The sequence below is a fragment of the Isoptericola sp. GX10416 genome, assembly GCF_056590155.1.
The window spans coordinates 171,757-225,708 of record NZ_JBWPVO010000003.1 but is presented as its reverse complement, the minus strand read 5'-3'; the positions used below and the strand labels follow the sequence as shown (position 1 = coordinate 225,708).

The 53,952-nt window shown below is 70.6% G+C and carries 68 protein-coding genes (2 of these 68 cut by a window edge); 58 read left to right on the top strand and 10 right to left on the bottom strand.

Going from position 1 to position 53,952, the window contains the following annotated elements:
- The 37 genes from rpoB to ACWAT2_RS06685 all read left to right on the top strand — a co-directional run.
- Positions 1-1,189 carry the 3' end of a DNA-directed RNA polymerase subunit beta gene (rpoB, locus tag ACWAT2_RS06865; RefSeq protein ID WP_402372500.1) on the top strand. Its footprint begins 2,324 nt before the window's first position, so only the last 1,189 of its 3,513 coding nucleotides appear in the window; its start codon lies off the left edge, out of view; it ends in the stop codon at positions 1,187-1,189.
- Positions 1,190-1,245: 56 nt separating this feature from the next.
- On the top strand, positions 1,246-5,127 hold the full coding sequence (locus ACWAT2_RS06860; RefSeq protein WP_402372497.1) for a DNA-directed RNA polymerase subunit beta': 3,882 nt from the start codon (positions 1,246-1,248) through the stop codon (positions 5,125-5,127).
- A gap of 563 nt (positions 5,128-5,690) precedes the next feature.
- A complete protein-coding gene (gene rpsL / locus ACWAT2_RS06855) occupies positions 5,691-6,065 on the top strand; it encodes a 30S ribosomal protein S12 (protein WP_106267324.1) in 375 nt (124 codons plus the stop codon).
- On the top strand, positions 6,065-6,535 hold the full coding sequence (gene rpsG / locus ACWAT2_RS06850; RefSeq protein ID WP_106267322.1) for a 30S ribosomal protein S7: 471 nt from the start codon (positions 6,065-6,067) through the stop codon (positions 6,533-6,535). Before rpsL ends, rpsG begins: the two co-directional genes overlap by 1 nt.
- A 113-nt stretch (positions 6,536-6,648) precedes the next feature.
- Positions 6,649-8,751 carry an elongation factor G gene (gene fusA / locus ACWAT2_RS06845; RefSeq protein WP_402372493.1) on the top strand — a complete coding sequence of 701 codons (2,103 nt, stop codon included), beginning with the start codon at positions 6,649-6,651 and terminating at the stop codon, positions 8,749-8,751.
- Between the two features lie 127 nt (positions 8,752-8,878).
- Positions 8,879-10,075, top strand: coding sequence for an elongation factor Tu (gene tuf, locus ACWAT2_RS06840; protein WP_402372490.1), 1,197 nt, complete (start codon positions 8,879-8,881; stop codon positions 10,073-10,075).
- A 467-nt stretch (positions 10,076-10,542) separates the two neighbouring features.
- Positions 10,543-10,851 (top strand): 30S ribosomal protein S10, encoded by a 309-nt coding sequence (gene rpsJ, locus ACWAT2_RS06835; protein ID WP_013837837.1) that lies wholly within the window; start codon positions 10,543-10,545, stop codon positions 10,849-10,851.
- An 11-nt stretch (positions 10,852-10,862) separates the two neighbouring features.
- A complete protein-coding gene (gene rplC / locus ACWAT2_RS06830) occupies positions 10,863-11,516 on the top strand; it encodes a 50S ribosomal protein L3 (protein WP_402372488.1) in 654 nt (217 codons plus the stop codon).
- A gap of 5 nt (positions 11,517-11,521) precedes the next feature.
- Entirely contained in the window at positions 11,522-12,232 is a 711-nt protein-coding gene (gene rplD, locus ACWAT2_RS06825) for a 50S ribosomal protein L4 (RefSeq protein ID WP_402372485.1), read from the top strand.
- Positions 12,229-12,531, top strand: coding sequence for a 50S ribosomal protein L23 (gene rplW / locus ACWAT2_RS06820; RefSeq protein WP_106267314.1), 303 nt, complete (start codon positions 12,229-12,231; stop codon positions 12,529-12,531). The genes rplD and rplW overlap by 4 nt, the downstream gene beginning before the upstream one ends.
- 31 nt (positions 12,532-12,562) lie before the next feature.
- Entirely contained in the window at positions 12,563-13,399 is an 837-nt protein-coding gene (rplB, locus tag ACWAT2_RS06815) for a 50S ribosomal protein L2 (protein WP_402372482.1), read from the top strand.
- Positions 13,400-13,413: 14 nt separating this feature from the next.
- Positions 13,414-13,695, top strand: a complete 282-nt coding sequence (gene rpsS / locus ACWAT2_RS06810) for a 30S ribosomal protein S19 (protein ID WP_036953289.1) — start codon at positions 13,414-13,416, stop codon at positions 13,693-13,695.
- Between the two features lie 43 nt (positions 13,696-13,738).
- The gene (gene rplV / locus ACWAT2_RS06805; RefSeq protein WP_106267310.1) at positions 13,739-14,107 is read left to right on the top strand and encodes a 50S ribosomal protein L22; all 369 of its coding nucleotides are present in this window, start codon (positions 13,739-13,741) and stop codon (positions 14,105-14,107) included.
- Positions 14,107-14,958 (top strand): 30S ribosomal protein S3, encoded by an 852-nt coding sequence (rpsC, locus tag ACWAT2_RS06800; RefSeq protein WP_402372478.1) that lies wholly within the window; start codon positions 14,107-14,109, stop codon positions 14,956-14,958. The genes rplV and rpsC overlap by 1 nt, the downstream gene beginning before the upstream one ends.
- Positions 14,959-14,961: 3 nt before the next feature.
- Positions 14,962-15,381 carry a 50S ribosomal protein L16 gene (gene rplP, locus ACWAT2_RS06795; protein ID WP_106267307.1) on the top strand — a complete coding sequence of 140 codons (420 nt, stop codon included), beginning with the start codon at positions 14,962-14,964 and terminating at the stop codon, positions 15,379-15,381.
- Positions 15,381-15,620: a 50S ribosomal protein L29 gene (rpmC, locus tag ACWAT2_RS06790; protein ID WP_402372475.1), complete on the top strand. Its 240-nt coding sequence runs from the start codon at positions 15,381-15,383 to the stop codon at positions 15,618-15,620. The genes rplP and rpmC overlap by 1 nt, the downstream gene beginning before the upstream one ends.
- A 7-nt stretch (positions 15,621-15,627) precedes the next feature.
- Complete coding sequence (rpsQ, locus tag ACWAT2_RS06785) at positions 15,628-15,912, top strand: 30S ribosomal protein S17 (protein WP_277208556.1); 285 nt, start codon at positions 15,628-15,630, stop codon at positions 15,910-15,912.
- A gap of 133 nt (positions 15,913-16,045) precedes the next feature.
- Positions 16,046-16,414 carry a 50S ribosomal protein L14 gene (gene rplN / locus ACWAT2_RS06780; RefSeq protein WP_106267302.1) on the top strand — a complete coding sequence of 123 codons (369 nt, stop codon included), beginning with the start codon at positions 16,046-16,048 and terminating at the stop codon, positions 16,412-16,414.
- 2 nt (positions 16,415-16,416) lie between these two features.
- A complete protein-coding gene (rplX, locus tag ACWAT2_RS06775) occupies positions 16,417-16,758 on the top strand; it encodes a 50S ribosomal protein L24 (protein ID WP_402372471.1) in 342 nt (113 codons plus the stop codon).
- A gap of 1 nt (position 16,759) precedes the next feature.
- On the top strand, positions 16,760-17,344 hold the full coding sequence (gene rplE / locus ACWAT2_RS06770; protein WP_402372468.1) for a 50S ribosomal protein L5: 585 nt from the start codon (positions 16,760-16,762) through the stop codon (positions 17,342-17,344).
- Position 17,345: 1 nt separating this feature from the next.
- Positions 17,346-17,531 (top strand): type Z 30S ribosomal protein S14, encoded by a 186-nt coding sequence (locus ACWAT2_RS06765; protein WP_013837851.1) that lies wholly within the window; start codon positions 17,346-17,348, stop codon positions 17,529-17,531.
- A gap of 79 nt (positions 17,532-17,610) precedes the next feature.
- On the top strand, positions 17,611-18,009 hold the full coding sequence (gene rpsH / locus ACWAT2_RS06760; protein WP_402372465.1) for a 30S ribosomal protein S8: 399 nt from the start codon (positions 17,611-17,613) through the stop codon (positions 18,007-18,009).
- A gap of 19 nt (positions 18,010-18,028) precedes the next feature.
- The gene (rplF, locus tag ACWAT2_RS06755; protein ID WP_402372462.1) at positions 18,029-18,565 is read left to right on the top strand and encodes a 50S ribosomal protein L6; all 537 of its coding nucleotides are present in this window, start codon (positions 18,029-18,031) and stop codon (positions 18,563-18,565) included.
- The gene (rplR, locus tag ACWAT2_RS06750) at positions 18,565-18,936 is read left to right on the top strand and encodes a 50S ribosomal protein L18 (protein WP_402372459.1); all 372 of its coding nucleotides are present in this window, start codon (positions 18,565-18,567) and stop codon (positions 18,934-18,936) included. The genes rplF and rplR overlap by 1 nt, the downstream gene beginning before the upstream one ends.
- A gap of 37 nt (positions 18,937-18,973) precedes the next feature.
- Entirely contained in the window at positions 18,974-19,636 is a 663-nt protein-coding gene (gene rpsE / locus ACWAT2_RS06745; RefSeq protein ID WP_402372457.1) for a 30S ribosomal protein S5, read from the top strand.
- Positions 19,636-19,818, top strand: a complete 183-nt coding sequence (gene rpmD / locus ACWAT2_RS06740) for a 50S ribosomal protein L30 (RefSeq protein WP_106267288.1) — start codon at positions 19,636-19,638, stop codon at positions 19,816-19,818. Before rpsE ends, rpmD begins: the two co-directional genes overlap by 1 nt.
- Positions 19,819-19,820: 2 nt before the next feature.
- Positions 19,821-20,294: a 50S ribosomal protein L15 gene (gene rplO / locus ACWAT2_RS06735; RefSeq protein ID WP_402372454.1), complete on the top strand. Its 474-nt coding sequence runs from the start codon at positions 19,821-19,823 to the stop codon at positions 20,292-20,294.
- 343 nt (positions 20,295-20,637) lie between these two features.
- Positions 20,638-21,936, top strand: a complete 1,299-nt coding sequence (secY, locus tag ACWAT2_RS06730; RefSeq protein ID WP_402372451.1) for a preprotein translocase subunit SecY — start codon at positions 20,638-20,640, stop codon at positions 21,934-21,936.
- Between the two features lie 80 nt (positions 21,937-22,016).
- Positions 22,017-22,574 carry an adenylate kinase gene (locus ACWAT2_RS06725; protein WP_402372944.1) on the top strand — a complete coding sequence of 186 codons (558 nt, stop codon included), beginning with the start codon at positions 22,017-22,019 and terminating at the stop codon, positions 22,572-22,574.
- A gap of 60 nt (positions 22,575-22,634) precedes the next feature.
- The gene (gene map / locus ACWAT2_RS06720; protein ID WP_402372941.1) at positions 22,635-23,450 is read left to right on the top strand and encodes a type I methionyl aminopeptidase; all 816 of its coding nucleotides are present in this window, start codon (positions 22,635-22,637) and stop codon (positions 23,448-23,450) included.
- Positions 23,451-23,661: 211 nt separating this feature from the next.
- Positions 23,662-23,883 (top strand): translation initiation factor IF-1, encoded by a 222-nt coding sequence (infA, locus tag ACWAT2_RS06715; RefSeq protein ID WP_012867920.1) that lies wholly within the window; start codon positions 23,662-23,664, stop codon positions 23,881-23,883.
- Positions 23,884-23,967: 84 nt separating this feature from the next.
- Positions 23,968-24,081 (top strand): 50S ribosomal protein L36, encoded by a 114-nt coding sequence (gene rpmJ, locus ACWAT2_RS06710; RefSeq protein ID WP_088289657.1) that lies wholly within the window; start codon positions 23,968-23,970, stop codon positions 24,079-24,081.
- A gap of 181 nt (positions 24,082-24,262) precedes the next feature.
- Complete coding sequence (gene rpsM / locus ACWAT2_RS06705) at positions 24,263-24,637, top strand: 30S ribosomal protein S13 (protein ID WP_402372448.1); 375 nt, start codon at positions 24,263-24,265, stop codon at positions 24,635-24,637.
- Positions 24,638-24,717: 80 nt separating this feature from the next.
- Positions 24,718-25,122: a 30S ribosomal protein S11 gene (gene rpsK, locus ACWAT2_RS06700; protein WP_402372445.1), complete on the top strand. Its 405-nt coding sequence runs from the start codon at positions 24,718-24,720 to the stop codon at positions 25,120-25,122.
- 147 nt (positions 25,123-25,269) lie between these two features.
- Entirely contained in the window at positions 25,270-26,286 is a 1,017-nt protein-coding gene (locus ACWAT2_RS06695) for a DNA-directed RNA polymerase subunit alpha (RefSeq protein WP_106267276.1), read from the top strand.
- 76 nt (positions 26,287-26,362) lie between these two features.
- On the top strand, positions 26,363-26,854 hold the full coding sequence (gene rplQ / locus ACWAT2_RS06690; protein ID WP_402372442.1) for a 50S ribosomal protein L17: 492 nt from the start codon (positions 26,363-26,365) through the stop codon (positions 26,852-26,854).
- Between the two features lie 78 nt (positions 26,855-26,932).
- A complete protein-coding gene (locus tag ACWAT2_RS06685) occupies positions 26,933-27,787 on the top strand; it encodes an alpha/beta fold hydrolase (RefSeq protein ID WP_402372440.1) in 855 nt (284 codons plus the stop codon).
- Here the strand turns inward: ACWAT2_RS06685 and ACWAT2_RS06680 are convergent.
- Entirely contained in the window at positions 27,684-28,424 is a 741-nt protein-coding gene (locus tag ACWAT2_RS06680) for an ROK family protein (protein WP_402372938.1), read from the bottom strand. The two genes, ACWAT2_RS06685 and ACWAT2_RS06680, sit on opposite strands and share 104 nt — an antisense overlap.
- A gap of 97 nt (positions 28,425-28,521) precedes the next feature.
- On the opposite strand from ACWAT2_RS06680, the gene truA reads away from it, so the two are divergent.
- A complete protein-coding gene (truA, locus tag ACWAT2_RS06675; RefSeq protein ID WP_402372935.1) occupies positions 28,522-29,406 on the top strand; it encodes a tRNA pseudouridine(38-40) synthase TruA in 885 nt (294 codons plus the stop codon).
- Positions 29,407-29,532: 126 nt separating this feature from the next.
- On the opposite strand, the gene ACWAT2_RS06670 is transcribed toward truA, so the two are convergent.
- Complete coding sequence (locus ACWAT2_RS06670; RefSeq protein WP_402372437.1) at positions 29,533-29,946, bottom strand: DUF5709 domain-containing protein; 414 nt, start codon at positions 29,944-29,946, stop codon at positions 29,533-29,535.
- A 306-nt stretch (positions 29,947-30,252) separates the two neighbouring features.
- Between ACWAT2_RS06670 and rplM the strand changes: the two genes are divergently transcribed.
- From rplM to ACWAT2_RS06645, 5 genes are all read left to right on the top strand, one after another.
- Positions 30,253-30,702, top strand: a complete 450-nt coding sequence (gene rplM, locus ACWAT2_RS06665) for a 50S ribosomal protein L13 (RefSeq protein WP_402372435.1) — start codon at positions 30,253-30,255, stop codon at positions 30,700-30,702.
- Positions 30,703-30,734: 32 nt separating this feature from the next.
- Entirely contained in the window at positions 30,735-31,223 is a 489-nt protein-coding gene (gene rpsI, locus ACWAT2_RS06660; protein ID WP_402372433.1) for a 30S ribosomal protein S9, read from the top strand.
- A gap of 103 nt (positions 31,224-31,326) precedes the next feature.
- Positions 31,327-32,688 carry a phosphoglucosamine mutase gene (glmM, locus tag ACWAT2_RS06655; RefSeq protein WP_402372431.1) on the top strand — a complete coding sequence of 454 codons (1,362 nt, stop codon included), beginning with the start codon at positions 31,327-31,329 and terminating at the stop codon, positions 32,686-32,688.
- Positions 32,685-33,359 (top strand): peptide deformylase, encoded by a 675-nt coding sequence (locus tag ACWAT2_RS06650; RefSeq protein ID WP_402372429.1) that lies wholly within the window; start codon positions 32,685-32,687, stop codon positions 33,357-33,359. The genes glmM and ACWAT2_RS06650 overlap by 4 nt, the downstream gene beginning before the upstream one ends.
- 188 nt (positions 33,360-33,547) lie before the next feature.
- Positions 33,548-34,249: a DedA family protein gene (locus ACWAT2_RS06645; protein ID WP_402372932.1), complete on the top strand. Its 702-nt coding sequence runs from the start codon at positions 33,548-33,550 to the stop codon at positions 34,247-34,249.
- Here ACWAT2_RS06645 and coaA read toward each other — a convergent pair.
- Positions 34,235-35,194, bottom strand: a complete 960-nt coding sequence (gene coaA, locus ACWAT2_RS06640; protein ID WP_402372930.1) for a type I pantothenate kinase — start codon at positions 35,192-35,194, stop codon at positions 34,235-34,237. The genes ACWAT2_RS06645 and coaA overlap by 15 nt on opposite strands.
- Positions 35,195-35,343: 149 nt before the next feature.
- Here coaA and glmS point away from each other — a divergent pair, with 149 nt between their 5' ends.
- The 3 genes from glmS to ACWAT2_RS06625 all read left to right on the top strand — a co-directional run bounded on the left by glmS (position 35,344) and on the right by ACWAT2_RS06625 (position 38,134).
- Positions 35,344-37,251 (top strand): glutamine--fructose-6-phosphate transaminase (isomerizing), encoded by a 1,908-nt coding sequence (glmS, locus tag ACWAT2_RS06635; RefSeq protein WP_402372427.1) that lies wholly within the window; start codon positions 35,344-35,346, stop codon positions 37,249-37,251.
- Between the two features lie 131 nt (positions 37,252-37,382).
- A complete protein-coding gene (locus ACWAT2_RS06630; RefSeq protein WP_402372425.1) occupies positions 37,383-37,787 on the top strand; it encodes a nucleoside triphosphate pyrophosphohydrolase family protein in 405 nt (134 codons plus the stop codon).
- Complete coding sequence (locus ACWAT2_RS06625; RefSeq protein ID WP_402372423.1) at positions 37,784-38,134, top strand: holo-ACP synthase; 351 nt, start codon at positions 37,784-37,786, stop codon at positions 38,132-38,134. Before ACWAT2_RS06630 ends, ACWAT2_RS06625 begins: the two co-directional genes overlap by 4 nt.
- Positions 38,135-38,264: 130 nt before the next feature.
- Here the strand turns inward: ACWAT2_RS06625 and ACWAT2_RS06620 are convergent, their stop codons facing one another.
- Positions 38,265-39,335, bottom strand: coding sequence for an LLM class F420-dependent oxidoreductase (locus ACWAT2_RS06620; RefSeq protein WP_402372420.1), 1,071 nt, complete (start codon positions 39,333-39,335; stop codon positions 38,265-38,267).
- 45 nt (positions 39,336-39,380) lie between these two features.
- On the opposite strand from ACWAT2_RS06620, the gene ACWAT2_RS06615 reads away from it, so the two are divergent.
- Complete coding sequence (locus tag ACWAT2_RS06615) at positions 39,381-40,913, top strand: NAD(P)H-hydrate epimerase (protein ID WP_402372417.1); 1,533 nt, start codon at positions 39,381-39,383, stop codon at positions 40,911-40,913.
- Between the two features lie 18 nt (positions 40,914-40,931).
- Entirely contained in the window at positions 40,932-41,459 is a 528-nt protein-coding gene (locus ACWAT2_RS06610; protein ID WP_402372415.1) for a GNAT family N-acetyltransferase, read from the top strand.
- A gap of 8 nt (positions 41,460-41,467) precedes the next feature.
- On the opposite strand, the gene ACWAT2_RS06605 is transcribed toward ACWAT2_RS06610, so the two are convergent.
- Positions 41,468-41,950, bottom strand: coding sequence for a glutathione peroxidase (locus ACWAT2_RS06605; protein WP_402372413.1), 483 nt, complete (start codon positions 41,948-41,950; stop codon positions 41,468-41,470).
- Between the two features lie 67 nt (positions 41,951-42,017).
- Between ACWAT2_RS06605 and ACWAT2_RS06600 the strand changes: the two genes are divergently transcribed.
- A complete protein-coding gene (locus tag ACWAT2_RS06600) occupies positions 42,018-43,067 on the top strand; it encodes a pseudouridine synthase (RefSeq protein WP_402372411.1) in 1,050 nt (349 codons plus the stop codon).
- On the opposite strand, the gene ACWAT2_RS06595 is transcribed toward ACWAT2_RS06600, so the two are convergent.
- A complete protein-coding gene (locus tag ACWAT2_RS06595) occupies positions 43,051-43,800 on the bottom strand; it encodes an SDR family NAD(P)-dependent oxidoreductase (protein WP_402372409.1) in 750 nt (249 codons plus the stop codon). The genes ACWAT2_RS06600 and ACWAT2_RS06595 overlap by 17 nt on opposite strands.
- A 77-nt stretch (positions 43,801-43,877) precedes the next feature.
- Here ACWAT2_RS06595 and ACWAT2_RS06590 point away from each other — a divergent pair, with 77 nt between their 5' ends.
- From ACWAT2_RS06590 to ACWAT2_RS06565, 6 genes are all read left to right on the top strand, one after another.
- A complete protein-coding gene (locus ACWAT2_RS06590) occupies positions 43,878-44,447 on the top strand; it encodes a TetR/AcrR family transcriptional regulator (RefSeq protein WP_402372406.1) in 570 nt (189 codons plus the stop codon).
- Between the two features lie 14 nt (positions 44,448-44,461).
- Positions 44,462-45,673 (top strand): alanine racemase, encoded by a 1,212-nt coding sequence (gene alr / locus ACWAT2_RS06585; protein WP_402372404.1) that lies wholly within the window; start codon positions 44,462-44,464, stop codon positions 45,671-45,673.
- Positions 45,670-46,236: a tRNA (adenosine(37)-N6)-threonylcarbamoyltransferase complex ATPase subunit type 1 TsaE gene (tsaE, locus tag ACWAT2_RS06580; protein WP_402372402.1), complete on the top strand. Its 567-nt coding sequence runs from the start codon at positions 45,670-45,672 to the stop codon at positions 46,234-46,236. Before alr ends, tsaE begins: the two co-directional genes overlap by 4 nt.
- A gap of 85 nt (positions 46,237-46,321) precedes the next feature.
- On the top strand, positions 46,322-47,062 hold the full coding sequence (gene tsaB, locus ACWAT2_RS06575) for a tRNA (adenosine(37)-N6)-threonylcarbamoyltransferase complex dimerization subunit type 1 TsaB (RefSeq protein WP_402372401.1): 741 nt from the start codon (positions 46,322-46,324) through the stop codon (positions 47,060-47,062).
- Complete coding sequence (gene rimI, locus ACWAT2_RS06570) at positions 47,059-47,589, top strand: ribosomal protein S18-alanine N-acetyltransferase (protein ID WP_402372398.1); 531 nt, start codon at positions 47,059-47,061, stop codon at positions 47,587-47,589. The genes tsaB and rimI overlap by 4 nt, the downstream gene beginning before the upstream one ends.
- The gene (locus tag ACWAT2_RS06565) at positions 47,586-48,464 is read left to right on the top strand and encodes a sulfurtransferase (protein ID WP_402372396.1); all 879 of its coding nucleotides are present in this window, start codon (positions 47,586-47,588) and stop codon (positions 48,462-48,464) included. The genes rimI and ACWAT2_RS06565 overlap by 4 nt, the downstream gene beginning before the upstream one ends.
- A gap of 88 nt (positions 48,465-48,552) precedes the next feature.
- Here ACWAT2_RS06565 and ACWAT2_RS06560 read toward each other — a convergent pair whose 3' ends face one another.
- Positions 48,553-49,173, bottom strand: a complete 621-nt coding sequence (locus ACWAT2_RS06560) for a malonic semialdehyde reductase (protein WP_402372394.1) — start codon at positions 49,171-49,173, stop codon at positions 48,553-48,555.
- Between the two features lie 124 nt (positions 49,174-49,297).
- Here ACWAT2_RS06560 and tsaD point away from each other — a divergent pair, with 124 nt between their 5' ends.
- The 3 genes from tsaD to ACWAT2_RS06545 are packed head-to-tail and all read left to right on the top strand — an operon-like array spanning position 49,298 to position 51,652.
- Complete coding sequence (gene tsaD, locus ACWAT2_RS06555) at positions 49,298-50,356, top strand: tRNA (adenosine(37)-N6)-threonylcarbamoyltransferase complex transferase subunit TsaD (RefSeq protein ID WP_402372391.1); 1,059 nt, start codon at positions 49,298-49,300, stop codon at positions 50,354-50,356.
- 4 nt (positions 50,357-50,360) lie between these two features.
- Positions 50,361-50,960: an SRPBCC family protein gene (locus ACWAT2_RS06550; protein WP_402372388.1), complete on the top strand. Its 600-nt coding sequence runs from the start codon at positions 50,361-50,363 to the stop codon at positions 50,958-50,960.
- The gene (locus tag ACWAT2_RS06545) at positions 50,957-51,652 is read left to right on the top strand and encodes a DUF4166 domain-containing protein (RefSeq protein WP_402372386.1); all 696 of its coding nucleotides are present in this window, start codon (positions 50,957-50,959) and stop codon (positions 51,650-51,652) included. The genes ACWAT2_RS06550 and ACWAT2_RS06545 overlap by 4 nt, the downstream gene beginning before the upstream one ends.
- Before the next feature lie 37 nt (positions 51,653-51,689).
- Here the strand turns inward: ACWAT2_RS06545 and ACWAT2_RS06540 are convergent, their stop codons facing one another.
- The 3 genes from ACWAT2_RS06540 to ACWAT2_RS06530 form a co-directional block, all read right to left on the bottom strand.
- Positions 51,690-52,409 (bottom strand): alpha/beta hydrolase, encoded by a 720-nt coding sequence (locus tag ACWAT2_RS06540; protein WP_402372384.1) that lies wholly within the window; start codon positions 52,407-52,409, stop codon positions 51,690-51,692.
- A 99-nt stretch (positions 52,410-52,508) separates the two neighbouring features.
- Complete coding sequence (locus ACWAT2_RS06535) at positions 52,509-53,657, bottom strand: glutamate--cysteine ligase (RefSeq protein WP_402372382.1); 1,149 nt, start codon at positions 53,655-53,657, stop codon at positions 52,509-52,511.
- A gap of 40 nt (positions 53,658-53,697) precedes the next feature.
- On the bottom strand, positions 53,698-53,952 hold the final stretch of the coding sequence (locus ACWAT2_RS06530; RefSeq protein ID WP_402372379.1) for a class I SAM-dependent methyltransferase. It continues 1,020 nt past the right edge of the window; the window shows 255 of its 1,275 coding nt (coding positions 1,021-1,275); its start codon lies beyond the right edge, outside the window; its stop codon occupies positions 53,698-53,700.

Genomic DNA, 53,952 nt, shown 5'->3' with positions numbered 1-53,952 from the left:
CGACGAGCGCGGCATCATCCGCATCGGTGCCGAGGTCGGGGCCGGCGACGTGCTCGTCGGCAAGGTCACGCCGAAGGGCGAGACCGAGCTGACCCCGGAGGAGCGCCTGCTGCGCGCGATCTTCGGCGAGAAGGCCCGCGAGGTCCGTGACACGTCACTCAAGGTGCCCCACGGCGAGTCCGGCACCGTGATCGGCGTGCGTGAGTTCAACCGGGAGGACGGCGACGAGCTGCCCGCCGGCGTGAACCAGCTGGTGCGCGTCTACATCGCCAACCGCCGCAAGATCACCGTCGGTGACAAGCTCGCCGGCCGTCACGGCAACAAGGGCGTCATCTCCAAGATCCTCCCGCAGGAGGACATGCCCTTCCTGCCCGACGGCACGCCCGTGGACATCGTGCTCAACCCGCTCGGTGTGCCCGGTCGTATGAACGTCGGCCAGGTGCTCGAGACCCACCTGGGCTGGGTCGCCAGCCGAGGCTGGGACGTCGAGCTCGCCGAGGGCGACGACCTGCAGTGGCGCGAGAAGCTCCCGGAGCACGCCAAGCGTTCCGAGCCGGGTGTCCCGGTGGCCACGCCGGTGTTCGACGGTCTGGAGGAGGACGCGCTGCGCGGCCTCATCTCGACGACGCTGCCGAACCGCGACGGCGACCGCATGGTCGGTCTCGACGGCAAGGCGGCGCTGTTCGACGGCCGTTCCGGCGAGCCGTTCCCGGACCCGGTCGCGGTGGGCTACATGTACATCCTCAAGCTCCACCACCTCGTCGACGACAAGATCCACGCGCGCTCGACCGGCCCGTACTCGATGATCACGCAGCAGCCGCTGGGTGGTAAGGCGCAGTTCGGCGGTCAGCGGTTCGGCGAGATGGAGGTGTGGGCGCTCGAGGCGTACGGAGCGGCCTACACGCTCCAGGAGCTGCTCACCATCAAGTCCGACGACATCCCGGGCCGCGTCAAGGTCTACGAGGCGATCGTCAAGGGCGAGAACATCCCCGACTCGGGCATCCCGGAGTCCTTCAAGGTCCTCCTCAAGGAGATGCAGTCGCTCTGCCTGAACGTCGAGGTGCTCTCGAGCGACGGCGTGCAGATCGAGATGAAGGAGTCCGACGACGAGGTGTACCGCGCCGCGGAAGAGCTCGGCATCGACCTCTCCCGCCGGCCCAACTCCGCCACCACGGTCGACGAGATCTGATCCAGCGACCAGCTGAACCACGGAACATCCGAAAAGCTTTGAGGAAGTAGGACATCTTGCTCGACGTCAACGTCTTCGACGAGCTGCGTATCGGCCTGGCCAGGGCCGACGACATCCGTGCCTGGTCGCACGGCGAGGTGAAGAAGCCCGAGACCATCAACTACCGCACCCTGAAGCCGGAGAAGGACGGGCTCTTCTGCGAGAAGATCTTCGGCCCCACCCGGGACTGGGAGTGCTACTGCGGCAAGTACAAGCGGGTGCGTTTCAAGGGCATCATCTGCGAGCGCTGCGGTGTCGAGGTCACGCGGTCCAAGGTGCGCCGTGAGCGCATGGGTCACATCGAGCTCGCGGCCCCCGTCACGCACATCTGGTTCTTCAAGGGTGTGCCCTCCCGCCTGGGCTACCTGCTGGACCTGGCGCCCAAGGACCTGGAGAAGGTCATCTACTTCGCGGCCTACATGATCACGTGGGTCGACGACGAGGCGCGCCAGGAAGACCTCCCGAACCTCCAGAACGAGATCGACCTGGAGAAGAAGGAGATCACCGACCGGCGCGACAACGACATCAACACCCGCGCCCAGAAGCTCGAGGCCGACCTGGCCGAGCTCGAGGCCGAGGGCGCCAAGGCCGACGCGCGCCGCAAGGTGCGTGACTCCGCCGAGCGCGAGATGGCGCAGCTGCGCAAGCGCTCGGACGCGGAGCTCGACCGCCTGGAGCAGGTCTGGGACCGGTTCAAGAACCTCAAGGTCGCCGACCTCGAGGGTGACGAGATGCTGTACCGGCAGCTCGTCGACCGTTACGGCACCTACTTCGAGGGCTCGATGGGCGCCGCGGCGATCCAGAAGCGTCTCGAGAGCTTCGACCTGGACGCCGAGGCCGAGACGCTGCGCGAGATCATCCGCAGCGGCAAGGGGCAGCGCAAGACCCGGGCGCTGAAGCGCCTCAAGGTCGTCAACGCGTTCCTCACGACGACGAACTCGCCGTCGGCCATGGTGCTCGACGCCGTGCCGGTCATCCCGCCGGACCTGCGCCCGATGGTGCAGCTCGACGGTGGGCGCTTCGCGACGTCGGACCTCAACGACCTGTACCGCCGTGTCATCAACCGGAACAACCGCCTCAAGCGGCTGCTCGACCTCGGCGCGCCCGAGATCATCGTCAACAACGAGAAGCGGATGCTGCAGGAGGCCGTCGACTCGCTGTTCGACAACGGCCGCCGCGGTCGCCCGGTCACGGGCCCCGGCAACCGTCCGCTGAAGTCGATCTCCGACATGCTCAAGGGCAAGCAGGGCCGGTTCCGTCAGAACCTGCTCGGCAAGCGTGTCGACTACTCGGGCCGTTCGGTCATCGTGGTCGGCCCGCAGCTCAAGCTGCACCAGTGCGGCCTGCCGAAGCAGATGGCGCTCGAGCTGTTCAAGCCGTTCGTCATGAAGCGGCTCGTGGAGCTCAACCACGCGCAGAACATCAAGTCCGCCAAGCGGATGGTCGAGCGGACGCGTTCCGTGGTGTGGGACGTGCTCGAGGAGGTCATCACCGAGCACCCCGTGCTGCTCAACCGTGCGCCCACCCTGCACCGTCTGGGCATCCAGGCGTTCGAGCCGCAGCTCGTCGAGGGCAAGGCGATCCACCTGCACCCGCTCGTGTGCGGCGCGTTCAACGCCGACTTCGACGGTGACCAGATGGCCGTCCACCTGCCGCTGAGCGCGGAGGCGCAGGCCGAGGCCCGCATCCTCATGCTCTCGAGCAACAACATCCTGAAGCCCTCGGACGGCCGTCCGGTGACCATGCCCTCCCAGGACATGATCATCGGTCTGCACCACCTGACGGCGGACCGCCCGGGTGCCGAGGGCGAGGGTCGCGTGTTCGCGTCGCAGGCCGAGGCGATCATGGCGTTCGACCGTGGTCAGCTCGACATCAACGCGACGATCAAGGTGCGCATGTCGGACCTGGTGGCGCCGAGCCGCGGCTTCGTGGCCCCCGAGGGCTGGGAGCCGGGTCAGCCGCTGCTGTTCGAGACCACGCTCGGTCGCACGCTCTTCAACGAGGCACTTCCCGTCGACTACCCGTTCCAGAACGAGATCGTCGGCAAGAAGGAGCTCTCCGCGATCGTCAACGACCTGGCGGAGCGCTACCCGAAGGTCGACGTCGCGACGTCGCTCGACGCGCTCAAGGACGCCGGCTACCGGTGGGCGACCCGCTCGGGCGTGACGATCTCGATCACCGACGTCGCGATGCCGGTGGAGAAGAACGAGATCCTCGACGAGCACGAGGCACGCGCGCTCAAGGTCCAGGGCCAGTACGAGAAGGGCCTGATCACCGACGACGAGCGCCGTCAGGAGCTCATCGAGATCTGGACCCAGGCGACCGACAAGATCGCTTCCGTCATGCGCGACCACCTCGAGAACGACGAGCGGAACACGCTGTACCGCATGGTCTCCTCGGGTGCCCGTGGTAACTGGATGCAGGTCCGTCAGATCGCCGGCATGCGCGGTCTCGTGGCGAACCCGAAGGGCGAGATCATCCCGCGCCCGATCAAGTCCAACTACCGCGAGGGCCTGTCCGTCCTCGAGTACTTCATCGCCTCCCACGGTGCCCGCAAGGGCCTCGCGGACACGGCGCTGCGGACGGCGGACTCCGGCTACCTGACGCGTCGGCTCGTCGACGTGTCGCAGGACGTCATCATCCGTGAGGACGACTGCGGCACCGAGCGCGGTCTGCCGCTGCCGGTGGCCGAGCGGATCGGCGACCAGCTGGTGCCGGACGCTCGCGTGGAGACGTCGATCTACTCGCGGACGTTCGCCACGGACGTCGTGGCGGAGGACGGCACGGTCATCGCCGAGGCCGGTTCCGACGCGGGCGACATCATCATCGACAAGGTGATCGCGGCCGGCATCGAGGAGGTCCGGGTCCGCTCGGTCCTGACCTGCGAGTCGCGCGTGGGCACCTGCGCCAAGTGCTACGGCCGCTCCCTGGCCACGGGCAAGCTCGTGGACATCGGCGAGGCCGTCGGCATCATCGCGGCGCAGTCGATCGGTGAGCCGGGCACGCAGCTGACGATGCGTACCTTCCACACCGGTGGTGTCGCCTCCGCGGAGGACATCACGCAGGGTCTTCCCCGCGTGACCGAGCTCTTCGAGGCCCGCACCCCCAAGGGTGAGGCGCCGATCGCGGAGTACACCGGTCGGGTCGCGATCGAGGACACCGAGCGCACGCGTCACCTCGTGCTCACGCCGGACGACGGCGGCGAGGAGATCCGCTACCCCGTCACCAAGCGTGCGCGCCTGCTGATCGCGGACGGCGACCACGTCGCTGTCGGCACCCAGCTGGTGCAGGGTGCGGTCGACCCGAAGAAGGTCCTGCGCATCCTCGGCCCGCGTGCCGCCCAGAAGCAGCTCGTCGACGCGGTGCAGGACACGTACCGCTCGCAGGGTGTGGACATCCACGACAAGCACATCGAGGTCATCGTGCGGCAGATGCTGCGTCGCGTGACCGTGCTGGACGCCGGGGACGCCGCGCTGCTGCCGGGTGAGCTCGCGGAGCGCACCCGCTTCGAGGACGCGAACCGCAAGGCCGTGGCGGAGGGTGGCCAGCCGGCCGCCGGCCGTCCGGAGCTGATGGGTATCACGAAGGCCTCGCTCGCCACCGACTCGTGGCTCTCGGCCGCCTCCTTCCAGGAGACGACCCGGGTCCTCACCGAGGCGGCGATGAGCGGTCGTCGGGACCCGCTGCTGGGCCTCAAGGAGAACGTCATCATCGGTAAGCTCATCCCCGCCGGTACGGGTCTGCCCCGCTACCGGAACATCGAGGTCGAGCCGACCGAGCAGGCGAAGGCGGAGCTCTACCCGAGCTTCGGCTACGACGAGATCGACTTCCCGACCCTCGGCATGGGCTCGGGCGAGGCGATCCCGCTGGAGGACCTGGACTTCGGCGACTTCCGCTGATTCCTGTTCGGCGCGGGGAGGCCCGCCGTCGTTCCGGTCGCGTTCACGCGCCCCTGGGGGCGCTCCACTTCGGGAACGCGTACGACCGGAACGACGGCGGGCCTCCCCGCGCCGTCTTCGTTGCGTCGGACGGTCGCGGGGACGACGACGGCGAAGGCGGCTCGGGTGCATCGGCGCGGGTCAGGGGCGGTCGTCGGGGCGGGCGACGGACGTCACACCCGGAGGGTTGTCTCGTCCTTTGACCATGCTTGCTTCCGGCGGTAGCCTAGGAAGCCGTGCCCGTGCCGTCGCACCGTGCATCCCGCTGGTCGTCCGAGAAGTGCTCCAGAGCATCTCTCGGGAGAGTCGCCGGAGGCGCCGCCGATGCGTGCACGAGCATCCCGGATGACTGCTCGGACCGTTCGCGAGAACGGGGGAGCGGACCCGGGCCATCGAGCCGGTGGTAAGTGGCGTTGCGGTCCGTGAGGATCGCGGGTGCCGCCTGCGATCGGCACGCACAAGCCAGACAGACCACCGTCGAGGGCCGACAGGCCCTCGTGAGCTCGAGAGACGACGGAGACGTAGTGCCTACGATCCAGCAGCTCGTCCGCAAGGGCCGGACCTCGAAGGCCGGGAAGTCGAAGACCCCGGCCCTCAAGGGTTCCCCTCAGCGGCGCGGCGTGTGCACCCGTGTGTACACCACCACCCCCAAGAAGCCGAACTCCGCGCTCCGCAAGGTCGCGCGTGTGAAGCTTTCCTCCGGTATCGAGGTCACGGCCTACATCCCGGGTGTCGGCCACAACCTTCAGGAGCACTCGATCGTGCTCGTGCGCGGCGGCCGTGTGAAGGACCTTCCCGGTGTCCGCTACAAGATCGTGCGCGGCGCGCTCGACACCCAGGGTGTCAAGGGCCGTCAGCAGGCGCGTTCCCGGTACGGCGCGAAGAAGGAGAAGGCCTGATGCCTCGTAAGGGTCCGGCCCCCAAGCGGCCGCTCATCGTCGACCCCGTCTACGGGTCGCCCGTCGTGACGCAGCTGATCAACAAGGTCCTGCTCGACGGTAAGAAGTCCACCGCCGAGTCGATCGTCTACGGCGCCCTCGAGGGTGTTCGTGACAAGACCGACCAGGACCCGGTCGTCGTCCTCAAGCGTGCGCTCGAGAACGTCCGTCCGGCCCTCGAGGTCCGCTCCCGCCGAGTCGGCGGCGCGACCTACCAGGTCCCGGTCGACGTCCGGCCGTCGCGGTCGACGACGCTCGCTCTGCGCTGGCTCACCGACTTCTCGCGCGCTCGTCGCGAGAAGACGATGACCGAGCGTCTGATGAACGAGATCCTCGACGCCTCGAACGGCCTCGGTGCCGCGGTCAAGCGCCGCGAGGACATGCACAAGATGGCCGAGTCCAACAAGGCCTTCGCGCACTACCGCTGGTGATGCGCTCGGACGACCTCGGGAGCATCCCGGGGTCGTCCGCGGATCTGGAGCCGGCAGAAGCCGGGTCTCCGCACCGGTTCCCGACGTCCCACTGACCCGAGGGGTAAGACACCGTGGCACTCGACGTGCTGACCGACCTGAAGAAGGTCCGCAACATCGGCATCATGGCCCACATCGATGCCGGAAAGACCACCACCACCGAGCGCATCCTGTACTACACGGGTGTCAACTACAAGGTCGGTGAGACGCACGACGGTGCGTCGACGATGGACTGGATGGAGCAGGAGCAGGAGCGCGGCATCACGATCACGTCCGCCGCGACGACCTGCTACTGGGGCGACAACCAGATCAACATCATCGACACCCCGGGGCACGTGGACTTCACCGTCGAGGTGGAGCGTTCGCTCCGTGTCCTCGACGGTGCCGTCGCCGTGTTCGACGGCAAGGAGGGCGTCGAGCCCCAGTCGGAGACCGTGTGGCGTCAGGCCGACAAGTACGACGTGCCGCGCATCTGCTTCGTCAACAAGATGGACAAGCTCGGTGCCGACTTCTACTTCACCGTGAAGACGATCGTCGAGCGCCTCAAGGCGAAGCCGCTGGTCATCCAGCTGCCGATCGGTGCGGAGAACGACTTCACCGGCGTCGTCGACCTGCTCCAGATGAAGGCACTGGTCTGGCACGGCGAGACCAAGCTCGGCGAGACCTACGAGGTCGAGGAGATCCCCACCGACCTCCAGGCCAAGGCCGAGGAGTACCGCGCCGAGCTCATCGAGGCCGTCGCGGAGACGGACGAGGAGCTGCTCGAGAAGTACCTCGGTGGCGAAGAGCTGACGATCGACGAGATCAAGGGCGGCATCCGCAAGCTCGTCGTCAACTCGGAGGCCTTCCCGGTCCTCTGCGGCTCGGCGTTCAAGAACAAGGGCGTGCAGCCCATGCTCGACGCTGTCATCGACTACCTTCCGTCGCCGCTCGACGTCCCGCCCGTCCAGGGTCACGACGCCAAGGACGAGGAGAAGATCATCGAGCGTCACTCGGACGCCTCGGAGCCCTTCTCCGCGCTGGCGTTCAAGGTCGCCTCGCACCCGTTCTTCGGCAAGCTCACCTACGTCCGGGTCTACTCGGGCAAGGTCGAGCAGGGCGCCCAGGTCTACAACACGACCAAGGGCAAGAAGGAGCGCATCGGGAAGCTCTTCCAGATGCACTCCAACAAGGAGAACCCGGTCCCCGAGGCCCAGGCCGGCCACATCTACGCGTTCATCGGGCTCAAGGACACCACCACCGGTGACACCCTGAGCGCCTCGGACTCCCAGGTCATCCTCGAGTCGATGACCTTCCCGGAGCCCGTGATCGACGTGGCCATCGAGCCGAAGACCAAGGCGGACCAGGAAAAGCTCTCCACGGCGATCCAGAAGCTCGCCGAGGAGGACCCGACGTTCCGCGTCAAGCTGGACGAGGAGACCGGCCAGACCGTCATCGGCGGTATGGGCGAGCTCCACCTCGACATCCTCGTCGACCGCATGAAGCGGGAGTTCAAGGTCGAGGCCAACGTCGGCAAGCCGCAGGTCGCGTACCGCGAGACGATCCGTCGCAAGGCGGAGAAGATCGACTACACGCACAAGAAGCAGACCGGTGGTTCGGGTCAGTTCGCGAAGGTCCAGGTGACCTTCGAGCCGCTGGAGACCACGGAGAACGAGCTCTACGAGTTCGCCAACGCGGTCACCGGCGGTCGGATCCCGCGTGAGTACATCCCGTCGGTGGACGCCGGTATCCAGTCGGCCATGCAGCAGGGTGTGCTGGCCGGGTTCCCGGTGGTCGGTGTCAAGGCCACGCTCCTCGACGGTGCGTACCACGACGTCGACTCCTCGGAGATGGCGTTCAAGATCGCTGGATCCATGGTGTTCAAGGAGGGTGTCCGGCGCGCCGACCCGGTGCTGCTGGAGCCCATCATGGCCGTCGAGGTGCGCACGCCCGAGGAGTACATGGGCGAGGTCATCGGCGACATCAACTCACGCCGTGGGATGATCCAGTCCATGGAGGACGCGACGGGCGTCAAGGTCGTGCGCGCCCAGGTACCGTTGAGCGAGATGTTCGGGTACATCGGGGACCTGCGTTCCAAGACGCAGGGCCGCGCCGTGTACTCGATGCAGTTCGACAGCTATGGCGAGGTTCCCAAGGCCGTGGCTGAGGAGATCATCAAGAAGACCCGGGGCGAGTGAGTCCCCACAGGTCGAACACCTGCACAACCATCAACCTGTAGGAAACCGCAACGCCCCGAGGGTTTAGGCTTGATCGGCCGACACTCGCAACGTTCGGAACATCTACCCAAGTCCCAGGAGGACCCCAGTGGCTAAGGCCAAGTTCGAGCGGACCAAGCCGCACGTCAACATCGGCACCATCGGTCACGTCGACCACGGTAAGACGACGCTGACGGCCGCGATCTCGAAGACGCTCGCCGAGACGTACCCCGACCTCCCGTCGAACCAGCTGAAGAACTTCGACGAGATCGATGCCGCGCCCGAGGAGAAGCAGCGCGGTATCACGATCAACATCTCGCACATCGAGTACGAGACGCCGAACCGTCACTACGCTCACGTCGATGCGCCGGGTCACGCCGACTACATCAAGAACATGATCACCGGTGCGGCGCAGATGGACGGTGCCATCCTCGTGGTCGCCGCGACGGACGGCCCGATGGCCCAGACGCGCGAGCACGTCCTCCTGGCCCGCCAGGTGGGCGTCCCCTACCTGCTCGTGGCGCTCAACAAGTCCGACATGGTCGAGGACGAGGAGCTCCTCGAGCTCGTCGAGATGGAGGTCCGCGAGCTGCTGTCGTCGCAGGAGTTCGACGGCGACAACGCTCCGGTCGTCCGCGTCTCCGGCCTCAAGGCGCTCGAGGGTGACCCCGAGTGGACCAAGAAGGTCCTGGAGCTCATGGAGGCCGTGGACGAGAACGTCCCCGAGCCGCAGCGTGAGCTCGACAAGCCGTTCCTCATGCCCATCGAGGACGTCTTCACGATCACCGGTCGTGGCACCGTCGTCACCGGCAAGGTGGCGCGTGGCACGCTCGACATCAACTCCGAGGTCGAGATCGTCGGCATCCGCTCCCCGCAGAAGACGACGGTCACCGGTATCGAGACCTTCCACAAGCAGATGGACCAGGCGCAGGCCGGCGACAACACCGGTCTCCTCCTGCGTGGCCTCAAGCGCGAGGACGTCGAGCGTGGCCAGGTCGTCGTGAAGCCGGGTTCGATCACCCCGCACACGAACTTCGAGGCGCAGGTCTACATCCTGGGCAAGGACGAGGGCGGCCGCCACAACCCGTTCTACTCGAACTACCGTCCGCAGTTCTACTTCCGGACCACGGACGTCACCGGCGTCATCACGCTGCCTGAGGGCACCGAGATGGTCATGCCCGGCGACAACACCGACATGTCGGTCGAGCTGATCCAGCCGATCGCCATGGAGGAGGGCCTCGGCTTCGCCATCCGTGAGGGTGGTCGCACGGTCGGTTCCGGCCGTGTCACCAAGATCGTCAAGTGATCACCTGATCACTCGGTGATCGTGGGGAGCTGAGCTCCACCGGTCCGTCCGAGGCCCGGGCCCCCGCGGGGGCCCGGGCCTCGGGTGCGTCCGGCGTCACACCCCGGAGGAGTTGGTCTCCCGGCTCCCCGTATGGCAAGATGGTCAAGTTGCCTGTCACGGGCGCGTTCTTTCTCGTGTCGAACAGTGTGTAGCACCGCGGTGCACGTCACGGCCTCAGGCCGGTGGCGGCGCCTGGAGCGGTCCCCCTCCTCGGAGGGGATCGTGGGGATGCCTGCTGTCGATACGCGGAACGCCCCACGGACACACGTCTCGACAGGCTGGACATACGTCGTGGTCCGCGCAGCGGTCCACAATCAACGGCCCCAACGCCGGACAGGTGTGTGCCCGAGCGTCTCGCGCTATGCGACACGCCCGAGCGCGGGGGTCGGACATTAGCGGTTCGAGAGAGAGAGTCAGACGACGCCATGGCGGGACAGAAGATCCGCATCCGGCTCAAGTCCTACGACCACGAGGTCATCGACAGCTCGGCGCGCAAGATCGTCGACACGGTGACACGCGCTGGTGCGACGGTCGTGGGTCCGGTGCCGCTGCCGACGGAGAAGAACGTCTTCACCGTCATCCGGTCGCCTCACAAGTACAAGGACAGCCGTGAGCACTTCGAGATGCGCACGCACAAGCGCCTGATCGACATCATCGATCCCACGCCGAAGGCGGTCGACTCGCTCATGCGCATCGATCTGCCGGCTGACGTGAACATCGAGATCAAGCTCTGAGGCTGGAGATCATGACCAACCAGCAGAAGAACATGACCGCGGTGCTCGGCACCAAGCTCGGCATGACGCAGACGTGGGACGACGCGGGCAAGCTCGTGCCGGTCACCGTCGTCGCCGTCCCCACCAACGTGGTGACGCAGGTCCGCGACGCGGAGGCCGACGGCTATGCAGCCGTCCAGCTCGCCGCCGGCCAGATCGACCCGCGCAAGGTCACCAAGCCGCTCAAGGGCCACTTCGAGAAGGCCGGCGTCACGCCGCGCCGTCACCTCGTCGAGGTCCGTACCGACAACGCCGGTGAGTACACGACCGGTCAGGAGATCACCGCCGAGGCCTTCGAGGCCGGGACCGTGGTCGACGTCGTCGGAACCACCAAGGGCAAGGGCACCGCCGGCGTCATGAAGCGTCACGGCTTCGCCGGCGTGGGCGCCTCGCACGGTGCGCACCGCAACCACCGCAAGCCGGGTTCGATCGGCGGCGCCTCCACGCCCTCGCGCGTGTTCAAGGGCATGCGGATGGCCGGTCGCATGGGCCACGCCCGCAAGACCGTCCAGAACCTGACCGTCCACGCGGTCGACGCGGAGAAGGGTCTGCTGCTCGTCAAGGGCGCGGTCCCCGGCCCCAAGGGCGGCATCGTCCTCGTCCGTACCGCCGCGAAGGGAGCCTGAGACAGATGGCTAACCTGAACGTCGACGTGCTCGACGCCACCGGCAAGAAGTCCGGCACCGCCGAGCTCCCCGCCGAGGTCTTCGACGTCGCCACGAACGTCCCGCTGATCCACCAGGTGGTCGTCGCCCAGCGCGCTGCGTCGCGTCAGGGCACCGCGTCCACCAAGACCCGCGGCGAGGTTCGCGGCGGTGGCCGCAAGCCGTACAAGCAGAAGGGCACCGGCCGCGCCCGTCAGGGTTCGACCCGCGCCCCGCAGTTCGCCGGCGGTGGCACCGTCCACGGCCCGCAGCCGCGCAAGTACGACCAGCGCACGCCGAAGAAGATGAAGGCGGCCGCCCTGCGCGGTGCTCTCTCGGACCGCGCTCGCGCGGGCCGCGTGCACGTGGTGTCGGGCTTCGGTGTCGACGGTGTCCCGTCGACCAAGACCGCGCTCGGCACGATCGCCAAGCTGACGGACCGTAAGCACGTGCTGGTCGTCACGGAGCGCTCGGACGAGCTGACCATCAAGTCGCTCCGCAACGTCGAGCAGGTCCACCTGCTGACCGCGGACCAGCTGAACACCTACGACGTGCTCGTCTCCGACGACGTCGTCTTCACGCAGGGCGCGCTCGACGCGTTCCTGGCGGGCCCGACCACGGGCAAGTCGGTGAAGGCGGTCGCGACGGAGGGCGAGGCCGAGGTCGAGGCTGCATCCGAGAAGGAGGCCACCAAGTGACCGCCGTGACGAAGGACCCGCGCGACATCTTGATCGCGCCGGTCGTCTCCGAGAAGTCCTACAACCTCCTCGACGAGGGCAAGTACACCTTCGTCGTGGACCCGGACGCCAACAAGACCGAGATCAAGATCGCGGTCGAGCAGGTCTTCGGTGTCAAGGTCGCCTCGGTGAACACGATCAACCGCAAGGGCAAGACGCGTCGTACGCGTTACGGCCTGGGCAAGCGCAAGGACACGAAGCGTGCGATCGTCACCCTCCGCGAGGGTTCGATCGACATCTTCGGTGGTCCGGTCGGCTGAGCCGGACGAGAGCAGATCGAGGACAACTTCCATGGGAATCCGTAAGCACAAGCCGACGACGCCCGGCCGCCGTGGCTCGAGCGTTGCCGACTTCGTCGAGATCACGCGCTCTGAGCCGGAGAAGTCGCTGGTTCGTCCGCTGTCGAAGACCGGCGGTCGCAACAACTCCGGTCGGATCACGACCCGCCACAAGGGTGGTGGCCACAAGCGCGCCTACCGCGTGATCGACTTCCGTCGTCACGACAAGGACGGCGTGCCGGCCAAGGTCGCGCACATCGAGTACGACCCGAACCGCACGGCGCGCATCGCGCTGCTGCACTACGCGGACGGCACCAAGCGCTACATCGTGGCGCCGAACAAGCTGTCGCAGGGTGACACCGTCGAGGCCGGTCCCGGCGCCGACATCAAGCCCGGCAACAACCTGCCGCTGCGCAACATCCCGACCGGTACCGTGCTGCACGCCGTCGAGCTCCGCCCCGGCGGCGGCGCGAAGATCGCCCGCTCCGCGGGTGCGTCCGTGCAGCTCGTCGCGAAGGAAGGGCCGTACGGCCAGCTGCGCATGCCGTCCGGCGAGATCCGCAACGTCGACCTGCGCTGCCGCGCGACGGTCGGCGAGGTCGGCAACGCCGAGCAGTCGAACATCAACTGGGGCAAGGCCGGACGTAACCGCTGGAAGGGCATCCGCCCGACCGTCCGCGGTGTCGTCATGAACCCGGTCGACCACCCCCACGGTGGTGGTGAGGGCAAGACCTCCGGTGGTCGCCACCCGGTCAGCCCCTGGGGTCAGCCCGAGGGCCGGACCCGCCGTCCGAACAAGTCGAGCGACAAGATGATCGTCCGCCGTCGCCGCACCGGCAAGAAGCGCTGATAGGAGCCTGACAGATGCCTCGTAGCCTGAAGAAGGGCCCCTTCGTCGACGACCACCTGCAGAAGAAGGTGGACGTCCAGAACGAGAAGGGGACCAAGAACGTCATCAAGACCTGGTCCCGTCGGTCGGTCATCACGCCCGACTTCCTCGGTCACACCTTCGCCGTGCACGACGGTCGCAAGCACACCCCGGTCTTCGTGACCGAGGCGATGGTCGGCCACAAGCTCGGCGAGTTCGCTCCCACGCGGACCTTCCGCGGCCACGTGAAGGACGACAAGAAGGGCCGCCGCCGCTGAGCGGGGCGACCCTGACGGTCTGAGAAAAGGAAGCAGGACAGCAATGGAAGCCAAGGCGCAGGCGCGGTTCGTCCGTGTCACGCCCCAGAAGGCCCGGCGCGTCGTGGACCTCATCCGTGGCAAGCAGGCCGTCGAGGCCGTCGCGGTGCTGAAGTTCGCGCCGCAGGCCGCGAGCGAGCCGGTCCGCAAGGTCGTCGAGTCCGCTGTGGCGAATGCCAGGGTCAAGGCCGACCGCGCGAGCGAGCGCTTCGACGAGACCGAGTACGTGGTCTCCGAGGTGTACGTGGACGAGGGCCCGACTCTCAAGCGGTTCCGACCGCGGGCCCAGGGGCGTGCGAGCCAGATCCTCAAGCGCACCAGCCACATCACCGTGGTCGTCGCACCGCGTGAGCAGAAGGAAGGGGCCCGATAGTGGGGCAGAAGATTCACCCGCACGGGTACCGCCTCGGCATCACCACCGACCACCGGTCGCGCTGGTTCGCCGACAGCACCAAGCCTGGGCAGCGGTACCGCGACTACGTCCGTGAGGACGTCGAGATCCGGAAGCTCATGAGCACCGGTCTCGAACGGGCCGGCATCTCCAAGGTCGAGATCGAGCGCACCCGTGACCGTGTTCGCGTGGACATCCACACGGCACGTCCGGGCATCGTCATCGGCCGTCGTGGTGCTGAGGCCGACCGCATCCGCGGTGAGCTCGAGAAGCTCACCGGCAAGCAGGTGCAGCTCAACATCCTCGAGGTCAAGAACGCGGAGATCGACGCTCAGCTCGTCGCGCAGGGCATCGCCGAGCAGCTGGCGAGCCGTGTCTCTTTCCGCCGCGCCATGCGCAAGGGCATCCAGTCCGCGCAGCGCGCCGGTGCGAAGGGCATCCGCGTCCAGGTCGCCGGCCGCCTCGGCGGCGCCGAGATGAGCCGGTCGGAGTTCTACCGCGAGGGCCGCGTGCCCCTGCACACCCTCCGCGCGAACATCGACTACGGCTTCTTCGAGGCCCGCACGACCTTCGGCCGCATCGGCGTGAAGGTCTGGGTCTACAAGGGCGACATGACCGAGAAGGAGTTCGCCGCGCAGCAGGCCGCCGCCGGTCCGCGCCAGGGCCGTGGTGGCCGTGGCGGACCCGAGCGTCGTGGTGGCCCGCGCCGCAACGACCGCAACGAGCGTCCGTCGCAGCCGAAGCAGCAGCCCGCTGCCGAGGCCCCCGCTGCGTCCGACGCGCCGGCCCCGGCCGAGCAGGCCGCGGCCCCAGAGTCCGGAACGGAGGCCTGAGTCATGCTGATCCCGCGCAGGCTCAAGCACCGCAAGCAGCACCACCCGAAGCGCTCCGGCATGGCCAAGGGTGGCACCACGATCTCGTTCGGCGACTACGGCATCCAGGCTCTCGAGCCCGCCTACGTCACGAACCGCCAGATCGAGGCTGCTCGTATCGCGATGACCCGCCACATCAAGCGTGGCGGCAAGGTCTGGATCAACATCTACCCGGACCGCCCGCTCACGAAGAAGCCTGCCGAGACCCGCATGGGTTCCGGTAAGGGTTCGCCCGAGTGGTGGGTCGCCAACGTCAAGCCCGGCCGCATCGTCTTCGAGCTGGCCGGAGTCCCTGAGGAGCTTGCTCGCGAGGCCCTGCGCCGCGCGATGCACAAGCTCCCGATGAAGTGCCGTTTCGTGGTGCGCGAAGGTGGTGCGAACTGATGGCAATCGGTACCCAGGGGCTTGCCCCGGCCGACCTCGACGGCTTCGACGACGAGGCTCTCGTCGCGAAGCTCAAGGAGCAGAAGCAGGAGCTCTTCAACCTGCGCTTTCAGGCCGCCACCGGCCAGCTCGAGTCGCACGGCCGCCTCAAGGCGGTCAAGCGTGACATCGCGCGGATCTACACGGTCCTGCGCGAGCGCGAGCTCGGCATCCGTACGGCCCCGAGCGTGAGTGAGTGAGGCACTGATGAGCGAGAACACCGAGACGGTGACCACCGAGGAGCGGGCAACCCGCAAGGTGCGTCGCGGATACGTCGTCAGCGACAAGATGGACAAGACCATCGTCGTCGAGGTCGAGGACCGCGTGAAGCACCCGCTCTACGGCAAGGTCATGCGCCGTACCAACAAGGTCAAGGTGCACGACGAGCAGAACTCCGCCGGCATCGGCGACCTGGTCGTCATCATGGAGACCCGCCCGCTGTCCGCGACCAAGCGGTGGCGACTGGTGGAGATCCTCGAGAAGGCCAAGTAAGACAGTCCTTCCCGGTGGGGGCGCGGTGTGACACACGTATGCGTCGGGTCCCCACCACAGCAACTATCCGTTCGGCAAGGCTCGCCTGGGACAGCCCGGGCCGAGAACCAGCTCGACGACAGGAGATCAATCGATGATCCAGCAGGAGTCGCGACTGCGGGTCGCCGACAACACGGGTGCCAAGGAGATTCTCTGCATCCGCGTTCTCGGTGGATCCGGACGTCGCTACGCCGGTATCGGCGACACCATCGTCGCCACCGTCAAGGACGCGATCCCGGGCGGCAACGTGAAGAAGGGCGACGTGGTCAAGGCCGTCATCGTCCGGACCGTCAAGGAGCGCCGTCGTCCCGACGGTTCCTACATCAAGTTCGACGAGAACGCCGCCGTCATCCTCAAGACCGACGGCGAGCCGCGTGGAACGCGCATCTTCGGCCCCGTCGGCCGTGAGCTGCGTGACAAGCGGTTCATGAAGATCATCTCGTTGGCCCCGGAGGTGCTCTGACCATGGCGAAGATCAAGAAGGGCGACCAGGTGATCGTGATCGCCGGTCGTGACAAGGGCCTGACGGGCCGCGTGCTCGAGGTGCTCACCGACAGCGACCGCGTCATCGTCGAGGGCATCCAGCGCGTGACCAAGCACGTGAAGGCCGGCCAGACGTCGCGTGGCACCCGCACGGGTGGCATCGAGACCGTCGAGGCGCCGATCCACGTCTCCAACGTGATGCTGGTCGACCCCGAGGACAAGAAGCCGACGCGCGTCGGGTTCCGTCTCGAGGAGGTCGAGCAGGACGGTCGCACGCGTACCGTGCGCGTCCGCTACGCCAAGCGTTCCGGGAAGGACATCTGATATGGCTGCGACGACTCACGACGAGGTCATCGAGGCCCCGGCACTGCCTCGTCTCAAGCAGAAGTACCGCGAGGAGATCCTCGCCGCGCTCCAGGAGGAGTTCGGTCACTCGAACCTCCACCAGGTCGCCGGTCTGACGAAGATCGTCGTCAACATGGGCGTCGGAGACGCGGCGAAGGACTCGAAGCTCATCGAGGGCGCGATCCGCGACCTGACCGCGATCACCGGTCAGAAGCCGCAGATCAACCGAGCGAAGAAGTCCATCGCGCAGTTCAAGCTGCGTGAGGGCATGCCGATCGGTGCGCACGTCACGCTGCGCGGCGACCGCATGTGGGAGTTCCTCGACCGGCTGCTGTCGGTCGCGCTGCCGCGTATCCGCGACTTCCGCGGCCTGAGCCCGAAGCAGTTCGACGGGCACGGCAACTACACGTTCGGTCTCACGGAGCAGTCGATGTTCCACGAGATCGACCAGGACAAGATCGACCGGGTCCGCGGTATGGACATCACGGTCGTGACCACGGCGACGACCGACGACGAGGGCCGCTCCCTGCTGCGCCGTCTCGGTTTCCCCTTCAAGGAGAGCTGACATGGCGAAGAAGGCCCTGATCAACAAGGCGAACGCCAAGCCGAAGTTCGCCGTGCGCGCCTACACCCGGTGCCAGCGGTGCGGTCGTCCGCACTCGGTCTACCGCAAGTTCGGCCTGTGCCGGATCTGCCTGCGGGAGATGGCCCACCGCGGTGAGCTCCCCGGCGTCACCAAGAGCAGCTGGTAAAACAACTACGCCGCAGGTCCGTGCGGTGCTCCGCTGAGCACCGCACGGATACCCCGGCGAGGAAGGGCTGGAGCCCGATATGACTATGACCGACCCGATCGCAGACATGCTGACGCGTCTGCGTAACGCGAACTCGGCGCACCACGACACGGTCACGATGCCGTTCTCGAAGCTGAAGTCGCGGATCGCGGAGATCCTGCAGGCCGAGGGTTACGTCACCGGCTGGACCGTCGAGGACGCGAAGGTGGGCAAGAACCTCACCATCAACCTCAAGTACGGCCCGACCCGCGAGCGCGCCCTCACCGGCGTGCGGCGCGTGTCCAAGCCTGGTCTGCGTGTCTACGCGAAGTCCACCAATCTGCCCAAGGTCCTCGGCGGCCTCGGCGTGGCCATCCTGTCCACCTCCTCCGGCCTCCTGACTGACCGTCAGGCGCAGGACAAGGGTGTGGGCGGCGAAGTCCTCGCCTACGTCTGGTAATCGGAAAGGAGAGACGCCAATGTCTCGAATCGGCAAGCTCCCCGTTCCGGTCCCGGCCGGCGTGGATGTCACCATCAGCGGCGCACTCGTGACTGTGAAGGGCCCCAAGGGGTCCCTCGAGCACTCGGTGCCCGCCCCCATCACGGTCGAGCAGGAGGACGGCGCCCTCAAGGTCGCTCGTCCCGACGAAGAGCGTGAGTCCCGTGCCCTGCACGGCCTCACCCGCACCCTGCTGGCCAACATGATCACCGGCGTGACCAACGGCTACGAGAAGAAGCTCGAGATCGTCGGCACCGGTTACCGCGTGACCGCCAAGGGCAGCGACCTCGAGTTCGCCCTCGGCTTCTCGCACCCGGTGAAGGTCACCGCCCCGGAGGGCATCACCTTCGCGGTCGAGAGCCCGACGAAGTTCTCGGTGTCCGGCATCGACAAGCAGCAGGTGGGCGAGGTCTCGGCGAACATCCGCAAGATCCGCAAGCCCGAGCCGTACAAGGGCAAGGGTGTGCGCTACGCCGACGAGGTCGTCCGTCGCAAGGTCGGAAAGGCTGGTAAGTGATGGCTCTCAAGGTTCTGGGCAAGGGCAAGAGCGTCGCTCGTCAGCGCCGTCACCTTCGCCTGCGCAAGAAGGTCAAGGGCACCACGGAGCGTCCGCGCCTCGTCGTGACCCGCTCCTCGCGCCACATGGTGGTGCAGGTCGTCGACGACACGGTCGGCAAGACCGTGGCGTCCGCCTCGACGCTCGAGGCCGACCTGCGCGCCTCCGGCGACGACAAGACCGCCAAGGCCCGCAAGGTCGGCGAGCTCGTCGCCGAGCGTGCCAAGGCCGCCGGGATCGACGCCGTGGTCTTCGACCGCGGCGGCAACAAGTACCACGGTCGGGTGGCTGCGGTCGCCGACGGCGCCCGCGAAGGCGGTCTGGCGCTGTGATGACGACCACTTTCGCACGGAAGATGAGGATCCTCTGATGGCTGCAGGGCAGCGCAACACCGGCGCCCCCCAGGGCGCCAACGAGTCCAAGAACGACGGTCGCCGCTCCAAGCGCGACGACCGCCGCAACAACCCCCGCGACGACAAGAACGCCTTCGTCGAGCGCGTGGTCACGATCAACCGCGTCTCCAAGGTCGTCAAGGGTGGTCGTCGCTTCAGCTTCACCGCCCTGGTCGTCGTGGGTGACGCCGACGGGACCGTCGGCGTCGGCTACGGCAAGGCCAAGGAGGTGCCCTCGGCGATCGCCAAGGGTGTCGAGGAGGCGAAGAAGAACTTCTTCCGCGTCCCGCGCATCCAGGGCACCATCCCGCACCCCATCCAGGGTGAGGAGGCTGCCGGAGTCGTGTTCCTGCGCCCGGCCTCCCCGGGTACCGGTGTGATCGCCGGTGGTCCGGTGCGTGCCGTGCTGGAGTGCGCCGGTATCCACGACGTGCTGAGCAAGTCGCTCGGTTCCTCCAACGCGATCAACATCGTCCACGCCACCGTCGCGGCCCTCAAGGGCCTCGAGGAGCCGGCCGCCGTGGCCGCGCGCCGTGGTCTGCCGCTCGAGGACGTGGCTCCGGCCCCGCTCCTGCGTGCCCAGGCCGCCGGTCTCGCCGCGAGGGGCGAGAAGAAGGCCGACGAGAAGGTGGGTGCGTGATGGCTCGCCTGAAGGTCACCCAGGTCAAGTCCGCCATCGGCGGCAAGCAGAACCAGCGTGACACGCTGCGGACCCTCGGCCTCAAGCGGATCGGCGACACCGCCGTGAAGGAGGACCGCCCGGAGATCCGTGGCATGGTCACCACGGTGGCGCACCTCGTCACCGTCGAGGAGGTCGAGTGATCATGGCCGACAGCACCGAGAAGAACGCGGCGGCCCAGCCGCTGAAGGTCCACCACCTGCGTCCGGCTGCCGGCGCCAAGAAGGCCAAGACCCGTGTGGGTCGTGGTGAGGCGTCGAAGGGCAAGACGGCGGGCCGCGGTACCAAGGGTACGAAGGCTCGCTACCAGGTTCCCGCGGGCTTCGAGGGCGGGCAGGTTCCCCTGCACATGCGCCTGCCGAAGCTCCGTGGCTTCAAGAACCCGTTCCGCGTCGAGTACCAGGTCGTGAACCTGGACAAGCTTGCCGCGCTGTACCCCGAGGGTGGCTCCGTCACCGTCGAGGGCCTCGTCGCCAAGGGCGCGGTCCGTTCGGGTCAGCCGGTGAAGGTGCTCGGCACGGGCGAGGTCACCGTGAAGCTGGAGATCGCGGTCGACGCGGTCTCGGCGTCCGCCAAGGAGAAGATCCTTGCGGCCGGTGGCTCCGTCTCGGAGGACTGAGAACTGACGGAAGGGCCGGTGGCGCACGCGCGCTGCCGGCCCTCCGTGCTGTCCCGGCACGGGTGACGACCGGTCCGGGACGACCTCTCGAAGCGACCGAGATCGGACGATCTGCTACTTTCGTCCGACGCACGTGGCACAGGTCACTTCCTGAGGCACGTAGAATCCGTCACGGTCCGTTCTGCTCGCGACGTTCGCTGCGCGAGCGGTGATCGTCGGGAATCCCGGCCGGACCACGACCGAGTCGGTGCGCCGACGCCGCGGCTACGGCCGCGACGGGGCGCGCCACACCTCGCCGGACTCCGGCGACACGACACCCCGCCGCGGCGGGTCAGGAGGATAGGTGCTCAGCGCATTCGGCCGGGCTTTCCGGACACCGGACCTGCGGCGCAAGCTGCTGTTCACGATCGCCATCATGGCGCTCTTCCGCGTGGGGTCGTTCATCCCGACCCCGGGCGTCGACTACGGCAACGTCCAGCAGTGCGTGGCGACGCTCGAGGGCGAGACCTCGCTGCTCGGCCTCGTCAACACCTTCAGTGGTGGCGCGCTCCTGCAGCTGTCGGTCTTCGCGCTCGGGATCATGCCGTACATCACGGCGAGCATCATCACGCAGCTGCTGCGAGTCGTCATCCCGCGCTTCGAGGCCCTCCACAAGGAGGGGCAGTCGGGCCAGGCGAAGCTGACCCAGTACACGCGTTACCTCACCATCGCCCTGGCGATCCTGCAGTCGACCACGATCATCACGACGGCGCGCACCGGGCTGCTGTTCCCGGGCTGCGGCCTCGACGTCGTCGTCGACGACAGCTTCATGACGGCGGCGCTCATGGTGGTGACGATGACTGCCGGCACCGGCCTCGTGATGTGGATGGGCGAGCTCATCACCGAGAAGGGGATCGGCAACGGCATGTCGCTGCTGATCTTCACCTCGATCATCGCGAGCTTCCCGACGGCGCTGTGGTCGATCGCCGGCGGTGCGAACGGCGCGCTGAACTTCATCATCATGATCCTGGTGATCGTCCTGGTGATCGGCATCGTCGTCTTCGTCGAGCAGTCGCAGCGCCGGATCCCGGTGCAGTACGCCAAGCGCATGGTGGGTCGCCGCATGTACGGCGGGACCAGCACCTACATCCCGATCAAGATCAACATGGCCGGCGTCATCCCCGTGATCTTCGCCGCCTCGATCCTGGCGATCCCCGCGCTGCTCGCCCAGTTCGGCGACCAGACCGCCGACTGGGTCGTCTGGATCTCCAACAACATCGCTCAGCAGAACCAGGCGCTGTACATCGCGCTGTACGTCCTGATGATCATCTTCTTCGCGTTCTTCTACACGTCGATCACGTTCAACCCGGACGAGGTCGCGGACAACATGAAGAAGTACGGGGGCTTCATCCCCGGTATCCGCGCCGGCCGGCCCACGGCCGAGTACCTCGACTTCGTGATCACCCGGATCACGTCGGCGGGCGCGCTCTATCTCGCCATCGTCGCGCTCATCCCGACGCTGGTGCTGGTCCTCCTGGGCGTCACGACGAACATCCCGTTCGGTGGCACGTCGATCCTCATCATCGTCGGCGTCGGCCTCGAGTTCGTGAAGCAGGTCAACTCCCAGCTCCAGCAGCGACACTACGAAGGGTTCCTCCGTTGACCGAGACGAACACCCCGACCACCCGCCGCGAGCTCCACGGCGCCCCCAGCGCCGAAGGACCTGTCACGCGTCTGGTGATCATGGGCCCACAGGGGGCCGGCAAAGGCACCCAAGCGGCCCGCCTCGCGGAGATCTTCACGATCCCCGCGATCTCCACCGGAGACATCTTCCGTGCCAACATCGCGGGCGGCACGGAGCTGGGCAAGCTCGCGCAGGAGTACTCGGCCAAAGGTGAGCTGGTCCCCGACGAGATCACGGACTCGATGGTCCGCGACCGCCTCGCGGAGGACGACGTCCGGGGCGGTTTCCTCCTGGACGGCTACCCGCGCAACGCCCACCAGGTGGAGGCGCTGGACGGGATCCTGGCCGACCTCGGCTGGGAGCTCGACGGCGTCATCGAGCTGACCGCGGAGCGGGACGAGCTGCTGGAGCGCATCGCGAAGCGCGCGGAGACCGAAGGGCGCGAGGACGACACCCCCGCGGCGATCGAGCGTCGGCTGGACATCTACGACGCCGAGACGGCGCCGCTCACGGCGGCCTACGCAGAGCGGGGCATCCTCGCCCAGGTCGACGGTCTCGGGGACATCTCCGAGGTCACGGACCGCATCGTCGCCGCGCTCGCCCAGCAGCTCGGCTGAGCCGGCGTGTTCCGTCCCCGGCCGCGGATCGAGCTCAAGAGCCTCGACCAGGTGCGTCTCATGCGGCGTGCCGGGCTGGTCGTGGCGGACGCGCTCGCCGCGGTGCGTGCGGCGGCGCGCCCGGGCACGACGACGGCTGACCTGGACGCCGTGGCCGCCGCGGTGATCGCCGAGGCCGGCGCCGAGCCGTCCTTCCTCGGGTACCACGGTTTCCCGGCGTCGATCTGCACGTCGGTGAACGAGGAGGTCGTCCACGGCATCCCCGGCCGGCGCGTGCTCGCGGCCGGCGACCTGGTCTCCGTGGACTGCGGTGCGATCGTGGAGGGGTGGCACGGCGACTCCGCGCTCTCCTTCCTCCTGGGGGAGTCGGGTGCGGTGGACGTCGACGATCCGTCCGGCGGCGGTGACGTGGCCGGGCAAGGGCTCGTCCGGGCCACGCGTACCGCGATGTGGGCCGGCATCGCGGCGCTCGCCGAAGGCCGTCGTGTCGGGGACGTCGGGGTGGCGGTCGAGGCGTCGGTCGAGCTGTCCGCCGAGCTGCTGGGCACCGGGTATGGCCTCGTCGAGGAGTACACGGGCCACGGCATCGGCACGGCGATGCACCAGCCGCCGGACGTCCTCAACTTCGCGGCCTCGGACCGCGGCCCGCGGCTGCGTCCTGGCATGTGCCTGGCGGTCGAGCCGATGGTCACGCTCGGCGGCGCGGGGACCCGCGTGCTCGAGGACGACTGGACGGTGGTCACGACCGACGGGTCACGGGCAGCGCACTGGGAGCACACGGTCGCCGTCCTGGACGGGGGAGTGGCGGTGCTGACCGCTGCCGACCTGGGCGCTTCGGGCCTCGAGCCCTTCGGCGTCGGCCCGGTCCCGCTGTGACCGAGGTCAAGGTTGCTGTTCGGGCCGGATGGAGTAGGATTGCCTGTCGGGTGTAGTCCGTCGTGCGCGCTGTCCCGAGCTCGGGACAACGGCCTGCCGAACGGAAGCACGCGATCCACGTTCCTGACGTCCTGTCCTGGTGCCGCCACGACAGGTCGGAGGCGCGTGGCAGCAGTCCGTCGAGAGACACAGACGAGAGTTAGCGGAGGACATGGCAAAGAAGGACGGTGTCATCGAGATCGAGGGCAGCGTGGTCGAGGCCTTGCCGAACGCGATGTTCCGCGTGGAGCTGGCCAACGGGCACAAGGTTCTCGCACACATCTCGGGCAAGATGCGGCAGCACTACATCCGGATCCTCCCCGAGGACCGGGTCGTCGTGGAGCTCAGCCCGTACGACCTGTCCCGTGGCCGGATCGTCTACCGCTACAAGTAGTCGTCATCCCCCCACCCGATCTACATCGCCGCCTGTGCGGCCGGCCCCGCACGGGTCGGCCAGGGAGGCGGCGGAGGAACACTGATGAAGGTCAAGCCGAGCGTCAAGAAGATCTGCGACAAGTGCAAGGTGATTCGCCGGCACGGTCGCGTCATGGTGATCTGCGAGAACCAGCGCCACAAGCAGCGCCAGGGCTGATCGCAGCAGCATGACTTCGTGGTCGTCCTGATCCAGGACGACCACGTACAGCGCACCAGCACGAACCCGACCGCCCTCCGAGGCGGCGGGGGAACCTCCGGTCCAGGGGCCGGGGCCCGCGGTCATCGCGGGAGGCGGGTGCGGGAGACCTCTGGAGAGCAGTACAGGAGCCGAGAGGCACATGGCACGTCTTGTCGGCGTAGACCTCCCCCGCGAGAAGCGGATCGTGGTCGCGCTCACCTACATCTACGGCGTCGGTCGTACCCGCGCCGAGCAGACCGTCGCAGCGACGGGGATCTCCCCGGACGCGCGCGTGAAGGAGCTCGGCGACGCCGAGCTCGTCGCGCTGCGCGACTACCTCGAGGGGAACTACCAGCTCGAGGGTGACCTCCGTCGCGAGGTCGCTGCCGACATCCGCCGCAAGGTGGAGATCGGTACTTACCAGGGTCTGCGTCACCGTCGCGGACTGCCGGTGCGCGGTCAGCGCACCAAGACCAACGCGCGTACCCGCAAGGGCAAGAAGCGCACCGTCGCGGGCAAGAAGAAGGCCCGCTGACGCCAGCAGTCCGTGGAGCGCGTCAGCCCGCCTGACGTCCGCCCCGGTCCGACGACCTCAGACCAGGAGTATTTGCAGATATGCCTCCCAAGACTCGCGCAAGCGCCGCGCGCAAGCCCCGCCGCAAGGACAAGAAGAACGTCCCGCTCGGCCAGGCGCACATCAAGAGCACCTTCAACAACACCATCGTGTCGATCACGGACCCCTCGGGTGCCGTCATCTCGTGGGCGTCCGCCGGCCACGTCGGCTTCAAGGGCTCCCGCAAGTCGACCCCGTACGCCGCACAGCTGGCCGCCGAGTCGGCCGCCCGCCGCGCGCAGGAGCACGGCGTCAAGAAGGTCGACGTCTTCGTCAAGGGCCCGGGTTCCGGTCGTGAGACCGCCATCCGCTCCCTGCAGGCGACCGGCCTCGAGGTCGGCTCGATCCAGGACGTGACGCCCCAGGCGCACAACGGCTGCCGCCCCCCGAAGCGTCGCCGCGTCTGATCGTCTGGACTGCCGGCTGAGCCTGCGCCTGCGCAGGCTCAGCCGGCACTCTGCCCGGGCGGGTGGACCGAGTCCCGCCCGGGACCGCGCGAGACCGCGGAGCCGTGATGCGTCATATAGCGGACGCACACTGAAAGGACCAACACAGTGCTCATCGCACAGCGCCCGACACTGACCGAAGAGGTCATCTCGGAGTACCGTTCGCGCTTCTCCATCGAGCCGCTCGAGCCTGGCTTCGGCTACACGCTCGGCAACTCCCTGCGCCGCACGCTGCTGTCGTCCATCCCGGGCGCGGCGGTCACCTCCATCCGCATCGACGGTGTGCTCCACGAGTTCACCACCGTGCCGGGTGCGAAGGAGGACGTCACCGAGATCATCCTCAACATCAAGAACCTCGTCGTCTCCTCGGAGAACGACGAGCCGGTCGTGATGTACCTGCGCAAGCAGGGCGCCGGTGCGGCGACCGCGGCGGACATCGTGCCGCCCGCGGGCGTCGAGGTGCACAACCCCGACCTGCACATCGCCACGCTCAACGACGAGGGCAAGCTCGAGATCGAGCTCACCGTCGAGCGTGGACGTGGCTACGTGTCCGCCGCGCAGAACAAGGCCATGGACGCCGAGATCGGTCGCATCCCCGTCGACTCGATCTACTCGCCCGTCCTCAAGGTCACCTACAAGGTCGAGGCCACCCGTGTCGAGCAGCGCACGGACTTCGACAAGCTGATCGTCGACGTCGAGACCAAGCAGGCCATCGCACCGCGTGACGCGCTCGCGTCGGCCGGCAAGACGCTCGTCGAGCTGTTCGGCCTCGCCCGGGAGCTCAACGTCGAGGCCGAGGGCATCGAGATCGGCCCGTCGCCGACGGACACCGCGCTGGCCGCGGACCTGGCACTGCCGATCGAGGAGCTCAACCTCACCATCCGGTCGTACAACTGCCTCAAGCGTGAGGGCATCCACCAGGTCGGTGAGCTCGTCGCGCGCAGCGAGGCCGACCTGCTGGACATCCGTAACTTCGGTGCGAAGTCGATCAACGAGGTCAAGGAGAAGCTGGCCGAGCTCGGTCTGGCGCTCAAGGACTCGCCGCTCGACTTCGACGGCTCCGGCGCGCAGTACTTCAGCGGCGGGGACGACGAGGCCTCGTACACCGACGAGCAGACGTACTGACGCACCGCGCCCGCAGCAGCCCCGCTCGACATGACGGGGCCGCGCGGCGCGGAACCACCCTCAAGGAGAACCAGAAATGCCTACCCCCACCAAGGGTCCGCGGCTCGGTGGCAGCCCGGCTCACGAGCGCCTGATCCTCGCGAACCTGGCGACGGCGCTCTTCGAGCACGGCCGCATCACCACCACCGAGACGAAGGCCAAGCGCCTGCGTCCGACGGCCGAGCGTCTCATCACGCTCGCCAAGCGTGGCGACCTGCACGCCCGCCGTCGGGTGCTGACGGTCGTGCGCGACAAGTCCGTCGTGCACACGCTGTTCACCGAGATCGCCCCGGCCATGGCCGAGCGCAACGGTGGCTACACCCGCATCACGAAGGTCGGCAACCGCAAGGGCGACAACGCCCCCATGGCGGTCATCGAGCTCGTGACGGAGCCGGTCAGCCCGAAGCAGGCCGTCGTCGCCGAGGCCACGAAGGCCGCTGAGAAGTCGGCCAAGGACGAGAAGAGCGCCGAGGCGCCGGTCGAGTCGACCGAGACCGACGCTCCGGCGGAGGAGAAGAAGGAGGACTGAGTCCTCCCTCCCCGTGATCGTCAAGGGCCCCGCACCACTGAGGTGGTGCGGGGCCCTTGACGTCCCTACCGTGGTGGCATGCTCCCGGTGGTCCTGCTGCACGGTTCTCGGACCTCGTGCACCATGTGGCGCCGCCAGGTCGGGGTGCTGCGGGACGCCGGTATCCCGGTGAGCGCACCCGACCTGCCCGGCCACGGCCCGCGGCGCGGCGAGCGGTTCCGGCTTGACGAGGCGGTGGGGGCGGTGCGTGACGCGGTCGCCGAGGTCGGCGGCAGGGCACTGGTGGTGGGCCTGTCCCTCGGCGGCTACGTGGCGATCGAGCACCGCGCCCGGTTCCCGGAACAGTCCGCGGGTCTCGTGGCGGCCTCGTGCTGCACGAGCCCGGACGTGCCTCTGCGGGGAGGCTGGTTGCGGCTCGCGCGGTGGATCGAGCGCTGGCCGGACTCCGGTGCCCGGCTCAACGAGGCGTTCGTCCGTGGGCTGCTCGACGCCGAGTCAGGTCAGGACCTGGCGGCGGGCGGCTTCGCGCTGGAGGTCATGGCGGATGTGCTCGCCGAGGTGGGCCGCATCGACACCCGTGCGGCCCTGCGGGCCGCGGGCAGCCCGGTCCGGCTCGTCAACGGGCAGTGGGACCACTTCCGCGGGCAGGAGCGGTCGATGCTCGCCGCGGCCCGTGCCGGGGGAGCCGACGCACGTCTCGTCGTGGTGCCGCACGCGCGCCACCTCGTGAGCCTCGACCAGCCGGTGGGCTTCAGCCGCGCGGTCCTGGAGGCGCACGCCGAGACGGACGCCGCGGAACGGGCGCGCTCCGCCGTCGGGCAGCCCGAGTTCAGTCGGCGAGCAGGTCCCACGCCCGCGCCCCGCCCACCAGCGCCGCGGAGTTCGGCACGACGACCACGTCGTCCCCGAGCCGTTCCAGGGCCGACGGCGTGATCCGGCGGGCGTTGCCGCCGCCCAGGTAGAGCCGGTCCCACCAGAAGACGGGCCGGAGACCCTCGACGACCGTCACGACCCGGCGGGACCACAGACCGAGCCGTCGCCGCTCCGGCTCGCCGACGTAGGCGTCGTAGGTGGTGCTGCGGCGCACCGGTGCCCGTGACCACTCGAGGTGCGGGGCGAGCCGGCCGCCGTCGAACAGCGCCGAACCGAGGCCCGTGCCGAGGGTGAGCACCAGCTCCACGCCCGACGACGAGATCACCCCGGCGCCGTGCACCTCGGCGTCGTTGAGCACCAGCGCCGGCAGCCCCAGCCTGGCACTCAGCGCGGCTCGCACGTCGAAGCTGCTCCAGGCCGTCACGAGCTCGGGCACGACCCGGGAGCGTGGCCCCGAGCGCGTCACGTAGTGCGGCGTGTGCACGACGACGCCGTGCCGGACCATGCCGGGCATGCCGAGGGTCAGCCGGTCGGCGGGCGGCAGGTCCGCCGCGATCTCGGCCACCGTGTCGACGAGCAGCGTGGGTGGGAGCGGGTACGGCGTCGGGACGCGGACTGGCGCGGCGTGGGCGGTGCCGGCGGCGTCGAGGACGTTCGCCTTGATGCCGCCGCCACCGCAGTCCACCGCGAGGGTCATGAGTTCGGCCACCGCCCCATCATCCGGTCAGAATGGACGGGTGAGCACCTCGACACCCGCGCCCGCCCCCGGATCCTCGGCCGCTTCCCCGGAGCCGGTGCCCGACGGCGGCACGGTCCGGGTGCGTCTCGACCTCGCCTACGCCGGGACGCACTTCGCCGGCTGGGCGACCCAGCCACGGCTGCGCACGGTGCAGGGTGTCCTCGAGGACGCCCTGGCCACGATCGTGCGGGCCGAACCGCTGGGCCTGCCGCGCCCCCGGTTGACGGTCGCCGGGCGGACCGACGCGGGCGTGCACGCCCGGGGTCAGGTGGCGCACGTCGACCTCCCGCTCGAGCGGTGGGAGGCGATGCCCGGCCGGTCCGACCGGTCACCCGGCCGGGCCATGGTCGACCGGCTGTCCGGCGTGCTGCCGCCTGACGTCGTCGTGCATCGTGCGAGCAGGGCGCCCGCCGGGTTCGACGCCCGGTTCTCGGCGGCCGGGCGGACGTACCGGTACCGCCTCGCCGACAGCCATGCGCTGCGGGACCCGTTGGCGCGGGAGTGGGTGCTGTGGCACCGCCGCGAGCTCGACGTCGCGGCGATGCACGATGCCGTCCAGCCGCTCGTCGGCCTGCACGACTTCGCGGCCTACTGCCGGCCGCGGGAGGGCGCGACGACCATCCGGGAGCTGACGCGCTTCGACTGGACGCGTCCGACGACCGGTCCTGACGCGGGGCTCGTCGTCGCGGTCGTCGAGGCCGACGCCTTCTGCCACTCGATGGTGCGCGCGCTCGTGGGGATGTCCCTGGCCGTGGGGGAGGGGCGCCGCCGCGAGGACGCCCCGGAGCAGGTGCTGGGCGGCAGGACGCGCTCGGCGGCCGCCGCGGTGGCACCGGCGAGAGGGCTCACGCTCGAGCGCGTGGACTACCCGCCCGACGAGGAGCTGGGCGCGCGTGCGGTACGCATCCGGGCGCGCCGGTCGCCGGACGAGGTGCGGTAGGCGCGACGCTCCGTCTCACGGCTCGGTGCTGGTGGTCGCCGTGGGCCTGCGCTGTGCTGCGGGCGCCGGCCTCGTGCCTCGGCCGTCACCCTGCGCGACGCTCCGTCTCACGGCTCGGTGCTGGGCTCACGGCTCGTCGACCCAGTGGACGGCAGCCTCCTCCGCGGTGGCACCTGCACCGTCGATCCCGGCGTCCGTCCCGTAGACGTCGTTGTGGCGCGTGCCGTCGGCGTTGGGGTCGGCGTCGTCGTCCTCGACGAGACGGCCCGCCCGGGACGAGTCGGGCCGGTCCAGCGGGTCGCGCTCCCAGACGTCGGGCTCCTCTTCGGCGAGCCGCCGGTCGAGCGGCTCGCCGCGGCTCTCCTCCCAGGACGTCTCGCCCCAGTGGTTCGCGCGGGGGCGGTCCAGGGGCGAGTACCCCTCGTCGAGGGCGTCCTGGGTACCGCGGTCGAGGAGGGTGTCCTCCGTGGGAAGCTGGTTGCCGTCGCCCTCGGTCCCGAGCTCGGGATCCGGTCGTGTGCCTGGAGTGTCTTCGGTCATGTCTCCACGGTGCACCGGGACGGCCGAGCGCGCAGCCCGGTTCCCGCTCCGCAGCGGCACGGCAGCGGCACGGCGTCGGCACGGCAGCGCCCCGCGGGCCGTGACGCACATCGCTTTGACCGCCACGACAGCGTGCCGCTAGACTGACCAGTCGTTGTGCTATGCCCCGGTGTCCCGTGCCGTCGACGTTCCCACCGTCCGACGGCACAAGGCCAGGACGCCGCCCTGGGGCCCCGCGTACAACATCTGACTCATCGGGCGCCGCTTCTCGCCCGACGACACCGACCACGAAAAAGGTTACGAACCGTGCGTACGTACACCCCGAAGCCCGGCGACATCCAGCGCGACTGGTACGTCGTCGACGCGACCGACGTCGTCCTGGGCCGCCTGGCCAGCCAGGTCGCCACGCTCCTGCGCGGGAAGCACAAGCCGACCTTCGCGCCGCACGTCGACGGCGGTGACTTCGTCATCGTGATCAACGCGGACAAGGTCGCCCTCTCCGGCAACAAGCGCGAGGACAAGCTCGCCTACCGCCACTCCGGCTACCCGGGCGGCCTCCGTTCCGTCAAGTACGGCGACCTCCTCGAGAACAACCCCGAGGAAGCCGTGGAGAAGGCCGTGCGCGGCATGCTCCCCAAGAACTCGCTCGGGCGGGACCAGCTCATGAAGCTGAAGGTCTACCGCGGTGCGGAGCACCCGCACGCGGCGCAGACGCCCCAGCCGTTCGAGATCACCCAGCTTTCGCAGCAGGCCTGAGCCGCTGCCCGATGCCGAGCGAAGGAAACACTGTGGCTGACACCACCGTCGACACCGAGCTGGACGAGAACACGCCCAGCAACTACACCACCGAGACCGCTGCCCCCGTGGCCAACGGCGGTCAGTCCATCACTGCCCCGGGCCAGGCCCTGGGTCGCCGCAAGGAGGCCGTGGCGCGCGTGCGCCTCGTCCCCGGCACCGGCCAGTGGAAGATCAACGGCCGTACCCTCGAGGACTACTTCCCGAACAAGGTGCACCAGCAGCTGGTCAACGACCCGCTGAAGCTGGTCGAGGTCGAGGGGCGTTTCGACGTCATCGCCCGCATCACCGGAGGTGGCCCCTCCGGCCAGGCCGGCGCGCTGCGCCTGGGCATCTCGCGTGCGCTCACCGAGATCGACCGTGACGCGAACCGTGCGGCCCTGAAGAAGGCCGGCTTCCTCACCCGCGACCCCCGTGCCGTGGAGAGCAAGAAGGCCGGTCTCAAGAAGGCCCGCAAGGCTCCGCAGTACTCGAAGCGCTGATCCGTCGCTTCCCCGCACGGCCCCGTCGGTACTCCGGCGGGGCCGTCCGCGTGTCCGGACGCACTACGATCGTCCGAGCGCCCACCCGAGAGGACCACAACTGATGGCACGACTCTTCGGCACCGACGGTGTCCGTGGCCTGGCCAACCGCGACGTGACGGTCGAGCTCGCGCTCGATCTCGGCAGCGCCGCAGCCCACGTGCTGGGATCCCGCACCATGCCGGGTCACCGGCCCAAGGCGGTCGTCGGGCGTGACCCGCGGGCTTCCGGCGAGTTCCTGTCCGCCGCGGTCTCAGCAGGGCTGGCGGCCTCCGGCGTCGACGTGGTCGACCTCGGCGTGGTGCCGACGCCCGCGCTCGCCTACCTCGTCAGCGCGATGCACGCCGACCTCGGCGTGATGGTCTCCGCCTCGCACAACGCGATGCCGGACAACGGGATCAAGTTCTTCGCGCGTGGTGGTCTGAAGCTCGACGACAGTGTCGAGGACGAGATCGAGGCGGTGCTCGGCAACGGGTGGGAGCGCCCGATCGGCGCCGACGTCGGGCGGATGCGCGTCGACACCGGCATCGCGGCCGAGCAGTACGTCGAGCACCTGACCGCCAGCATCGGTACCTCGCCGGACCGTCGGCCGCTCGAAGGTCTGCGGATCGCGGTGGACGCCGCCAACGGCGCCGCCAGCCAGGTCGGGCCGGACGCGCTGCGTGCCGCAGGTGCCGACGTCGTCGTCATCAACGCGAGCCCCGACGGGCGCAACATCAACGAGAAGGCGGGCTCGACCCACCCCGAGCAGCTGCAGGCGGTCGTCGTGGCCGCCGAGGCGGACTTCGGGGTGGCGTTCGACGGGGACGCGGACCGCTGCCTCGCCGTCGACCACGGCGGCGTCCTCGTGGACGGCGACCAGATCCTCGGCATCCTCGCCAAGGCGCTGAAGGACGAGGGCCGGCTGCCCGGGGAGACGCTCGTCGTCACCGTCATGAGCAATCTCGGGCTGCTGCTGGCGATGCGGGACGCCGGGGTGCGGACCGTCCAGACCGGCGTCGGCGACCGCTACGTCCTCGAGGAGATGCGGGCCCACGGGTACGGGCTCGGTGGCGAGCAGTCCGGCCACATCATCCTCGCCGAGCATGCGACGACGGGCGACGGCGTCCTGACGGCGCTGCACCTGGCCGCACGGATCAAGGCGACCGGCAAGCGGCTGGCGGACCTCGCGACCGAGATCCCGCGGCTGCCGCAGACGCTCGTCAACGTCAAGGGCGTCGACAAGGCGCGGACCGACGCGGACGAGGACCTGCGGGTCGCCGTCGAGAACGCCGAGGCCCTCCTGGGTGAGACGGGCCGCGTCCTGCTGCGTCCCTCCGGCACGGAACCTGTCGTGCGGGTCATGGTGGAGGCTGCGACCCAGACGCAGGCCGACGGCGTCGCGGAGACGCTCGCCGCCGTCGTGCGGGAACGCCTCAGCCTGTGAGCGTCTGGTCGGGCGAGGTCGTGCCAGCCCTGGCGGACGCCGTCGCGGACCTGCTCGACGTCGCGTTCGGCCGCGAGGATGCGCCCGGCGTGCTCCCGATCGTCCAGGCCGGGGACCCGGTGCTCCGGTCGCCCGCGGCGCCGTACGTCGGGCAGCTCGGCGACCAGCTCCCGCGACTGCTGGAGGCGATGCGGCGCACCATGCGCGCGGCGCCCGGCGTCGGCCTCGCCGCACCCCAGGTCGGCATCGGCCTGGCCCTGGCCGTCTGCGAGGACGCCGGGATACCCGGGGACGAGCGGGAGCGCACGCCGCTGCCGTACCGCGTGCTCGTCAACCCCCGCTACGAGGCGATGGCCGACGACGACCCTGCGGGCTCTCGCGTCGCCTTCTACGAGGGCTGCCTGTCCGTGGACGGCTGGCAGGCCGTCGTCGCGCGGCCCCGCCGGGTCCGCCTCACCGGCCAGGACGAGACCGGCGCCGACCTCGACGAGGTGCTCGTCGGCTGGCCGGCGCGGATCGTCCAGCACGAGACGGACCACCTGCGCGGCGAGCTCTACCTCGACCGTGCGCAGACCCGGTCGCTGACGTCGAACGCCAACCTCGCGCGGTTCTGGTCCGCCTCGCCGCACCCGGCGGCGGCCGCCGCGGCCCTCGGTTTCACCCTCTCCTGACGCGTCGCGGCCAGGGGCTGGACAGATGCTGTGAAACCCGCGTGAACGTTCGTCGCTCAGGCCCGAACGGGGGACATCCCTGATGTCCCGCGCCTCGGACGAGCCCTACGCTGGTGTCCGTCGCACCGGATGGTGCTGACGCCGCCGCCGGCCAGGCCGGCTGACGAACGAGGGGCCTCGTGCCGGGAATGACCATGCTGCTGGACCAGGTGGAGGCCTGGATCCTCGAGATCGCCGCGTCCGTCTGGATCTATCCCGCCATGTTCGCGTCGGCCTTCATCGACGGGTTCTTCCCGCCTGTCCCCAGCGAGTCCGTGCTCGTCACCCTCGTGATCTCCGCCCAGGCCACCGGGGTGCCGTGGCTGTGGCTCATCATCCCTGTCGCGGCCGTCGGAGCGTGGCTGGGTGACCAGGTCGCCTATCTCTTCGGGCGGCGCTACGGCACCGAACGGCTCCTCGCGATGCGTAGCGCGCGGGGGCGCAAGACGGTGTCCTGGGCGCGCCGGGCGCTGGCCCGCCGCGGCGCCGTCTTCATCATCGCCGCCCGCTACATCCCGGTGGGCCGGGTGGCGGTCAACATGACAGCCGGAGCGCTCGGCTACCCGCAACGGCGCTTCATGACGTTCTCCGGCGTCGCTGCGGTGCTGTGGGCGGGCTACTCGACGCTGATCGGGTTCGCGGCGGCCGAGGTGCTGGGCCACGACCCGCTGCTGGCGATGGCGGTGGGTGTCGTCGGCGGCGGGTTGCTGGGGCTGGTCGTCGACCGCGTGGTGCAGGCGTTCACCCCGCGCGAGGAGGTCCTGGAGGAGATGCGCAGCCAGGTCCCGGTGGCGGTACCCGGCGCCGAGGAGCCCTCAGCGCTTGTCGAGGAGCCCTCAGAGCTTGCGTAGCCGCACCCGCTGGACCGAGTGGTCCGACCCCTTGGTCATCACGAGCGTGGCCCGGCCGCGGGTGGGCAGCACGTTCTGCTCGAGGTTCGGGGCGTTGATCGACTCCCAGATGCTCAGCGCGCGCTCGGTGGCCTCGGCGTCGGACAGGTCGGCGTAGCGGCGGAAGTAGGACTCCGGGCGGCTGAACGCCGTCCGGCGCAGCTTGAGGAACCGGTCCACGTACCACTGGCGGATGTTCCGGGTCCGGGCGTCGACGTAGATCGAGAAGTCGAAGAAGTCGCTCACCGCCACCGTCGGCTCCGTCGCCGAGAGGGAGCGCGCCGGCTGGAGCACGTTGAGGCCCTCGACGATGAGGACGTCCGGGCGGTGCACCACGGCCTCCTCGCCCGGGACGATGTCGTAGACCACGTGCGAGTACACCGGGGCGTACACCTCCGCGTGGCCGGCCTTGACGCGCGACAGGAAGCGGATGAGGGCGCGGCGGTCGTACGACTCGGGGAACCCCTTGCGGTCGAGCAGGCCCCGTCGCTCCAGCTCGGCGTTGGGGTAGAGGAACCCGTCGGTGGTGATGAGCTCGACGTTCGGGGTCTCCGGCCAACGGGCCATCATCTCCCGCAGCACACGCGCCGTCGTCGACTTGCCGACCGCGACCGACCCGGCGACACCGATGACGTACGGCGTGCGGGGCGGCTCCTCGCCGAGGAACGTCGACGTGGCGCGGTGCAGGCCGGCCGTCGCGGTGACGTACAGGTTGAGCAGGCGCGACAACGGGCGGTAGACGGCGTCGACCTCCGCGAGGTCGATGGGGTCGCCGAGGCCCCGCAGGCGCGCCACGTCCTCGTCGGTCAGGGGCAGCGGCGTCTGTTCCGACAGCCCGCTCCATGCCGCCCGGTCGAAGTCGACGTAGGGGGAGGCCGGCGCCAGCCGGGGAAGATGCTCCGACAGCGGAGGGAGCGACGTCGGATCACCGTTGCCGGCAGGGGACGTCGCGGACGAGGAGGTCACTGGTCGATTCTGCCCGAGGCACCCACCGGCGACGCAAACGCGGTGGGCCGTGCACGGGCGGACCCGATGCACTGGGTAGACTCCCGCGCATGTGTGGCATCGTCGGATACGCGGGGCTCGGGCCCGCGGAAACTCTCGCAGGGCAGGCCTCGACCGTCGAGGACGGGGCGTCGGACCGCCCGCTGGAGGTGGTGCTCGAAGGCCTGCGGCGCCTCGAGTACCGCGGGTACGACTCCGCGGGCGTGGCGCTCGTCGGACCGGGCTCGCAGACCGTCGTCTCGGCCAAGAAGGCCGGCAAGCTGGCCAACCTCCTGGCAGAGCTCGCCGAACGTCCGCTCCCCGCCGCCACCGCCGCCGTCGGGCACACCCGGTGGGCGACGCACGGCGGGCCGACCGACGGCAACGCCCACCCGCACCTGGCCGACGGCGGGAAGCTCGCCGTCATCCACAACGGCATCATCGAGAACTTCGCCGAGCTGCACGAGCTCCTCTCCGCCGAGGGTGCGACCTTCCTCTCGCAGACGGACACCGAGGTCGCCGCGCAGCTCCTGGCTCGCGAGTACCGCGCCGCCGGCGACCTGACCGCCGCGATGGCCGCCACCGCCCGCCGCCTGCGCGGCACGTTCACGCTGCTGGCCGTGCACGCCGACGTGCCCGACACCGTCGTCGGCGCGCGGCACGACTCGCCGCTGGTGGTCGGCCTCGGGGAGGGGGAGAACTTCCTCGGGTCCGACGTCGCGGCGTTCGTCGCGCAGACCAAGGAGGCCCTGGAGCTCGGCCAGGACCAGGTCGTGACCATCACGCCGACGGCGGTCCAGGTGACCGACTTCGACGGTGCGCCGGCCGAGGGCAAGCGGTTCACCGTGGACTGGGACGCCGCCGCCGCCGAGAAGGGCGGCTTCGAGTCCTTCATGGACAAGGAGATCCACGACCAGCCGCACGCGGTGGCCGACACGCTCCTGGGCCGGACCGACTCCGCCGGGCGGATCGTCCTGGACGACCTGCGGATCGACGAGTCCCTGCTGCGCGCCGTCGACAAGATCATCGTCGTGGCCTGCGGCACGGCCGCCTATGCCGGGCACGTGGCGAAGTACGCCATCGAGCACTGGTGCCGGATCCCGGTGGAGGTCGAGCTGGCGCACGAGTTCCGCTACCGCGACCCGATCGTGGACGCCGGGACCCTCGTCGTCGCGATCTCGCAGTCCGGCGAGACGATGGACACGCTGATGGCGGTGCGCCACGCCCGTGAGCAGGGTGCCAAGGTGATCGCCGTCGTCAACACCAACGGCTCGACGATCCCGCGCGAGTCGGACGCGGTGCTCTACACGCACGCCGGGCCCGAGATCGCCGTCGCCTCCACCAAGGCCTTCCTCGCACAGATCACGGCGGCCTACGTGCTCGGCCTGTACCTGGCCCAGCTGCGCGGGAACAAGTTCCCCGACGAGATCGCCGCCACCTTCGACGAGCTGCGGGACATGTCCCGCAAGGTGCAGACCGTCATCGAGCGCGGCGAGTACGTGCGGGCGACGGCGCGGTCCATGGCCGACGCGGACAAGGTGCTGTTCCTCGGTCGCCACGTCGGCTACCCGGTGGCGATGGAGGGTGCGCTGAAGCTCAAGGAACTCGCGTACATCCATGCCGAGGGGTTCGCCGCCGGAGAGCTCAAGCACGGTCCCATCGCGCTCATCGACGCGGGCCAGCCCGTCTTCGTCGTCGTCCCGTCGCCGCGGGGCCGCGACCAGCTGCACTCCAAGGTGGTCTCCAACATCCAGGAGATCCGGGCGCGCGGCGCCCGCACGCTCGTCATCGCGGAGGACGGCGACGACGAGGTGCGCAAGTACGCCGACGAGGTCTTCTGGATCCCGAAGGCCCCGACGCTGCTGCAGCCGCTGCTCGCCGTCGTCCCGCTGCAGATCTTCGCGATGGCGCTCGCGACCGCCAAGGGGCTCGACGTCGACCAGCCGCGCAACCTGGCCAAGTCCGTCACCGTCGAGTGACCCGGAGGCGTCGCGGAGGGTGGAGGCCGACGAAGGAGGCATCCGCCTGGAGCTGAGCTGCAGGGGCACTCGACCAGGAATCGAGTGACCCGGAGGCGTCGCGGAGGGTGGAGGCCGACGAAGGAGGCATCGTGCCACGTCGAGAGGGCATGATCGACCTCATGGATGACGAGCAGGACGGACCGGCGTCCGGTCCGACGACGTTGGCCGGCCTGGCCGACGAGGTCGAGATCATCTCGCGGGTCTACGAGCGCCGGTTCGGTGTGCCACGCACGGACGACTGGCTCGTGCTCAAGCTGCACGAGGAGGTCGGCGAGCTGACCCAGGCCTATCTGGCGGCGTCGGGCCGCTCCCGCGACCGTGGCGACGGCACGGATGTCTGCGGGGCGTTCCGGGCCGAGCTCGCTGACGTCCTCGCGCAGCTGTTGCTGGTCGCCCGGAGGTTCGACGTCGATCTCGAGTCCGAGCTCGAGCGCAAGTGGTTCCGGTTCCGCCACCTCGTGGAGCCCCAGGACGAGGACGGGGTGCGCCGATGATCATCGGGGTGGGGATCGACGTCGTCGACGTCGCACGGTTCATGGCGACGCTGGAGCGCACGCCGCGCCTGCGCGAGAAGCTCTTCACCGAGGCGGAGCGGGACCTTCCGGCGTCGTCCCTGGCGGCGCGGTTCGCCGCGAAGGAGGCGATCGCCAAGGCGCTGGGCGCGCCCGGCACCCTGCAGTGGCACGACGCCACGGTGCACCGCGTCGTCGGCGGGCCTCCGGAGGTCGAGCTGCGGGGCACGGTGCAGGCGCGGGCCGACGAGCTGGGCGTGCGGCACTGGCACCTGTCGATCTCGCACGACGCGGGCATCTCGTCGGCCATGGTGGTCGCCGAGGGCTGACCGGAGCCGTCCCTTTTGCCGACGTCGGTAGTCCGTGTCGAGATCGGCAGTGCGGACGACCGATCTCGACACGGACTACCGACGTCGGCAAAACGGCACCCGGGGTGCGCGGCGGGGAGTGCCGGACGCGTCAGTCCTGCAGCGCGGGGATGACCTGGCGCTGGAACAGCTCGATCTGGTCCCGGTCGCCCGCCGCGTTCGCGAAGTACGTGATCGCGTAGGACATGCCCAGCGCCTTCATCTCCGTGAGTTTCTCCACGATCTGCTCCGGGGTGCCGACCATGAGCCCGTGGCGCCACAGCGAGCTCTCGCGGTGCCCCGGCTCGCCCGGGGCGTACTTGGCGAAGTGGGCGTCGATCCAGGCGAGCTTGTCGTCGATCTCGGCCTGGTTCTCGCCGATGACCACGTTGTAGTTCGCCGAGCGGGTGATCTCGGCGAAGTTCCGGCCGACGTCGCGGCAGTGCTGCTCCAGGACCTGCGACTTGTGCTGGAACTCCTCGGGTGTGCCGGAGAAGTTCGTGTACTGCGCGTGCTGGGCGGCGATGCGCAGCGTCTTCTTCTCCCCGCCACCGGCGATCCACAGGGGGATGGAAGGGACAAGGTCGGCCCCGCCTGAGCCGTTCGAGGTGCCCACGGGCAGCTGCTGCAAGGGCTGCGGGTAGCACAGCGCGCCGTCGGCCTGGAAGTGCTGGCCCTCGAACGTGCCCGAGGAGCCGGTGCGCCACATGCGCTCCATGATCTGCACGCCCTCGTCCAGGGCGCGCAACCGGTCGCCGGCGCGGGGGAACCCGTAGCCGTAGGCGCGCCACTCGTGCTCGTACCAGCCCGCGCCGATCCCCATCTCGGTGCGCCCGCCCGAGATGGTGTCCACGGTGGACGCGACCTTCGCCAGGTACGCCGGGTTGCGGTAGGCCATGCAGGTGCACATCTGGCCGAGACGCACGCGCTGGGACGCCGCGGCGAACGCGGCCATGAGCGACCACGCCTCGTGCGTCGCCTCGTCGCTCGGCACGGGGACGGTGTGGAAGTGGTCGTAGACCCACACCGACTCCCACGCGAACTCGCCGCCCGGCACGGCCTCACCAGCGGCCGCGTTGTCCGCGTAGTGAAGCAGGGAGAGCATCGTCTCCCAGTGCTGCGCGGGCGGGATGTCGGTGAGGGACATGCGCCAGCCTTGCGGGATGAAGAGTCCGAATCGCATGGCCCCGAGCCTATGCGGTCCGGCCGTGCCGCGTATGTTCGAACCATGATCGAGGCATGGAGCACGGCAGACGTCCGCGCCGCTGAGGCGCCCCTGCTGGAGGCCGGGGTGCCGCTCATGGAGCGGGCCGCCTTCGCGCTCGCGATGCAGGTGCTGGCCGACCTGCGCGCCCGACGGCGGCACGCGCGTGGCGCTCGGGTCGCGCTGCTCGTGGGGGCCGGGAACAACGGGGGCGACGCGTTGCACGCCGGTGCCGTGCTGGCCCGCCGGGGCGTGGGGGTCACGGCGGTGCTGGTCTCCGAGCGGACGCACGCGGGGGGCCTGGTCGCCCTGCGCTCGGCAGGGGGTCACGTCGTCGAGCTGTTCGCCGACCCGTCCCGGACCGCTGCCGTGGCCGCCGGCGCGGTGAGCGGCGACGTCGTGCTCGACGGCCTGGTCGGGATCGGCGCCCGCGGGGCGCTCCGTGGAGCGGCCGCGGATCTCGTCACCGCGGTCACCGACGCCCTGGGCGGCGCACCGGCACCGTGGATCGTCGCCGTCGACCTCCCGTCGGGCATCGGGGCCGACGACGGCACGGTCGACGGCCCGGTGCTCCCGGCCGGTCGCACGGTCACCTTCGGGGCTGCGAAGCCCGGCCTGCTGCTGCCGCCCGCGGCCCGGACGGTCGGAGAGCTCACCGTCGTCGACATCGGCCTGACCTTCGAGGGGACGCAGAGCGCTCCGGCACTGCGTCAGCTCGACGCCCGCGACGTCGGCGGAGCGTGGCCGGTGCCCGGGCCGGCGGACCACAAGTACACCCGCGGCGTCGTCGGCCTGGTCGCCGGGACGCCGACCTACCCGGGCGCCGCCGTGCTCGCGGCGTCGGCGGCGGTGCGCGCGGGCGCCGGGATGGTGCGCTACCGCGGGCCCGAGGCCGTGGGCCACGCCGTGCTGGCGGTGCGCCCCGAGGTCGTGGTCGCGCACGGGCGGGTGCAGTCGTGGGTGGTGGGTCCCGGCCTGCCGACGGACGACGAGGGGCAGCGCGACCGGAGCCGTGGCGGGCTCGCCGAGGCCCGCGGAGACACCGGGGCGCACGGGGCCGTGCCCGCCGTGGTCGACGCCGGCGGGATGGACCTGCTGGAGCCCCCGTGCCCCCCGTGGTTCGTGCTGACGCCGCACGCGGGCGAGCTGGCGACGCTGCTGCAGCGGCACGGGGAGCGCGCCGACCGGCGCGACGTCGAGGCGGCACCGCTGCGATGGGCGCGCCGGGCGCACGAGCTCACCGGCGCGACGGTGCTGCTCAAGGGCGGCGTGACCGTCGTCGTCGGGCCGGGCGGTGCCTTCGCCCAGGCCGACGCGCCCGCGTGGCTGTCCACGGCCGGCGCCGGGGACGTCCTGGCCGGGTTGCTGGGCGCGATGCTCGCGGCGCGCTCGGCCGACGTGGTCGAGCGGCCGGCGCTCGCGGCCGATATCGCGGCCGCCGCCGCACTCGTGCACGGGCACGCGGCCCGGCGGGCGAACCCGGGCGGCCCCGTCGCGGCGCTCGACGTCGCCGAGGCGCTGCCGGCCACCGTCGCGGAGCTGGTCGCGCAGGCGTAGCGTTACGGTGGCCTCGCCATGGGAGCCTTCGCAGAGTTCGCGCCGCGCCGGCACGGGACGCCGGCCGCGGTGACGGTCCGTGCCGCCACCGTGGACGATCTCGCGGCGGTCGAACGGGTCCAGGACGGGGCGGGGCAGGCGCTGCTCCTCGACGGGATCCGTGCGGCGATCCTCGACAGCCGCCGGTACGTGGTCGTCGCGGTGGCGGACGGCGCGACGGATGGCGAGATCGCCGGGTGGGCCAAGACCCACCTGCACCCGCGGTCCGACGGCGAAGCACCCGCCGGGCACTACCTCGGCGGGGTGACGGTGGTCCCGTCCTGGCGGCGGCGCCGGGTCGCGACGGCGCTCACCGAGGCGCGGATCGCCTGGATCGCCGAGCGAGCGGACCGGGCGTTCTACGTGGTCAACGCCCGTAACGCGGCCTCTGTCGCCCTGCACGAGCGCTGGGGGTTCCGGGAGGTCGCTCGGGCGGCGGCCTTCCACGGCGTCACCTTCGCCGGCGGGGCCGGGGTGCTCCTGGCAGCCGACGTCAGCGGGTGGTGAACGCGGTGCTACCGCGGCAGGTGGGTCTCGATCGCCTCGATGATCGCCGGGTCGTCGGGGACCGTCGTGGGGGAGTAGCGCCGCACCTCGCCGCCGGGCAGCACGAGGAACTTCTCGAAGTTCCACCGGATGCGTCCGTCGTGCCCGCCCGCGTCCGGCGTCCTGGTCAGCTCCGCGTACAGCGGGTGGGCGTTCTTGCCGTTGACCTTGACCTTCGAGACCACCGGGAAGGTCACGCCGTACGTCGTGGAGCAGAACTCCGCGATCTTCTCGTCCGTGGACAGCTCCTGGAGGAACTGGTTGCTCGGGAACCCGACCACGGTGAAACCGCGGTCCGCGTACTTGCGCTGCAGGGCCTCCAACGTGTCGTACTGGGGCGTCAGGCCGCAGCGCGAGGCGACGTTGACCACCATGACCACCTCGTCGCGGTGCTCCGCGAGGGTGGCAGACGTGCCGTCCATGCGATCGAAGGGGATGTCGTAGAGGCTCATGCGCCCATCCTCGCCTGCCGGCGCCGGCGTCACCAGGCCCGGGCCGCCCGCGCGCGAGAATGACCACATGTCTCACGCGCCCTCGTCCCGGCCGGCCTCCCCGCCGCCGCGACCCGGACCTCGCCGGCACGTCCCGCCGCTGCCGGTGCGGGACGGGCTCAACCCGACGCGCCTGGTCCTGCCGCACGACGCCGCCACGACCGCGCGCCACCGCACGGCGCTCGGCTACCTCCTCGCCAGGTTTCCCGACGACGCCGTCCGCCTGCGCGAGAAGGTCGCGGCCGGCGAGGTCGTCACGGGCGACGGCACGGCCGTCACCGCGAGCACGCCCTACGTGCCGCGCGGCTTCCTCTACCTGTACCGCGACCCGCCGTCGGTGGAGCCGGAGGTGCCCGGCCTGGCCGACATCGAGGTGCTGCACCGCGACGAGAACCTGCTCGTGGTGGACAAGCCGCACCTCGTGGCGACGATGCCGCGCGGCCGCTGGGTCACCCGGACGGTGCTGACCCACCTGCGCCGCACGCTCGACCTGCCCGACCTCGTGCCCGCGCACCGCCTCGACCGGCCCACGGCCGGTGTGCTCGTGCTCACCCTTCGTCCGGAGGTACGCGGCCCCTACCAGCTCGTCTTCCAGGAGCGCCGCGTGGCCAAGGTCTACGAGGCCGTCGCGCCGCTGCCGCCGGCCGCAACCACCGGCGACGACGGCGGTACCGGCTTCCCGCGGACGGTGCGGTCGCGCATCGTCAAGCGCCGCGGGGTGGTGCGGGCCGAGGAGGTGCCCGGCGAGCCGAACGCCGAGTCCTGGATCGACCTGGTCGCCCGCGACGACGAGCGCGGGCTCGGGCTGTACCGGCTCGAGCCGCACACCGGCAGGACCCACCAGCTCCGGCTGCACATGGCCTCGCTCGGCCTGCCGCTGCTGCACGACCCGTTCTGGCCCGTGCTGCGCGCGGACGCGCCCGACGACCCGGCGCGTCCCCTGCAGCTCCTGGCGCGGTCGCTGACGTTCGACGACCCCCTCACCGGCGAGCGCCGCGAGCTCGTCTCGCGGCGCTCGCTCGCCGGGTGGCCCCCGGACGGGCGTCCGGACCGACGGCGGGTCACGCGTCCCGGGTGATCCGCCCGGCCGCACCCGGGGCCATCCGGTGCAGGAGGCGGAACGGTCCGGCGATGCCGATGTCGATGTCGTCGCGGCCGCGTTCCAGGGCGCGGACCGTCCCGCGGGCGGCGTCGGCGGAGGACATCGCCCCCTGGGCGCGGCCGGCCGTCATCGGCGTGTCGACCAGGGGCAGCGTGATGATCGTCGACCGCACGGTGGGCGCCTCGTGGTGCAGCTGGCGGCGCAACGAGAGCGCGAAGGCGACGAGGCCGGCCTTCGCCGCGCAGTACGCCGGGGCGCTGCGCTTGGGGGCGAACCCGAGCGTGCTCGTGACGAACGCGACGCGGGCCGGGCTGCCGTGCCGCAGCAGGGGCAGCGCTTCGACCGTGAAGGCGATCGGCGCGACGAGGTCGGCGACGACCTCGTCCTGGAGCTTCTGGACGGTGGTGCGCGGTGCGTAGGTGATCAGGTCGACCTCGGTCTGCACCGCGGCGCTCTGTACGAGCAGGTCCAGACCGCCGAGCTGGTCGCACGCCTGGGCGACGGCGGCGTGCCGGTCGTCCGGGACGGTCAGGTCGGCCCGGACTGCGGTGTGCCCGGCGCGCCGTGCGGCGTCGAGCCGGCCAGGGTCCCGGCCGACGACCATGACGCGCGCCCCGCGGGCGGCGAGCCGGTCGGCCAGGGCGCGGCCGTAGCCGCTGGTGCCTCCGGTGATCAGCGCCCGGGTGCCTCCGAGGTCGGTGCGGTTCATGCGCCCGACCCCGTTTCTGTAGCGACTGCTTCATTCATGACCGGATCATAACCGTAGCGACTGCTACATTGGCAAGCGTGATCCGACCTCGTGACGAGACGCGCCGCGACGAGCTCCTCGCTGCGGCCTTCGACCACGCCGCCACCCACGGGCTCGCCACCCTGTCGCTGCGGCCCCTCGCCCGGGCGATCGGCACCTCCGACCGCATGCTGGTCCACTACTTCGGCACCAAGGACGAGCTGATCGCCCAGATGCTCGACCGCGGCAAACCCTCGGTCGACGGGCTGCTCGCTGCCTCCCCGGACCTGACCCCCGGTGCGCTGGCGCACCACCTGTGGGCCCAGATGACCGGCGACGGGCAGCAGGCGCCCCGGGTGCGCCTCATGCTCGAGGCGATGGCCCTCGCCCTGCACCAGCCCACGAAGTACGCGCACGTCGCCGCCACCGCGCACCGCGGCTGGATCGAACCAGTCACCGACGCGCTGGCCCGTGCGCTCGACGTCGGGCACAGCGACGCGGCCGCTCGCGCGACCCTGCTCGTCTCAGGCCTCAAAGGCCTCGCGCTCGACGTCTTCGTCACCGGCGACCGAGCGCGCGCGGACGCCGCCGCCACCCTTCTCATCGACGCCGCGACGCGCGGGCAGTGAGAGAATCGCTGACCGTGAACCTCCCAGCCTTCGACGACGGCACACCGGCACAGGCGACCGTCGACCTCGACGCGATCAGCGGCAACGTGCGTGCCCTGCGCGGCCACGCGCCGTCGTCGGACCTCATGGCCGTCGTCAAGGCGGACGGGTACGGGCACGGCCTGGTGCCCGCGGCCCGCGCGGCGCTCGCGGGAGGGGCGACCTGGCTGGGAGTGGCGACGGTCGCGGAAGCGCTGGCGCTCCGAGCGGCGGTCGGCCCTGGCGAGGCGCGCGTGCTCGTGTGGCTGCTGACCCCGGGGGCGCCGTTCGCTGATCTGGTGCGTGCCGACGTCGACGTCACGGTCGCGGCACCCTGGGCGCTCGACGAGGTGGTCGCCGGGGCGCGTGCTGCCGGGGTGCCGGCACGCGTGCACCTCAAGGTGGACACCGGCCTGTCCCGCGGGGGCGTGGCGGCCGGGGACCTGCCCGACGTGGCGCGCCGTGCGGCGGCCTTCGAGGCCTCTGGCGAGCTGCGCGTCGTCGGGGTCTTCTCGCACCTGGCGTGCGCCGACGAGCCGGGGCACCCCTCGATCGCGCGGCAGGCCGCCGCGTTCGAGGCGGCGCTGGAGGTGACCGGCGCGGCCGGCCTGCGGCCCGAGGTGCGCCACCTGGCCAACTCGGCGGCGACGATCACCCTGCCCGAGCTGCACTACGACCTGGTGCGGACGGGCATCTCCGTGTACGGGTTCGCACCCAGCCCTGCGCTCGGCGTGCCGGGCGACTACGGGCTCCGGCCGGCGATGACGTTCCGGTCCCGGCTGGCGAACGTCAAGCAGGTCGCCGCGGGGGAGGGCGTCTCGTACGGACACCTGTACACCACGTCGCAGGACACCACCGTCGGACTCGTGCCGGTCGGCTACGGCGACGGCGTGCCGCGGCATGCCTCGGGCGGGTCCGCCGGGCCGGGCGGGCCCGTCGCCGTCGGGCAAGGGCCGGGCGCTCGCGTGCTCCGGGTGGCCGGGCGTGTGTGCATGGACCAGTTCGTGCTGGACCTGGGCCCCGGAGCCGGCGAGCACGCCGGGGACGTGGTGACGCTGTTCGGCTCGTCGGACGGCGTGGCGCACGCCGACGTCCCCAACGCGCAGGACTGGGCGGACGCCGCGGGCACCATCAGCTACGAGATCGTCACCCGCCTGGGCGCGCGCGTGCCACGGGTGTACGTGTCAGAAGGAGACGTGCTCCAGTGAGCGACGCCGTCGTGCAGACCGAGACCGACCTGCCGGACGCCGCGACCACCCGCGCGCTCGGCGCGGCGCTGGCCGCCGTGCTGCGCGCGGGGGACCTGGTGATCCTCACCGGTGACCTCGGCGCGGGCAAGACCACGCTGACCCAAGGGCTCGGCGCGGCACTGGGCGTGCGCGGGCAGGTCGCCTCGCCCACGTTCATCGTGGCGCGCGAGCACCCGCCCCTGCCGGGGTCGACGGGGCCTGACGGCGGCCCCGGCCCCGCCCTGGTGCACGTGGACGCCTACCGCCTCGGCGGACTGTCCGAGCTCGACGCGCTCGACCTGGACTCGTCGCTCGAGGAGTCGGTGACCGTCGTCGAGTGGGGCCGCGGGCTGGCGGAGGCGCTCACCGACGAGCGGCTCGAGATCGAACTCGCGCGGCCCCGGGGCGGGGTCGGCGCCGATCTGGACACCGACCCGGACGCGGACCCGGGGGCCGGCACGCGGCACGCGGTGCTCCGTGGTGTCGGCGCGCGCTGGGCGGACGTCGACCTCGCCCGTATTGCCGACGTCGGCAATCCGTAGCCAGATCGGCAGTCCGCACCGCCGATCTCGACCCGTATTGCCGACATCGGCAATACGTAGCGGGGGTGCGCCGTAGGCTGGGGCCGTGGCAGTTCTCGCTCTCGACACCTCCGCGGCCGTGGCCGTCGCACTCGTGGACGACGACGGCGCTCGCCTCGCCGCGCGCACCGCCACGGAGCGCCGCCGGCACGCCGAGTCGCTCGCCCCACTGATCGCCGAGGTCCTGGCCGAGGCGGGCCTGGAGCGCACCGACCTGACCGCCGTCGTCGGCGGCACCGGGCCGGCTCCCTTCACCGGCCTGCGCGTCGGTCTGGTGACCGCCCGCACGCTGGCGCTCAGCCTCGGCATCGACGTCCTGGGCGTGCCCAGCATCGACGCCCTCGCGGTGCAGGCCGTGGCGGACCTCGGCCTGCGGCCGGGGGACGAGGTCCTCGCCGCGACCGACGCCCGCCGCAAAGAGGCCTACTGGGCGCGCTACCGCGTCGTCGCGCACGAGGGGCCGCACGGGGTCCCCGTCCTGGAGACGCTGCACGGCCCGGAGGTCCGGAAGGCGGCCGAGGTGGCCGCGGCGCAGCTCGACGCCCCGGCCGAGGCAGGTGCTCACCTGGCGGTCGTCGGCGAGGGCGCGGCGCTCTACCCCGAGGACCTGCCGCCCGACGACGACGCCCCGCTGGTCCCGGACGCGACGGTGCTCGCGCGGGTGGCGCTGGCCCGCCGTGCCGCGGGTGCGGACCTGCCGACCGAGCCGCTGTACCTGCGCCGCCCCGACGTGCAGGAGCCGGCCGGGGCCAAGCGTGCGCTGCCCGTCAAGGGTGGTGCGGCGTGACGGAGAACCCGCTGGAGGTGCGGCTGCGACCCCTGGAGAGCGCCGACTTCGACCGCGTGCTGGAGCTGGAGCGCGAGCTCTTCGGCGCGGGAGCGTGGACCTACGGGATGCTCGCCGACGAGCTGGCCGGCCTCGGCCGGTGGTACGTCGTGGCCGAGCCCGCCGACGCGGCCGAGCGGTACGGCGTCGGGCGGAGACCCGTGGTCGGGTACGCGGGCCTGTGGTTCGACGGCGAGGTGGCCCAGGTGATGACCCTGGGGACCGCCCGGAAGTACCAGAGCCGGGGGGTGGGCCGGCTGCTGCTGGAGGCCCTCGTCGACCGGTCCCGCGTGCTGCGTGCGCGGGCGGTGTTCCTGGAGGTCGCGGTGGACAACGCCCACGCGATCGCCCTCTACGAGCAGTTCGGGTTCGAGCGTCTCGGCGTGCGCAAGCGCTACTACCAGCCCGAGAACACTGACGCGTACACGATGCGGATGGACCTCGCCGTGCCGGAGGCGGGCACGACGGCGCCCGGGGACGCCGCGTGAGCGAGTGGGCGGGCGGTCCCCGCCACGAGGTGCTGGTGGACGCCGCCACGCTCGCCGCAGACCTGCAGCTCGGCGGTCTGGAGGACCCGGCCGGGGGTGCCCCCGTCCTGCTCGACGTGCGCTGGGAGCTCGGGCGGGCCGACGGCCGCGAGCAGTACGAGGCGGGCCACCTGCCGGGCGCGGTGTTCGTCGACCTGGAGACCGGCCTGGCGGCGCCGCCGTCGGCCGCCGAGGGGCGCCACCCGCTGCCGTCGGCGACCGCCTTCCAGGAGGCGGCGCGGAGCTGGGGGATCAGCACGGGCTCGCGGGTCGTCGTGTACGACGCCGTGGGCGGCACGTCTGCCGCGCGTGCCTGGTGGCTGCTGCGCTGGTTCGGGCATCCGCGGGTGCGGATCCTCGACGGCGGGCTGGCGGCCTGGGTGCGGGCCGGCCACCCGCTCGAGGCGGGATCCGTCGAGCGCGAGCGGGGCGACGTCGTCGTGCACCCCGGCGGGATGCCCGTGCTGGACGCCGGCGACGCCGCGGAGCTCGCGGCGGACGGTGTGCTGCTCGACGCGCGGGCGGGCGAGCGGTTCCGCGGCGAGGTCGAGCCGGTGGACCCGCGTGCGGGTCACGTCCCGGGAGCCGTCTCGGCCCCCACGGTCGAGAACCTGGCCGACGACGGGACGTTCCGGCCGGGGTCCGAGCTGGCGGAGCGGTTCGCGGCGCTGGGCGCGACGGCGGACCGGCCGGTGGGTGTCTACTGCGGGTCCGGCGTGACGGCCGCGCACGAGGTCGCCGCGCTGGCCTCGGTGGGTGTCAGCGCCGCGCTGTACCCCGGGTCGTGGTCCCAGTGGTCGAACGACCCGGCCCGCCCCGTCGCCACCGACCCCTGAGCGTTGTGGGCGCGATTTCTGGCCCGATATGCCCTTTTGAGGTAGAAATTTCGCCCAGAAATCGCGCCCACAACGCACGGGAGGTGGGTCAGAGGATCTCGGCGACCTGCTCGAAGGCGAGGCGCGGGTTCCGCGGGTACGGCGACCCCTCGCCGTCGGCCACACCGACGTTGACCACCATGAACGACTTCCAGCCGGAGTCGGCGAAGAACTCGGCGTCGACACCGGCGAAGTCCATGCCGTTCATCGGGCCGGCCGCGAGGCCCACGGAACGCAGCGCGACGATGAGGTAGCCCGCCTGGATCAGGGCGTTGGTGCGGGCCATCTGCTCACGGGCATCGACGGCGGGCGCGAGCTGCTCGCGGATGCCGGGGTACACGGGGAAGAGCTCGTCGAGGTGCTCGTGGAACGCGGGGTCGGAGGCCAGGACGAGGGACACGGGCGCCGCGTCGACCTTCGCCTTGTTGCCGTCGGCCATGTGCGTGACCAGACGCTGCTTGGCCTCACCGGAGCGGACCACCAGCAGGCGCAGCGGCAGGGAGTTCATCGCCGTCGGGCCCAGCTTGGCGAGATCCCAGGCCGCCTCGAGCCGAGCGTCGGGCACCTCGGCGACGGTCCACTGCGAGGTGGTGCGGGCGTCGCGGAAGAGCAGGTCTGCCGCGGCCTCGTCGATGGCGAGCGGCGCGGTCTCCAGAACGGTGTCGGTCATGCCCGGCCCAACACTTCCATGTGTTCGCATGATTCCTGGAGCGGCGGTGACGTCCGACACGTCGCTGGACCGACCGGCCCGAGCCCGCCGAGCCCGCCCCGCGCGCGATGCGATCATGGGTGCCATGACTGACCAGACCGGTGGCGAGCCCCTGGTGCTCGGGATCGAGACCTCCTGCGACGAGACGGGGGTCGCGCTGGTGCGCGGGGACACGCTGCTGTTCGACGCCGTCGCCAGCTCGATGGACGAGCACGCCCGCTACGGCGGCATCATCCCGGAGGTCGCCAGCCGCGCCCACCTCGAGGCGATGGTCCCGACGATCCGCCGCGCGCTCGCCGAGGCCGACGTCGACCTGTCCGAGGTCGACGCCGTCGCCGTGACCGCCGGCCCCGGCCTGGTCGGCCCGCTGACCATCGGCGCGAGCGCCGCCAAGGCGCTGTCCATCGGACTCGCCAAGCCGTTGTACGGCGTCAACCACGTCATCGGCCACGCCGCGGTCAACCAGCTCGTCGACGGCCCGTTCACCGGGCGCTCGATGGCGCTGGTCGTCTCCGGCGGACACAGCTCGCTGCTCCTCGTCGACGACATCGCCACCGACGTCACCGAGCTCGGGTCCACGCTCGACGACGCGGCCGGGGAGGCCTTCGACAAGGTCGGCCGCCTGCTCGGCCTGCCCTACCCGGGCGGCCCGCACATCGACCGGCTCGCCCGCGAGGGCGACCCCGAGGCGATCCGGTTCCCGCGCGGGCTCACCGCACGCAAGGACCAGGCGAAGCACGCCTACGACTTCAGCTTCTCCGGGCTCAAGACGGCGGTGGCCCGGTGGGTCGAGACCTGCCAGGACGAGGGGCGCGAGGTGCCGGTGGCCGACGTCGCGGCCTCCTTCGCGGCGGCCGTCGTCGACGTGCTCACCGCCAAGACGATCGCGGCCTGCCGTGCGCACGACGTGGACACCCTGGTGATCGGCGGCGGTTTCTCCGCGAACAGCCAGCTGCGCGAGATGGCGGCGGAGCGGTGTGCGGCCGCCGGGATCGACCTGCGCATCCCGCCGATCCGCTACTGCACCGACAACGGGGCGATGATCGCGGCGCTGGGCTCCGCCGTCGTGCGGGCCGGGGTGGCGCCGTCGGACCTCGACATCGGCGTCGACTCGTCCATGCCGCTGACCGCCATCACGGTCTGAGCGCGTGCGCGCGCTGTACGTGGAGACCGTCGTCCGCACGACGACGGACCGGCTCTGGGAGCTGACCCAGGACCCGGAGCAGCACGTGCGCTGGGACCTGCGGTTCAGCCGGATCGTCCCCGTCGGCGAACTGCCCGGCGGCGGCACGCGGTTCCGCTACGAGCGGGCGGTCGGCCCGCACACGATCCGCGGCACCGGCACCTCCCTGGGCGAACGCCAAGGCCCGGACGGCACCTGCACGTCCGCGCTGCGCTTCGACACCGACGACCGCACCTCGCCGCTGCGGGACGGGCGCGGCTACTGGCGGTACGTCCCGGTCGACGGCGGTACCCGGTTCGTCACCGGCTACGACTACACGCCGGGCTTCGGCCGCGCCGCGGACCGGGTGCTGCGCCCCGTCGTGCTGTGGATGACGGCGTGGAGCTTCGACCGCCTGCGGATCTGGGCCGAGACGGGCACGCCGCCCGAGCGGTGGCCCCTCGTCTCCGTCCTGGCGTTCTGGCGGCGGGACCGGCCCCGGGCGTCCCGCTGCGTCACCCGGCGCCCGGGCCGCGACCCGATGCACGACGCCCCGGCCGCGCTCGACACCCTGGAGGCACCGTGACCGAGACGCCGTCCGAGAGCATCTTCCGCCGCGCGCTGGGCACGGAGTTCGACCGGCTGCACCCCCAACTCCGGCGTCGCTTCGGGGTGTCGACCGACGGCGGGTACGCCTGCGTGGGCCGGGGCGTGATGCGCCGGATCCGTCGCGGTCCGTGGTGGACGGTGCCGTTCCTGCAGATCGGCCGCCTGCGCAACATCCTCGTCGCGGACGTCGGCGACGAGGTGCCCTTCACCGTCGAGAACTACCCCTACCGCGACCCCCACGGTCGCGAGACCGTCACGTTCGTCCGGGAGTACTGGGTCCCGGGCAAGCGGCGCCCGAGCCGCTTCGACGCGACGATGGTCCTGGACCCCGGCCGGGGCGTCATCGTGGACTACCTCGGCACGCACCAGCACCTCGCCGTCGACCTGGACCTGCGGGTCGAGCCGGACGGGTCGCTGCTCCTGCGCTCCGGCGCGCAGCGCTTCTACGAGGGTCCGCTCGGCTTCCGCTTCCCGATGCTCTTCTCCGGCCGGGCGACGCTGCGCGAGAGCTACGACGACGATGCCGGCGTCTTCCGCATCGACCTCGAGGTCCGCAACCGGTTGTTCGGGTTCCTCTTCGGCTACGACGGGACGTTCACCTGCGAGTACCCGGAGGCGACGACGGCGCCCGCGCGGCTGCGGCCCGTCCGGCACGAGCAGAGGCTCTGACGCCGGGTGGTGATGCGCCCGCGCAGGTCACGGGCTTTCACGAGGGGTGGGGTGCCTGCTCCAGCAAGGCCTGCACCTGATCGACCACCAGGTCGGGGTGGGAGACGAACGGGTGGTGCCCGGTCGGCAGCTCGACGGAGCGCGTCGCTCGACCCGCGTGGATGCGTTGCAGCTCGACCGAGGTGCTGCGATCGTTCCCGCAGACGATGTACGTCGAGTCGACTCCGCGCCAGCCGGCAGCACTGGTTGGCGTCACGAACGCGCCGGCCGCCTGCGGGGCCACCCGCTCCCACGCCTGACGCTGGGTCGCGTCGTCCGCGTCCTGCAGGAACCGGGCTCCGAACGAGGGAGCGTCGTAGCCGGAGACGCTCAGCGTGCCGTCACCGTTGTCGCCGATCGACACCGGGTCGTCCTCACCGCTCATGATGGCGGCCTGCGACTGCCCGACCTCGGGCAGGTAGGACGAGACGTAGAGCAGGTGCGAGACCGCGGGGTGCCGGCCGGCTTCGGCGATGACGGTGCCCCCGTAGGAGTGACCGACGACGATCGCGGAGTCCATGTCGTCGAGCTCACGGCGCAGCGCCGCCGCGTCGGCGACGAGGCCGCCCGCGACCTGCTCGGGTGCGGTCTCTGCGCACGACGGCAGCGCGAGGGCTCGGCTCTGGATCCCAGTACGTTCCCGGAGCAGGTCCGCTGCTCGCCGCCACCACCATTCCCCGTCGCGGACCAGAGCGCCATGAACGAATACCAGCTCCACCGGAACACCTGAGCTCTTCATCTCAGTGACCCTACGGATCCACGCACGATGAAGGGGCCGAATCTGCTGACGGCGCATTTCCAAGCGCCCAGGCGGCCGTCAGCCGAGGGGCAGCGGTCGCCCCGCCCGCAGCTCGCCGACCAGCGACCGCACCACGGCCTCGAGCCCGGCCTGCCCGCCGCCGTGCGCGGCGGCGACGGCGCGCTGGCGCTGGTAGGAGGCGCCCGCCCGCAGGATCTCGTGGATGCCGTCCAGCTCGGCGGAGCAGCCGAGCCGGGCGGCGACCGGAGCGAGCTCGTCGAGCAGCCGCGGCAGCGCGTCGGTGATCAGCTCTTCGTTGCCGTCGGCGTCCAGGATGATGATCGCGTCCATGCCGTACCGCGCGGCACGCCACTTGTTCTCGTGGACGAACCAGCGGGGCATGACGGGCAGCGGCCGGCCCTCGTCGAGCAGCGTGGAGAAGTGCTCGACGAGGCAGTGCACGAGCGCCCCGAGCGCCGCCAGCTCGAGCACGTTGGACGTGCCGTCGCAGACCCGCACCTCGACGGTGCCGAAGTGGGGCGCGGGCCGCACGTCCCAGCGGACCTCGGTGAAGTCGTCGATGACCCCGGTCTTGAGCATGTCGTCCACGTACTGCTCGAGCTGGCTCCACTCGGAAAACTGGTACGGCAGGCCGGCGGTGGGCAGCTGTTGGAAGATCAGCGCGCGCATGGAGGCGTACCCGGTGTCGTCGGCGCCCCAGTAGGGCGACGAGGCCGACAGCGCCTGCAGGTGGGCGACGTAGACCATCAGTGACCGCACGATCGGCAGGACCTTGGCGCGGTCCTCGATCCCGACGTGCACGTGCACGCCGTAGACGACCTGCTGGCGTCCCCACACCTGGGTGCGGTCGACGACGGTGGCGTACCGCTGCTTGTCGGTGACCTGCTGCTGCGACCAGTGCGCGAACGGGTGGGTGCCGGCGCCCATGATCTCGACCCGCATCGGTTCGACGACGTCCCGGATCGCGGCGATCCCGGCTTCCAGGTCGACGATGGCGGCCCCGACCGTGTCGCACACGTCCGAGACGACCTCGAGGGTGTTGCGCAGGAACTCCGGCTTGACGAAGCGTGCCCGCTCGTCGGGGCCGAGCGCCGCCATCACGGCGGGCGCGACCTGGCGCAGGTTGCCGGAGTCGGCGTCGACGAGCGCCAGCTCCCACTCGAGGCCGACGCTCGAGCGGCGGGACGGCGCGAAGTCCAGCGACATGGGGCCATGCTTCCATGCCACGGGGGTGGCTGCCGGGGTCCTACCAACCGGTGGCGAGCGGCTCGACGACGAGCACGTGCTGGCGCCCGGCCACGCGCGTCAGGACGAGGGTGGCGGCCGCGTCACCCTTGAGCGCGAGTTGCGAGCGGAGCTGCTCGGGGGTGACGGCGGTGCCGCGCTTCTTGACGGTCAGCCGCCCGACGCCGCGCTCGCGCAGGTACGCCTTGAGCTTCTTGAGGTTGAACGGCATGACGTCCAGCACCCGGTAGCCGGTGGCGAGGGGAGCGGTGCCCGA

Excerpts from the sequence above, each read along its gene's own strand:
- rpsG (WP_106267322.1), top strand. The coding sequence starts at position 6,065 with ATGCCTCGTAAGGGTCCGGCCCCCAAGCGGCCGCTCATCGTCGACCCC.
- rpsJ (WP_013837837.1), top strand. The coding sequence starts at position 10,543 with ATGGCGGGACAGAAGATCCGCATCCGGCTCAAGTCCTACGACCACGAG.
- rplC (WP_402372488.1), top strand. The coding sequence starts at position 10,863 with ATGACCAACCAGCAGAAGAACATGACCGCGGTGCTCGGCACCAAGCTC.
- rplD (WP_402372485.1), top strand. The coding sequence starts at position 11,522 with ATGGCTAACCTGAACGTCGACGTGCTCGACGCCACCGGCAAGAAGTCC.
- rplB (WP_402372482.1), top strand. The coding sequence starts at position 12,563 with ATGGGAATCCGTAAGCACAAGCCGACGACGCCCGGCCGCCGTGGCTCG.
- rpsS (WP_036953289.1), top strand. The coding sequence starts at position 13,414 with ATGCCTCGTAGCCTGAAGAAGGGCCCCTTCGTCGACGACCACCTGCAG.
- rplV (WP_106267310.1), top strand. The coding sequence starts at position 13,739 with ATGGAAGCCAAGGCGCAGGCGCGGTTCGTCCGTGTCACGCCCCAGAAG.
- rplP (WP_106267307.1), top strand. The coding sequence starts at position 14,962 with ATGCTGATCCCGCGCAGGCTCAAGCACCGCAAGCAGCACCACCCGAAG.
- rpmC (WP_402372475.1), top strand. The coding sequence starts at position 15,381 with ATGGCAATCGGTACCCAGGGGCTTGCCCCGGCCGACCTCGACGGCTTC.
- rpsQ (WP_277208556.1), top strand. The coding sequence starts at position 15,628 with ATGAGCGAGAACACCGAGACGGTGACCACCGAGGAGCGGGCAACCCGC.
- rplN (WP_106267302.1), top strand. The coding sequence starts at position 16,046 with ATGATCCAGCAGGAGTCGCGACTGCGGGTCGCCGACAACACGGGTGCC.
- rplX (WP_402372471.1), top strand. The coding sequence starts at position 16,417 with ATGGCGAAGATCAAGAAGGGCGACCAGGTGATCGTGATCGCCGGTCGT.
- rplE (WP_402372468.1), top strand. The coding sequence starts at position 16,760 with ATGGCTGCGACGACTCACGACGAGGTCATCGAGGCCCCGGCACTGCCT.
- ACWAT2_RS06765 (WP_013837851.1), top strand. The coding sequence starts at position 17,346 with ATGGCGAAGAAGGCCCTGATCAACAAGGCGAACGCCAAGCCGAAGTTC.
- rpsH (WP_402372465.1), top strand. The coding sequence starts at position 17,611 with ATGACTATGACCGACCCGATCGCAGACATGCTGACGCGTCTGCGTAAC.
- rplF (WP_402372462.1), top strand. The coding sequence starts at position 18,029 with ATGTCTCGAATCGGCAAGCTCCCCGTTCCGGTCCCGGCCGGCGTGGAT.
- rplR (WP_402372459.1), top strand. The coding sequence starts at position 18,565 with ATGGCTCTCAAGGTTCTGGGCAAGGGCAAGAGCGTCGCTCGTCAGCGC.
- rpsE (WP_402372457.1), top strand. The coding sequence starts at position 18,974 with ATGGCTGCAGGGCAGCGCAACACCGGCGCCCCCCAGGGCGCCAACGAG.
- rpmD (WP_106267288.1), top strand. The coding sequence starts at position 19,636 with ATGGCTCGCCTGAAGGTCACCCAGGTCAAGTCCGCCATCGGCGGCAAG.
- rplO (WP_402372454.1), top strand. The coding sequence starts at position 19,821 with ATGGCCGACAGCACCGAGAAGAACGCGGCGGCCCAGCCGCTGAAGGTC.
- ACWAT2_RS06725 (WP_402372944.1), top strand. The coding sequence starts at position 22,017 with ATGGGCCCACAGGGGGCCGGCAAAGGCACCCAAGCGGCCCGCCTCGCG.
- map (WP_402372941.1), top strand. The coding sequence starts at position 22,635 with ATGCGGCGTGCCGGGCTGGTCGTGGCGGACGCGCTCGCCGCGGTGCGT.
- infA (WP_012867920.1), top strand. The coding sequence starts at position 23,662 with ATGGCAAAGAAGGACGGTGTCATCGAGATCGAGGGCAGCGTGGTCGAG.
- rpmJ (WP_088289657.1), top strand. The coding sequence starts at position 23,968 with ATGAAGGTCAAGCCGAGCGTCAAGAAGATCTGCGACAAGTGCAAGGTG.
- rpsM (WP_402372448.1), top strand. The coding sequence starts at position 24,263 with ATGGCACGTCTTGTCGGCGTAGACCTCCCCCGCGAGAAGCGGATCGTG.
- rpsK (WP_402372445.1), top strand. The coding sequence starts at position 24,718 with ATGCCTCCCAAGACTCGCGCAAGCGCCGCGCGCAAGCCCCGCCGCAAG.
- rplQ (WP_402372442.1), top strand. The coding sequence starts at position 26,363 with ATGCCTACCCCCACCAAGGGTCCGCGGCTCGGTGGCAGCCCGGCTCAC.
- ACWAT2_RS06685 (WP_402372440.1), top strand. The coding sequence starts at position 26,933 with ATGCTCCCGGTGGTCCTGCTGCACGGTTCTCGGACCTCGTGCACCATG.
- ACWAT2_RS06680 (WP_402372938.1), bottom strand. The coding sequence starts at position 28,424 with ATGACCCTCGCGGTGGACTGCGGTGGCGGCGGCATCAAGGCGAACGTC.
- ACWAT2_RS06670 (WP_402372437.1), bottom strand. The coding sequence starts at position 29,946 with ATGACCGAAGACACTCCAGGCACACGACCGGATCCCGAGCTCGGGACC.
- glmM (WP_402372431.1), top strand. The coding sequence starts at position 31,327 with ATGGCACGACTCTTCGGCACCGACGGTGTCCGTGGCCTGGCCAACCGC.
- ACWAT2_RS06645 (WP_402372932.1), top strand. The coding sequence starts at position 33,548 with ATGACCATGCTGCTGGACCAGGTGGAGGCCTGGATCCTCGAGATCGCC.
- glmS (WP_402372427.1), top strand. The coding sequence starts at position 35,344 with ATGTGTGGCATCGTCGGATACGCGGGGCTCGGGCCCGCGGAAACTCTC.
- ACWAT2_RS06625 (WP_402372423.1), top strand. The coding sequence starts at position 37,784 with ATGATCATCGGGGTGGGGATCGACGTCGTCGACGTCGCACGGTTCATG.
- ACWAT2_RS06620 (WP_402372420.1), bottom strand. The coding sequence starts at position 39,335 with ATGCGATTCGGACTCTTCATCCCGCAAGGCTGGCGCATGTCCCTCACC.
- ACWAT2_RS06615 (WP_402372417.1), top strand. The coding sequence starts at position 39,381 with ATGATCGAGGCATGGAGCACGGCAGACGTCCGCGCCGCTGAGGCGCCC.
- ACWAT2_RS06610 (WP_402372415.1), top strand. The coding sequence starts at position 40,932 with ATGGGAGCCTTCGCAGAGTTCGCGCCGCGCCGGCACGGGACGCCGGCC.
- ACWAT2_RS06605 (WP_402372413.1), bottom strand. The coding sequence starts at position 41,950 with ATGAGCCTCTACGACATCCCCTTCGATCGCATGGACGGCACGTCTGCC.
- ACWAT2_RS06600 (WP_402372411.1), top strand. The coding sequence starts at position 42,018 with ATGTCTCACGCGCCCTCGTCCCGGCCGGCCTCCCCGCCGCCGCGACCC.
- ACWAT2_RS06595 (WP_402372409.1), bottom strand. The coding sequence starts at position 43,800 with ATGAACCGCACCGACCTCGGAGGCACCCGGGCGCTGATCACCGGAGGC.
- ACWAT2_RS06560 (WP_402372394.1), bottom strand. The coding sequence starts at position 49,173 with ATGACCGACACCGTTCTGGAGACCGCGCCGCTCGCCATCGACGAGGCC.
- tsaD (WP_402372391.1), top strand. The coding sequence starts at position 49,298 with ATGACTGACCAGACCGGTGGCGAGCCCCTGGTGCTCGGGATCGAGACC.
- ACWAT2_RS06535 (WP_402372382.1), bottom strand. The coding sequence starts at position 53,657 with ATGTCGCTGGACTTCGCGCCGTCCCGCCGCTCGAGCGTCGGCCTCGAG.